Source organism: Caballeronia sp. LZ016, from assembly GCF_031450805.1.
Taxonomy (GTDB): Bacteria; Pseudomonadota; Gammaproteobacteria; order Burkholderiales; family Burkholderiaceae; genus Caballeronia.
Genome location: NZ_JARTVY010000005.1, coordinates 115,343 through 173,013 on the forward strand (window position 1 = coordinate 115,343; position 57,671 = coordinate 173,013).

At 65.7% G+C, this 57,671-nt stretch carries 48 protein-coding genes (2 of these 48 running past the window's edge); 28 read left to right on the forward strand and 20 right to left on the reverse strand.

The window, feature by feature from the left end:
* The 11 genes from acnD to P9220_RS24410 form a co-directional block, all read right to left on the reverse strand.
* On the reverse strand, positions 1–2,302 hold the 5' portion of the coding sequence (acnD, locus tag P9220_RS24360; RefSeq protein WP_309768391.1) for a Fe/S-dependent 2-methylisocitrate dehydratase AcnD. It extends 296 nt beyond the left edge of the window; only the first 2,302 of its 2,598 coding nucleotides appear in the window; its start codon is at positions 2,300–2,302; its stop codon lies beyond the left edge, outside the window.
* Positions 2,303–2,363: 61 nt separating this feature from the next.
* Positions 2,364–3,533 (reverse strand): 2-methylcitrate synthase, encoded by a 1,170-nt coding sequence (prpC, locus tag P9220_RS24365; RefSeq protein ID WP_309768392.1) that lies wholly within the window; start codon positions 3,531–3,533, stop codon positions 2,364–2,366.
* A gap of 23 nt (positions 3,534–3,556) precedes the next feature.
* Positions 3,557–4,450, reverse strand: a complete 894-nt coding sequence (gene prpB / locus P9220_RS24370) for a methylisocitrate lyase (RefSeq protein ID WP_309768394.1) — start codon at positions 4,448–4,450, stop codon at positions 3,557–3,559.
* Positions 4,450–4,755 (reverse strand): Rieske 2Fe-2S domain-containing protein, encoded by a 306-nt coding sequence (locus tag P9220_RS24375; protein ID WP_309768396.1) that lies wholly within the window; start codon positions 4,753–4,755, stop codon positions 4,450–4,452. Before P9220_RS24375 ends, prpB begins: the two co-directional genes overlap by 1 nt.
* Before the next feature lie 11 nt (positions 4,756–4,766).
* On the reverse strand, positions 4,767–4,937 hold the full coding sequence (locus tag P9220_RS24380; protein ID WP_309768397.1) for a hypothetical protein: 171 nt from the start codon (positions 4,935–4,937) through the stop codon (positions 4,767–4,769).
* Between the two features lie 18 nt (positions 4,938–4,955).
* A complete protein-coding gene (locus P9220_RS24385; protein ID WP_309768920.1) occupies positions 4,956–5,549 on the reverse strand; it encodes an alpha/beta hydrolase in 594 nt (197 codons plus the stop codon).
* Between the two features lie 23 nt (positions 5,550–5,572).
* Entirely contained in the window at positions 5,573–6,898 is a 1,326-nt protein-coding gene (locus tag P9220_RS24390; RefSeq protein ID WP_404980226.1) for an MFS transporter, read from the reverse strand.
* Positions 6,899–7,014: 116 nt separating this feature from the next.
* Positions 7,015–8,070: a 3-keto-5-aminohexanoate cleavage protein gene (locus P9220_RS24395; protein WP_309768399.1), complete on the reverse strand. Its 1,056-nt coding sequence runs from the start codon at positions 8,068–8,070 to the stop codon at positions 7,015–7,017.
* A 64-nt stretch (positions 8,071–8,134) separates the two neighbouring features.
* On the reverse strand, positions 8,135–8,983 hold the full coding sequence (locus tag P9220_RS24400; protein ID WP_309768400.1) for a TauD/TfdA family dioxygenase: 849 nt from the start codon (positions 8,981–8,983) through the stop codon (positions 8,135–8,137).
* Positions 8,984–8,993: 10 nt separating this feature from the next.
* Positions 8,994–9,974, reverse strand: coding sequence for a quinone oxidoreductase (locus tag P9220_RS24405; RefSeq protein WP_309768402.1), 981 nt, complete (start codon positions 9,972–9,974; stop codon positions 8,994–8,996).
* A gap of 14 nt (positions 9,975–9,988) precedes the next feature.
* The gene (locus P9220_RS24410; RefSeq protein ID WP_309768404.1) at positions 9,989–10,942 is read right to left on the reverse strand and encodes a universal stress protein; all 954 of its coding nucleotides are present in this window, start codon (positions 10,940–10,942) and stop codon (positions 9,989–9,991) included.
* Positions 10,943–11,088: 146 nt separating this feature from the next.
* Between P9220_RS24410 and P9220_RS24415 the strand changes: the two genes are divergently transcribed.
* The 8 genes from P9220_RS24415 to P9220_RS24450 all read left to right on the forward strand — a co-directional run bounded on the left by P9220_RS24415 (position 11,089) and on the right by P9220_RS24450 (position 22,099).
* Entirely contained in the window at positions 11,089–13,782 is a 2,694-nt protein-coding gene (locus P9220_RS24415) for a LuxR C-terminal-related transcriptional regulator (RefSeq protein WP_404989574.1), read from the forward strand.
* A gap of 222 nt (positions 13,783–14,004) precedes the next feature.
* Positions 14,005–15,129: a porin gene (locus P9220_RS24420; protein WP_309768408.1), complete on the forward strand. Its 1,125-nt coding sequence runs from the start codon at positions 14,005–14,007 to the stop codon at positions 15,127–15,129.
* Between the two features lie 21 nt (positions 15,130–15,150).
* On the forward strand, positions 15,151–15,513 hold the full coding sequence (locus P9220_RS24425; protein ID WP_309768922.1) for a BON domain-containing protein: 363 nt from the start codon (positions 15,151–15,153) through the stop codon (positions 15,511–15,513).
* Positions 15,514–15,524: 11 nt separating this feature from the next.
* Positions 15,525–17,225 (forward strand): fatty acid--CoA ligase, encoded by a 1,701-nt coding sequence (locus tag P9220_RS24430; protein WP_404989575.1) that lies wholly within the window; start codon positions 15,525–15,527, stop codon positions 17,223–17,225.
* Entirely contained in the window at positions 17,222–17,692 is a 471-nt protein-coding gene (locus P9220_RS24435; RefSeq protein ID WP_309768409.1) for a MaoC family dehydratase, read from the forward strand. Before P9220_RS24430 ends, P9220_RS24435 begins: the two co-directional genes overlap by 4 nt.
* Positions 17,693–17,705: 13 nt before the next feature.
* Complete coding sequence (locus tag P9220_RS24440; protein WP_309768411.1) at positions 17,706–19,385, forward strand: alpha/beta fold hydrolase; 1,680 nt, start codon at positions 17,706–17,708, stop codon at positions 19,383–19,385.
* Between the two features lie 20 nt (positions 19,386–19,405).
* Positions 19,406–20,254: a poly(3-hydroxyalkanoate) depolymerase gene (phaZ, locus tag P9220_RS24445; RefSeq protein WP_309768412.1), complete on the forward strand. Its 849-nt coding sequence runs from the start codon at positions 19,406–19,408 to the stop codon at positions 20,252–20,254.
* A 42-nt stretch (positions 20,255–20,296) separates the two neighbouring features.
* A complete protein-coding gene (locus P9220_RS24450; RefSeq protein WP_309768413.1) occupies positions 20,297–22,099 on the forward strand; it encodes an acyl-CoA dehydrogenase in 1,803 nt (600 codons plus the stop codon).
* Between the two features lie 195 nt (positions 22,100–22,294).
* On the opposite strand, the gene P9220_RS24455 is transcribed toward P9220_RS24450, so the two are convergent.
* Positions 22,295–22,447: a hypothetical protein gene (locus P9220_RS24455; RefSeq protein ID WP_309768415.1), complete on the reverse strand. Its 153-nt coding sequence runs from the start codon at positions 22,445–22,447 to the stop codon at positions 22,295–22,297.
* Positions 22,448–22,557: 110 nt separating this feature from the next.
* On the opposite strand from P9220_RS24455, the gene P9220_RS24460 reads away from it, so the two are divergent.
* The 8 genes from P9220_RS24460 to P9220_RS24495 all read left to right on the forward strand — a co-directional run bounded on the left by P9220_RS24460 (position 22,558) and on the right by P9220_RS24495 (position 32,561).
* Positions 22,558–22,920: a HigA family addiction module antitoxin gene (locus P9220_RS24460; protein ID WP_309768416.1), complete on the forward strand. Its 363-nt coding sequence runs from the start codon at positions 22,558–22,560 to the stop codon at positions 22,918–22,920.
* Positions 22,910–24,415, forward strand: a complete 1,506-nt coding sequence (locus tag P9220_RS24465; RefSeq protein WP_309768418.1) for an ATPase domain-containing protein — start codon at positions 22,910–22,912, stop codon at positions 24,413–24,415. The genes P9220_RS24460 and P9220_RS24465 overlap by 11 nt, the downstream gene beginning before the upstream one ends.
* Positions 24,416–24,446: 31 nt before the next feature.
* Positions 24,447–26,507, forward strand: coding sequence for an ATP-binding protein (locus P9220_RS24470; protein WP_309768419.1), 2,061 nt, complete (start codon positions 24,447–24,449; stop codon positions 26,505–26,507).
* Between the two features lie 282 nt (positions 26,508–26,789).
* Positions 26,790–27,509, forward strand: a complete 720-nt coding sequence (locus P9220_RS24475; protein WP_309768421.1) for a FadR/GntR family transcriptional regulator — start codon at positions 26,790–26,792, stop codon at positions 27,507–27,509.
* A gap of 123 nt (positions 27,510–27,632) precedes the next feature.
* Complete coding sequence (locus P9220_RS24480; RefSeq protein ID WP_309768423.1) at positions 27,633–28,400, forward strand: SDR family oxidoreductase; 768 nt, start codon at positions 27,633–27,635, stop codon at positions 28,398–28,400.
* Positions 28,401–28,413: 13 nt separating this feature from the next.
* The gene (locus tag P9220_RS24485; protein ID WP_309768426.1) at positions 28,414–29,733 is read left to right on the forward strand and encodes an MFS transporter; all 1,320 of its coding nucleotides are present in this window, start codon (positions 28,414–28,416) and stop codon (positions 29,731–29,733) included.
* Positions 29,734–29,736: 3 nt separating this feature from the next.
* A complete protein-coding gene (locus tag P9220_RS24490) occupies positions 29,737–30,984 on the forward strand; it encodes an enolase C-terminal domain-like protein (protein ID WP_309768428.1) in 1,248 nt (415 codons plus the stop codon).
* A gap of 395 nt (positions 30,985–31,379) precedes the next feature.
* A complete protein-coding gene (locus P9220_RS24495) occupies positions 31,380–32,561 on the forward strand; it encodes a porin (RefSeq protein WP_309768430.1) in 1,182 nt (393 codons plus the stop codon).
* Positions 32,562–32,876: 315 nt separating this feature from the next.
* On the opposite strand, the gene P9220_RS24500 is transcribed toward P9220_RS24495, so the two are convergent.
* Entirely contained in the window at positions 32,877–33,317 is a 441-nt protein-coding gene (locus P9220_RS24500; protein WP_309768432.1) for a diacylglycerol kinase, read from the reverse strand.
* A gap of 209 nt (positions 33,318–33,526) precedes the next feature.
* Here P9220_RS24500 and bcsB point away from each other — a divergent pair, with 209 nt between their 5' ends.
* Genes bcsB through P9220_RS24545 form a run of 9 tightly spaced genes read left to right on the forward strand, consistent with a single transcriptional unit; the run spans position 33,527 to position 48,169 of the window.
* On the forward strand, positions 33,527–35,794 hold the full coding sequence (bcsB, locus tag P9220_RS24505) for a cellulose biosynthesis cyclic di-GMP-binding regulatory protein BcsB (protein ID WP_309768433.1): 2,268 nt from the start codon (positions 33,527–33,529) through the stop codon (positions 35,792–35,794).
* Positions 35,795–35,797: 3 nt separating this feature from the next.
* Entirely contained in the window at positions 35,798–36,967 is a 1,170-nt protein-coding gene (gene bcsZ / locus P9220_RS24510; protein ID WP_309768434.1) for a cellulose synthase complex periplasmic endoglucanase BcsZ, read from the forward strand.
* Positions 36,949–40,917: a cellulose synthase subunit BcsC-related outer membrane protein gene (locus P9220_RS24515; RefSeq protein ID WP_309768436.1), complete on the forward strand. Its 3,969-nt coding sequence runs from the start codon at positions 36,949–36,951 to the stop codon at positions 40,915–40,917. The genes bcsZ and P9220_RS24515 overlap by 19 nt, the downstream gene beginning before the upstream one ends.
* Positions 40,918–40,934: 17 nt before the next feature.
* Positions 40,935–42,818, forward strand: a complete 1,884-nt coding sequence (gene bcsE / locus P9220_RS24520; RefSeq protein ID WP_309768438.1) for a cellulose biosynthesis protein BcsE — start codon at positions 40,935–40,937, stop codon at positions 42,816–42,818.
* Between the two features lies 1 nt (position 42,819).
* Positions 42,820–43,029, forward strand: a complete 210-nt coding sequence (locus tag P9220_RS24525; RefSeq protein WP_309768440.1) for a hypothetical protein — start codon at positions 42,820–42,822, stop codon at positions 43,027–43,029.
* A complete protein-coding gene (bcsQ, locus tag P9220_RS24530) occupies positions 43,026–43,793 on the forward strand; it encodes a cellulose biosynthesis protein BcsQ (RefSeq protein WP_309768441.1) in 768 nt (255 codons plus the stop codon). Before P9220_RS24525 ends, bcsQ begins: the two co-directional genes overlap by 4 nt.
* Positions 43,790–46,318, forward strand: coding sequence for a UDP-forming cellulose synthase catalytic subunit (bcsA, locus tag P9220_RS24535; RefSeq protein ID WP_309768443.1), 2,529 nt, complete (start codon positions 43,790–43,792; stop codon positions 46,316–46,318). Before bcsQ ends, bcsA begins: the two co-directional genes overlap by 4 nt.
* Positions 46,319–46,373: 55 nt before the next feature.
* Positions 46,374–47,933 carry a cellulose biosynthesis protein BcsG gene (gene bcsG, locus P9220_RS24540; protein ID WP_309768445.1) on the forward strand — a complete coding sequence of 520 codons (1,560 nt, stop codon included), beginning with the start codon at positions 46,374–46,376 and terminating at the stop codon, positions 47,931–47,933.
* Positions 47,930–48,169, forward strand: coding sequence for a hypothetical protein (locus P9220_RS24545; protein WP_309768447.1), 240 nt, complete (start codon positions 47,930–47,932; stop codon positions 48,167–48,169). The genes bcsG and P9220_RS24545 overlap by 4 nt, the downstream gene beginning before the upstream one ends.
* A 2-nt stretch (positions 48,170–48,171) precedes the next feature.
* Here P9220_RS24545 and P9220_RS24550 read toward each other — a convergent pair whose 3' ends face one another.
* From P9220_RS24550 to P9220_RS24580, 7 genes are all read right to left on the reverse strand, one after another.
* Positions 48,172–48,957 (reverse strand): enoyl-CoA hydratase/isomerase family protein, encoded by a 786-nt coding sequence (locus P9220_RS24550; protein ID WP_309768449.1) that lies wholly within the window; start codon positions 48,955–48,957, stop codon positions 48,172–48,174.
* Positions 48,954–50,117, reverse strand: coding sequence for a hypothetical protein (locus P9220_RS24555; protein WP_309768451.1), 1,164 nt, complete (start codon positions 50,115–50,117; stop codon positions 48,954–48,956). Before P9220_RS24555 ends, P9220_RS24550 begins: the two co-directional genes overlap by 4 nt.
* A complete protein-coding gene (locus P9220_RS24560; protein WP_309768452.1) occupies positions 50,117–51,343 on the reverse strand; it encodes a CoA transferase in 1,227 nt (408 codons plus the stop codon). Before P9220_RS24560 ends, P9220_RS24555 begins: the two co-directional genes overlap by 1 nt.
* Positions 51,344–51,392: 49 nt before the next feature.
* A complete protein-coding gene (locus tag P9220_RS24565; RefSeq protein WP_309768453.1) occupies positions 51,393–52,163 on the reverse strand; it encodes an SDR family oxidoreductase in 771 nt (256 codons plus the stop codon).
* Positions 52,160–53,356: an aldose 1-epimerase family protein gene (locus tag P9220_RS24570; protein ID WP_309768454.1), complete on the reverse strand. Its 1,197-nt coding sequence runs from the start codon at positions 53,354–53,356 to the stop codon at positions 52,160–52,162. The genes P9220_RS24565 and P9220_RS24570 overlap by 4 nt, the downstream gene beginning before the upstream one ends.
* A gap of 47 nt (positions 53,357–53,403) precedes the next feature.
* Positions 53,404–54,318, reverse strand: a complete 915-nt coding sequence (locus tag P9220_RS24575; protein WP_309768455.1) for a sugar phosphate isomerase/epimerase — start codon at positions 54,316–54,318, stop codon at positions 53,404–53,406.
* A gap of 124 nt (positions 54,319–54,442) precedes the next feature.
* Entirely contained in the window at positions 54,443–55,534 is a 1,092-nt protein-coding gene (locus P9220_RS24580; RefSeq protein WP_309768456.1) for a Gfo/Idh/MocA family oxidoreductase, read from the reverse strand.
* Between the two features lie 208 nt (positions 55,535–55,742).
* Between P9220_RS24580 and P9220_RS24585 the strand changes: the two genes are divergently transcribed.
* The 3 genes from P9220_RS24585 to P9220_RS24595 all read left to right on the forward strand — a co-directional run.
* A complete protein-coding gene (locus P9220_RS24585) occupies positions 55,743–56,753 on the forward strand; it encodes a LacI family DNA-binding transcriptional regulator (protein WP_309768457.1) in 1,011 nt (336 codons plus the stop codon).
* 132 nt (positions 56,754–56,885) lie between these two features.
* Entirely contained in the window at positions 56,886–57,308 is a 423-nt protein-coding gene (locus P9220_RS24590) for a hypothetical protein (RefSeq protein ID WP_309768458.1), read from the forward strand.
* Between the two features lie 16 nt (positions 57,309–57,324).
* Positions 57,325–57,671, forward strand: the 5' portion of a protein-coding gene (locus tag P9220_RS24595) for a hypothetical protein (protein ID WP_309768459.1). It continues 52 nt past the right edge of the window; only the first 347 of its 399 coding nucleotides appear in the window; the start codon lies at positions 57,325–57,327; the stop codon falls past the right edge of the window.

A 57,671-nucleotide genomic window follows, 5' to 3' on the forward strand; every position in this document is an offset into this window, starting at 1 on the left:
AGCCTTCCGCGACGATCGCCTCCGTTCCCGCGAGGCGCACGCCCTTCGCGGCCCAGTCGCGCGAGGAGCCCGGGCCGTAGTCCGCGCCAGCGATGACGATCAGCGGTTGCTTGCGTTCCATGTACGTTTCGATGGCTTCCCACATGCGCGTGATCCTGCCCTCGGGTTCGATGCGCGCGAGGGAGCCCGGCACGATCTCGCCGTTGTCCGTCACCATTTCGTTTCTGAGCGTCGGGTTCGCGAAGGTCGCGCGCTGCGCGGTCAGGTGATCGCCCCGATGCGTCGCATACGAGTTGAAGTCCTCTTCCGGCAGACCCATGCGGGCAAGATATTCGCCCGCCGCGCTGTCCGCGAGAATCGCGTTCGACGGCGAGAGGTGGTCCGTCGTGATGTTGTCGCCCAGCACGGCGAGGGCGCGCATGCCCCTGAGCGTGCGCTCACCGGCAAGCGCGCCTTCCCAGTACGGCGGACGCCGGATGTACGTGCTCTGCGCGCGCCAGTCGTAGAGCGGGGAAGCCTGCTCGCCGGCGTCGGGGGCGAGCGCGAACATCGGCTCGTACACCTTGCGGAATTGCTCCGGTTTCACGCTCGACGCCACGATTGCATCGATTTCCTCGTCGCTCGGCCAGATATCCGCGAGCCGCACCGGGCGGCCGTCCGCATCGTTGCCGAGCACGTCTTTTTCGATGTCGAAGCGGATGGTTCCGGCAATCGCATACGCCACGACGAGCGGCGGTGACGCGAGAAACGCCTGCTTCGCATACGGATGGATGCGGCCGTCGAAGTTGCGGTTGCCGGACAGCACGGCGGTGGCGTAGAGATCGCGCTCGACGATTTCCTGCTGGATCGCCGGATCGAGCGCGCCGGACATGCCGTTGCACGACGTGCACGCATACGCCACCACGCCGAAGCCGAGCTTCTCGAGTTCCGGCAGCAGCCCGGCTTCCTGCAGATACAGCGTGACCGCCTTCGATCCCGGCGCGAGCGAGGTCTTCGCCCACGGCTTGCGCGTGAGGCCGGCGCGGTTCGCATTGCGCGCGAGCAGGCCAGCCGCGATCATGTTGCGCGGATTGTTCGTGTTGGTGCAGCTCGTGATCGCGGCGATGATGACCGCGCCATCGGGCATCTTGCCGGCGTGGTTCTCGACCGTGCCGCTGATGCCGCGCGCGGCCAGTTCCGACACCGGCAGCCGCCGATGCGGATTCGACGGCCCCGCGAGCGTCCGCACCACCGAGGACAGGTCGAACTTCAACACGCGCTCGTACTCCGCGTGCTTCAGGCTGTCGGCCCAGAGGCCCGTCTGCCTGGCGTAGGTCTCGACGAGCGCGACGAGTGCATCGTCGCGTCCGGTGAGTTTCAGGTACTTGATCGTCTGTTCGTCGATATAGAACATCGCGGCGGTCGCGCCGAACTCGGGCGCCATGTTCGCGATGGTCGCGCGATCGCCGAGCGTGAGGCCCGCCGCGCCCGCGCCGTGGAACTCCAGATACGCGCCGACCACTTTCTCCTTGCGCAGGAACTCCGTCAGCGAAAGCACGACGTCCGTCGCCGTGATGCCCGGCCCCGGCTTGCCCGTCAGTTCCACGCCGACGATATCCGGCAGGCGCATCCACGACGCGCGGCCGAGCATCACGCTTTCGGCTTCGAGGCCGCCCACGCCGATGGCGATCACGCCGAGCGCATCGACCATCGGCGTATGCGAATCCGTGCCGACGAGCGTGTCCGGAAACGCCACGCCATCCTTCACCTGCACGACCGGGCTCATGCGTTCCAGGTTGATCTGATGCAGGATGCCGTTGCCGGGCGGAATGACGTCCACGTTCTGGAACGCCTTCTTCGTCCATTCGATGAAGTCGAAGCGGTCGACGTTGCGCCGGTCTTCGATCGCCCGGTTCTTCGCGAACGCATCGGGATCGAAGCCGCCGCATTCGACGGCGAGCGAATGATCGACGACGAGCTGCGTCGGCACGACCGGATTGACGAGCGACGGATCGCCCCCCTGTGCGGCGATGGCGTCGCGCAGGCCGGCGAGGTCGACGAGCGCGGTCTGCCCGAGGATGTCATGGCACACGACGCGCGCCGGGAACCACGGAAAGTCCAGGTCGCGCTTGCGCTCGATGATCTGCCCGAGCGATGCGGCAAGCGTCTGCGGCGCGCAGCGGCGCACGAGGTTTTCGGCGAGGACGCGCGCGGTGTAGGGCAGCGTGTCGTAGGCGCCGGGCCGGATTGCATCGACGGCGGCGCGCGCGTCGAAGTAGTCGAGGCGCGTGCCGGGCAGGGGTTTGCGGTATTCGGTGTTCATGGCGCGGAGGCCGAAAGGCCCGTATTGGATTCGATGGTTGCGGCAGCGAGCATAACGGATGTCAGACGCGCTCCGCCAGCGGCACGAACCCGAGGTTATCCGGCCCCGTATAGTTCGCGCTCGGCCGGATGATCTTGTTGTCGATGCGCTGCTCGATGATGTGCGCGCTCCATCCCGACGTGCGCGAAATGACGAAGAGCGGCGTGAACATCGCGGTCGGCACGCCCATCATGTGATACGAGACCGCGCTGAACCAGTCGAGGTTCGGGAACATTTTCTTCGCGTCCCACATGACCGATTCGAGCCGTTCGGCAATATCGAAGAGTTTCGTGTCGCCCGCTTCGGCCGACAGCGACTTCGCGACTTCCTTGATGACCTTGTTGCGCGGATCGGAGATCGTATAGACCGGATGGCCGAAGCCGATCACCACTTCCTTGTTCTCGACGCGGCGGCGAATGTCGGCTTCGGCTTCGTCGGGCGTCTGATAGCGTGACTGAATCTCGAACGCGACTTCGTTCGCGCCGCCGTGCTTCGGGCCGCGCAGCGCGCCGATTGCGCCGGTGATTGCCGAATACATGTCCGATCCCGTTCCCGCGATCACGCGGCCCGTGAACGTCGAAGCATTGAACTCGTGCTCGGCGTAGAGGTTGAGCGAGACGTGCATCGCCTTGACCCACGACTCGGACGGCGCCACGCCATGCAGCAGATGCAGGAAGTGCCCGCCGATGGAATCGTCGTCGGTTTCCACTTCGATGCGCCGGCCGTTGTGCGAATAGTGATACCAGTAGAGCAGCATCGAGCCGAGCGACGCCATCAGCTTGTCCGCGATGTCGCGCGCGCCGGGTACGTTGTGATCGTCCTTCTCGGGCAACACCGTGCCGAGCACGGAGACGCCGGTACGCATGACGTCCATCGGATGCGCGGACGCCGGAATCCATTCGAGCGCCGCCTTCAGGTTCGCGGGCAACCCGCGCAGCGCCTTCAGCTTCGCCTTGTAGGCGCTTAGTTCCGCGACGTTCGGCAGCTTCCCGTGCACGAGCAGATAGGCGATTTCCTCGAATTCGCTCGTGGTGGCGAGATCGAGAATGTCGTAGCCGCGATAGTGCAGGTCGTTGCCGGTCTTGCCGACCGTGCACAGCGCGGTATTGCCCGCCGTCACGCCGGAAAGGGCGACGGATTTCTTGGGCTTGAATGTGCCGCTGTTCGGCATGCTGTTGTCTGCTTCGCTCATCGTGTCTTACTCCGGCTTAACGGTCATTGTCTGGCGGCGAACAGCGCGTCGAGTCTGTCCTCGTACGCGTGATAGCCGAGATACTTGTAGAGATCGGCGCGCGACTGCATCGTCGGCACCGCGGTTTTCTGCGTGCCGTCGCGCATCACGGTCTCGTAGAAATTGAGTGCCGCCGCATTCATCGCACGGTACGCCCCGCAGCAATAGAGCGCGACATCGACGCCCGCGTCGCGCAGCTCACCCGTCGTGAAAAGCGGGGTGGAACCGAACTCCGTCAGATTGGCGAGAACCGGCACGCGCACAGCGGACTTGAAGCGGCGGTAATCGTCGAGCGAGATCATCGCTTCGGGGAAGATCATGTCCGCGCCCGCTTCGACGTAAGCCATCGCGCGCTCGATCGCCGCATCGATGCCTTCGGAGGCAGCCGCATCGGTGCGCGCCATGATGACGAAGCTGTCGTCGGTGCGTGCATCGACCGCCGCCTTCAGGCGATCCACCATCTCCGCCGCCGGCACGACTTCCTTGCCGGGGCGATGCCCGCAGCGCTTCTGGCCGACCTGATCTTCAAGATGAACCGCCGCCACGCCCGCCCTGACGAACGACCGGATCGTGCGCGCGATGTTGAACGCGCCGCCCCAGCCGGTATCGATATCGACGAGCAGCGGCAGGTTCGTCGCATCGGTGATGCGGCGGGCGTCGGTCAATACGTCGTCCATCGTGCTGATGCCGAGGTCCGGAATGCCGAGTGAATTCGCGGCCACGCCGCCGCCCGACAGATAGAGCGCCTGAAAGCCGACGGCTTCAGCCATCTTCGCCGCATACGCGGTGATCGCACCGACGACTTGCAGCGGCGCATTCGTTTCCACCGCAGCGCGAAATGCCGCGCCGGGACTCGTGGGTTCGTTGTATCGCTTCATCAATCTTTCTCTCCCTTTTCGCCGTCGATGGCTTCGACGGACAGCTTCGTCAGGCACACATCGGGCGCGCCGACCATGCATCCCGACACGAGATCGAAGCGCAGGCCATGCGCGGGACATTGCAGGACGTGCCCATCGAGGCGGCCATTCGCAAGCGATGCGCCGTTGTGCGGACACGCGTTATCGATTGCGTGCATGACGCCCTCGATGTTGAACAGCACCACGCTGCGTCCTTCGACGAACGCGAGCTTGCGAGAGCCGGGCGCGAGGTCGCGGGCGTGAGCGATGGAGAGGCTTCGCGTCATCGTTGCTTCGTTCAGCCTTGCCATGAATCGAGTGCTCCGAGCGGCGTGTGCGCGTCCATCCAGTCGTACGGTTCGCGGGTAGAGCGCCATGCCCATGGCCGCGCGGGCGCTGCCGGCGATTCGTTGGAAGGCGTATCCGCCTCATGATCGATGACGATAGCGTTAGATTTCAGTTCAGACATTCTTGCTTCTCCTGACAGTCATGCAGCTTGATGCGGGCGCTCGAGACACAGCCCGGCGATGAGTTCGTCGGCGAGCGGCCACTCGCCGTATCCGGAAGCGGGATTCAGATGGCCCGCTGCGCCGATATCCACGAGGCGGCTGCCCCACGCTTTCGCGAGTTCCGCGACATGTTCCATGCGCGCCAGCGGATCGTTCGTGCTCGCCGCGACGATGCTAGGGAACCCTAACGGTATGCGTGGCGTGGGTAGCCAGCCGTTCTTCCGAAGCGTGTCCGGCGTGGGATAACCTGGCGGCAGCGGCGCATCGAAATTGGGCGGCGTCGCGAGAAGCGCGCCGCGTATCCGGTGCGAATGCTGCGGATGGCGCTGCGCCCAGTGTGCGGCGATCATCACGCCCGCGCTGTGCGCGACGAGCACAACGGGGCCGTCGATTCTGGCGAGCGCGGCATCGAGCGCCGCCACGCGCGCTGCACGGTTCAGCTTGTCGTGCGTGAGCGGCGGCACGGAGCGGGCATTCGGCAGCCGGCGTTCCAGCAGTGTCTGCCAGTGATCTTCGACGTGATCGCGCAGGCCCGGAACGATGAGGATCGTGTGAGTCGGATGGATGGTCATGTTCGATTGCTCGTAGATAAGGCTCATTTCGTCGCCGCTTCGCCGCGCAGCGCGTCGATGCGGTTCAGATCGCGCGCATATCTCGACTTGCCGATGGCGAACGCCAGCATCGCTGGAATACTGACGAGCGGAACGATCTGCAGCGCACCGAGCAAGCCGATACGATCGGCAATCGCCCCGGTGACGATCGGGCCGGGCGCGAGGCCGAGCAGATTGTTGGCGAGCGTGAGCGTCGCGAATGCGGAAGCGTGGATCGCCGCCGGCGTGAGATTCGCGACCATCGCGCCGGCCGGACCGGATGTGCCCGCCACGACGAGAATGCCTGCACCGAGCAGCACGAGCTGCATCGCGCCGGCATCGAGACGAAAGCCGATGGACAACAGCACCGCCGATGCGAGGCAATAGGCGATCGCGGTCATCCACTTGCGCGACGGCGCATGCCGGCAGACGCGATCCGTCACGATGCCGCACAGCACCATGCCGACGCCGCCGAGCAGCACGAACACCGCTGCGCCCGCGGCGGCTTTATCGGCCGGCAACGCGTAATAGCGATTCAGGAAGCTCGGCATCCACGCGATCACCGCGCCCATGATGAAAAGCTGCAAGCCGCTGCCGAGATAGGCGCACACCACCGAGACCGTCGAGAAGAGACCGGCCAGCAACGCACGAAGGCTCGTACGCATGCCGCCCGCCTGCCGCTTGGTGGACGGCGCATCGGGAAAGCGCGCGGCGATCCGTTTATCCGATACGGCCAGCATGTAGGCGATCACCAGCACGAAGCCGAAGCACGCCATCGCGCCGAACGACGCCCGCCATCCGAGATGCACCGCGACGAAGCCGCCCAGCGCCATGCCGAGCACCGAGCCGAATGCGCCGCCCGCCATGAACGCGCCGGTGAGCGTCGAGCGCAGATGCGCCGGGAAGATGCCGAGAATCAGCGCGATGCCCACGCTTCCATACGCCGCCTCGCCGAGACCCACGAGCGCGCGCGCCAGCAGCATTTCGCCGTAGTTCGTGGCGATGGCGCAGCCGAGTGTCGCGAGACTCCAGAGCGTCGCCATCAATATGAGGCTGCGCACGCGGCCCCATCGATCGGCAAGCACGGAGAGCGGAAAAGTCAGAAGTCCTACCATCAATGCGACCACGCCGGAGAGCGAGCCGAGTTGCGTGTCGGACAGACCCCATGCGTGCTTGAGCAGCGGAAAAACGGCGTTGAGCACCTGTCGCGACATATAGTCCGATAGCAGCAGGCCGAAGGTCAGTGCGAAGACCACCCACGCGTATTTGCGCGATGCGGCCGCGACGGCGCGAACGCCGCCTGTTTCCTGCTCGATGCAATTGATTTCCAAGATCGTCTCCTCGGATGTCCGGCTCGAGTCTCCGTCACGCGATGAGCGCGGGGACCGTTTGTTGTTGTCGCCGTCGAGTGTCGGTCAACGATGCGGAACGCGTCCGCACCACTTGTTCAAGCCGCGCGCAGCGGAAGGTTCACTTCACCGGCTCGTCGATTCGGCGACATGCCGTTCGCGGCGAGCGTCTGATCGGCCGTTTCGTATTGCACGCCGATGCGATAGATCGCGCGGGCTTCCTTGCCCGTCGCGATCTCGCGCCCCAGTTCGCGGGCGACGCGCACGCACTGCTCGATCTGCTGCACCGATGTCATGCGCTTGCCGTGCTGGTCGATGATCGTGTCTTCGATGCCGCAGCGCGGATGCAGGCCCATCGACATCGCCATCATGTTGAACGGCAGCACGTTCTTCAGCAGCGATTCGGCGGTCAGCGTGCAGCCGTCCGGCGCGCGGTGAACGAAGTTGAAGAAGTTGAACGGATTCGGGCCGTCGAAGCCGCCGCCGATGCCGATCCACGTCAGATTGAGCGGGCCCTTGTAGACGCCCTTGCGCACGAGGCGTTCGAGCGTTTCGAGCGCATGAATGCCGGTGAGCTGGAAGTGCGGCTGAATGTTCGCGGCCTGAAGGCGCTTCAGATGCTCCTCGACCCAGGCCGGACCCGCAGGCACGGTCATTTCGCTATAAGCCGCCTGATACATCGGATGCGCGAGCGAAGTGCCTTCCAGATACGCCGGATACAGCAGCTCCATGATGTTCATCTGCGTCGTGTTGATCGCGACCGTCACCTGATCGGGCTTCGGGTCGAGTTCGGCGAGCATGTGGCGCGTATCGTCGGACAGCCATTTGGCCGCCTGGCCGTCGTCTTCCGGCGCGAATGAGATCGAGCCGCCGACCTGGATGATCATGTCCGGCACTGCTTCACGCACACCGGCAATGAGTTCGTTGAACTTCGACAGGCGCTTGGAGCCTTTGCCGTCCAGTTCGCGCACATGCAGATGCAGCACCGTGGCGCCTGCGTTGTAGCAGTCGACCGCTTTCTGAATCTGCTCGTCCATCGTCACCGGAATGTCTTCGGGGAAATCGGACGGCATCCACTCCGGGCCATACGGCGCGACGGTGATCACGACCTTGTCCTGGTTTTCGGGGTGCAGGGAATCGTCGAGGAATTGCATGTGTTGCTCCAGCGTCAAGAGATGAGATGATTAGATATCCGATGCGATGCGGCGGCGCGCCGGGTCAGTACGGCACATCGCCGATGATCCCCGCGCGCTCCATCTTCCGGTGACAGGGCGGGTAGTCCATCACCGCGTAATGCTGGGTGCTGCGGTTGTCCCATATCGCAATGCTGTTCTTCTTCCAGCGCCAGCGCACCTGATATTCGGGGATATACGCCTGGCTGATCAGATAGCTCAACAACTGCGCCGCGCCCGGATTCGCGTCCTGACCGAAGCGAACGCGCTCGGGCGTGTGATAGTTCGTGAAGTGCGTCGTGAATGCGTTGACGAAAAGCGTCTTCTCGCCGGTCTCGGGGTGCGTGCGAACCACGGGATGCTCGGCATCCGGGAACTGCGCCTTCAGCGCATGGCGCTTTTCGATCGGCATCGCGGCGCCGAAGCTCGCTTCGATGCTGTGACGCGCGCGAAGATCGGCGATCTGCGCCTTGATGTGCGCCGGCAGGTTCTCGTATGCGAGGACCATGTTCGCCCAGATCGTGTCGCCGCCCACGGGCGGGCACTCGACGCAACGCAGCACGCAGCCGAACGGCGGCGCGGCGCGCCAGGTGGCGTCCGTGTGCCACGCGTTTTCGTATCGGTCGTTCGGCTGCTCGGGGTTCTTGTAGATCCGCACGAGCCCCGGATGCTCGGGATCGCTGCCCGCGACCGGATGATCCTCGAGATCACCGAAGCGCCGCGCGAACGCGACATGCTCGGCACGCGTAATGTCCTGATCGCGCAGAAACAGCACGCGATGCGCGAGCAGCGCGGCGCGGATGTCGGCGAAGAGGCCGTCGTCGTGAATCGCGTCCGCGAGATCGACGCCGACGAGTTCGGCTCCGATGGAGCAGGTGAGTGGTTCGACGCGCATGTGTGTCTCCTTACACGACGAAAATGGATGAGCCCGTTGTCTTGCGGGATTCGAGATCGCGATGCGCCTGCGCGGCGTCCTGCAGCGCATAGCGCTGATTGATCTCGATGCGGATTCGACCGCTCGCCACGTGTCCGAAGAGTTCGCTCGCCAGCGCGTTCTTCTCGGCCGGATCGGCGATATAGTCGGCGAGCGCCGGGCGGGTCAGATACAACGAGCCTTTCATTGCCAGCAACTGCGGATTGAACGGCGGGATCGGACCCGACGCGGTGCCCACGCAGACCATCAGGCCACGGCGCTTGAGCGAATCGAGCGATGCATCGAAGGTGTCCTTGCCGACGCTGTCGAACACGACGTTCACGCCCGCGCCGTCGGTCAGCTCGCGCACGCGCCGCGCGACGTCTTCGCGGCTGTAGTCGATAACGTGCTCGCAGCCGTGAGCGCGTGCAATTTCTGCTTTCGCTTCGCTCGATACCGTGCCGATCACCGTGACGCCGAGCAGCCGCGCCCATTGCGACACGATCAGCCCGACGCCGCCCGCCGCCGCATGCAGCAGGATCGAATCGCCCGCTTCGAACGCGTGGATGCGGCGCATCAGGTACGACGCGGTGAGACCGCGCATCGTCATGGCGGCGGCGGTCGCGCATTCCATATCGCCCGGCAGCCGGATCAGCGCGGAAGCAGGCGCGATGCGTTCGGTGCTGTACGCCCCGAGCGTGTTGATGAAGCCGGTATAGGTCACGCGGTCGCCCACGCGCACGCTGTCGACGCCTTCGCCGACCGCCTGCACCACGCCTGCCGCTTCGACGCCCATGCCGGCGGGCAGCGGCACGGGGTAGAGGCCCGAACGAAAGTACGTGTCGGCGAAATTGAGGCCCACGGCCTCGTGACGCAGCCGGACTTGTCCGGGGCCGGGCTTGCCGACCGCGACTTCCTCCCATCGCAGGACTTCGGGGCCGCCGGTTTCGTGGAAGCGGATTGCATGTGCCATCGTTCTCTCTCCGTTCAATCTGTTGATGCGCGCGGGCCGTATGCGCCGCTCGCGGTGTCGTGTTTCGCGGTCTCGCTGACGAGACCCGCCGAGCCGAATCGCCAGTCGATTTCGGCCCAGTCCGCATAGCTCAGGTAACGCCGCGCCGCGGGCAGGATCACGCCCTGTTCGCGGCCCATCCATTCGTGGACGGTGCGCGCATAGGCGAAGAGCGACGCTTCGACAAGCTCGGGCGCGGGCGCGTCGTGCGACTCTCGTCCGACCATTCGCGCGAGCTCGTGGAGCATGTCGTCATCGCGCTGATGCAGCCGCTCGAGTTCGGCCAGTTCCGCGTTCACGCGCGATGTGCGCTTGCGCAGCCGCCTGAACAACGCGGCCTTTCGCTTCGCATGGATACTGCCCGCCGACAGCCGATGCAGCCTCCGAACGATCTCGCGCATCGTTTCCACCGATGGATGCTCGCCCCGCTTCGCCGCCGCGCCGATCGTGTCGAGGCACTCGTGCAGCGTCTCGGGGAGCGTGCGATGCGCGTGCAGCAGCGCGCCGATCGACGCCGTCACCGCGGGCCGCTCGTCGGTTTCGCAGGACAGCACGGCCGGACGCAATGCGTCGCTCATGCGGTCGTTCATTGCGGTCGTGGCCGTTGGCGTCGGGCTCGCGCTCGTGCAAACGAGATCGCATCCGTGTTGCCGGGCATGCGCGATGATCGCGTCGAGCGAGTCGTCGCCGGCGATACACACGGAGGCGCACGGAACGCCTTGCGCACGGGCGCCGGCTTCGGCGCGTGCGAGCCATTCATGTGCGCGCCCGTCGCCGTGCCAGCGCGGCGCGCCGACTTCGCCGCCAACCGGCGATACATGCAGGAAGGTGATTCGCGCGCCGACGGCATGGGCGAATTCGGTCGCGTGACCGATCGCTTCGATGCGTGCGTCGGTATCGCCGACAGGAACGAGCAGGTGCTGATACATGGCTTTGCGCTGAAGGACTCTGTGCGTGAATTCATGCTGTGCATGCTAGATCAGCGAGGTCCGGCGCGACCCTCTCGCGGCGAGAGGGGTTGACTCGTGCTATCGATTGGAACGATCCTGTGCCCGACCGGACCCGTCTTCATGCGATGGCTTCCATGACAAGCGACGCAGCGCCCTCGACGACCGAACTGGTCCTGAAAACCATTGCGCCGCGCGCGCCGCTGAATCTACTTGCGCGGCAGCGGCTGAGCGCCGATGCCGCGCCGTATCGCGATCGTCAGATCACGCTCGTTCAGGCTCCCGCCGGCTATGGCAAGACCTCGTTGCTCGCGCAATGGCGGCGTGAATTTCTCGCGCGCGGGTCCGCCGTGGCCTGGCTGCTCGCCGACGAACGCGACGACGCGGGACGGCTCCTGCGCGCGCTCGTGCAGGCGGTCAGGACGGGATGCGCGCGCTCGGGCTTCGGCGCGCTGCTGCTTGACGGCGCGCTTGCATCCGTGGGCGCGCTCGATGGCGCAACGGCATGGCTCGCGGAGATCGCGGTGCTGTCGATGGACGTGGTGCTCATCATCGACGAGGCCGAACGGCTGCCGCCCGCAGGCGCCGAACTGCTCACGTATCTGCTGCATAACGCGCCGCAGAACCTGCGCGTCGTCGCGGCCGGGCGAAGCGGGCTCGAAGCGCCGATGTCCGATCTGCTGTTATATGGCGAAGCCACGCTCGTCGGTCCCGATGCGTTGCGCTTCCGGCTCGATGAAACAATCGCGCTGATCGGCAACCGGTTCGGCGCGCGCGTGGACGCCGACGCCTGCGCGCGTCTCTATGAAGCGACGGATGGATGGCCGCTCGGCTTGCAGCTCGCCGTCGCCGCGATGATGCGCGCCACGGACGCCCGGCAGGCGGTGCAAGCGATCGCATCGGGGCCGGGCGGGCTGGGCGAGCATCTCGTCGGTGCGTTGATTGCGGATTTGTCGCCGGAAGACGAGGCGTTTCTCGCGCGCATCAGCGTGGTCGACATGCTGCATCCGGACCTGTGCGAGGCGCTGACGGAGTGCGCGCAGACGCCCGCCCGGCTCGCGCGCCTCGTGCGCGAAACGCCTGTCTTCATCGCCGTCGAAGACAGCGCGTGGTGCCGTCTGCACACGCTCGTGCGCGATGCGCTGCGCATGCGTCTCGTGGACCTGCCCGCGAGCGAACGTCAGGCACTGCATGCCCGCGCGATGCGGTGGTTCGTCGGGCGCGGGATGATCGAAGAAGCCGCGCGTCACGCTCACGCAGCGGGCGAGCATGAGACCGCCTACGAACTCGCCGAGCGCAGCCTGCACGAAGCGGTGCGTCAGGGCCACCTGAGTCTCGTGCTCGACTGGCTGGAGCTGATCCCGAAGCCGGAGCTGGAACGGCGTCCGCGCTTGCGGCTCGCGGCGGCGTGGGCGCTCGCGCTCGGGCAGCGCCACGAGGAGGCGCAGCGTCAGGTCGAGCAGATTCTGACCGGCCCGGCCGTCGATGTGAAGCTGCGCTACGAATGTGCGCTGATCCTGAGCGCAGCGGCCTATTTCGCCGATGAACCGGATCGCTTTCTCGCGCTTTTCGAACCCTGGGCCGAATCGCCGCCCGAGGGCGGGGGCTGGCTCGCGCAGGTTCACGCAAACCGTCTCGCGGCCCGCGCGATGATGCTCGGTGAGCCGGCGCAGGCGCGGCGCGCGCAGCAACGCACGCGGCCCGCCGATGGCGATGAAGGCGTCGCGTTCCTCATGCGCTGGGGCGATCACATCGCCGGGTCGAGCTATCTCTGGGAAGGGCAGATGTCGCTTGCCGAAGACGTGCTGAAGCCCGCGCTCGCCAGCGCCGAGGCCCGGCACGGACGGCGGCATCCGATGACCTGCATGTTCGCGGCGGCCTGCGCCGCGATCGCTTACGAAGACGACCGGCTCGACGAAGCGTCCGCGCTTCTGTCGAACCGCATGGACGTGCTCGAACGCGCCGCGACGCCGGAGATGGTCATCGTGGCCTACCACACGGCCGCGCGGCTGGCGGCGGTGCGCGGCGGCGAACATCGCGCGCTCGACATGCTCGAAGCGATGCACGCGCTCGGCGTGAGCCGGCGTCAGCCGCGCCTGTGCGTGGCGGGTCTCGCGGAGCAGGTCCGCATGCACGCGGGCCGCTATCGCATCGAGACGTGCCAGGCGCTGGTGCGGCGGATCGACGATATCGTCGCGCACGAGACCGGTCGCGGGCCGGTGTGGCGAAAGTCGGTCGCACTGCTGCAGCGGCTCGCACATGCGGATGCGGCGATTGCGGCGCGAAGCTGGCCGCAGGCGCTGGACGCGCTGGAGGCGGCTGCGCGGCAGGCCGGCGACATGAACATGGGCCGATGCCGCATCGAGATTCTGGCGCTGCGCGCATTCGCGTTGCAGGAGGAGGGCGCGGACGGGGCCGCGCTGCTGCGCGAAGCGATGAACCTCGCGCAGACCTTCCGCCTGCGCCGCACGATCGTGGATGCCCATCCGTCGCTCGCGGACTGGGCAAGGCGAATGGGCGATGCATCGGCTCACGATGACATCGACCGGACGCCCGCCGCATTTCCGAACGTGCGGCCGCCTCCGCGCGAGAGCAGCGGACCGCGCGCCGTGCCGAGCGTCGTGCTGACCCCCAAGGAGCGCGAGATTCTCGAACTGCTCGCACGCAATCTGACGAACAAGGAGATCGCGCGCGCGGGGATGATCGGCGAAGGCACGGTCAAGTGGCATCTGAAGAATCTCTTCGGCAAGCTCGACGCCAGTTCGCGCAAGCATGCGGTGCGCCGCGCCGTGGTGCTCGGGCTGCTCGAAGGCACGCAATGACCGCGCGGCGGACACCGGCCCTCTGACTCCCGTTGCTCCCCTCCCGCCGCGAGAGGGGCCGCCGGTGCAGTCCTTCCGTATTCTCGCTGCATGACTTCACGTGCTCGTGAAGCGACCCATCCGGCGACGACCTCCCAGTCCGGTTCCCCGATGCGCGATTGACCGGCTCCGCCGCGACCGCCACCCGGCGCTCGTGCAAGCCAGAAACGATATGGATACCTGATGAAACGAAAGATTCCATGCCTTGCCGCATTGCTGGCGTGTTCCGGCGCTGCCTGGGCGCAAGGCTCCGTGACGCTCTACGGCGTGCTCGATGCCGGCTTGCTTTATCAGAGCACCGCCGCGGCTTCCTTCGCGCCGAACGCACCCAATCTCGGCAAGGTGTATCGCTACAAGGACGGCGGCATCTACGCGAGCTTCTGGGGCCTCAAGGGCAGCGAAGACCTGGGTGGCGGCTACAAGCTCAACTTCAGGCTGCAGGGCACGTTCGATACCGGCACCGGCCGGTTCGGGCTTTCCGACACGCCCGGGGTATCGGCGCAATTCAACCAGTTCGCGACGATCGGCCTGACGGGACCGTTCGGCACCTTCAACGCGGGCCGCCAGATCGTGCCGATGATCTACGCGATGTACGACACCGACGTGCGCGGCGCGCAGTACTTCGGCAGCATTCTGACCGCGTGGCTCGGCATGAATCAGGCGGCCGGATGGACCGGCACGAGCACGAACGGCGCGATCGGCGCGCTGTATGACAGCAACGCGCTCGTCTACGAGTCGCCGAAGTTCTACGGCGCGTCCGTTGCGCTCGAATACGCGCCGGGCGGCGTGCCCGGCGAGTTCAAGGGCGGCACGCGCGAATCCGCCGTCCTCAAGTATTCGAACTATGGGCTGAACCTGTCGGCGGTCTATTACAACGGACACGACACGAGCCCCTTGCCCGGCGTCGCGCCGACCGGGCTGAACAACAACCGCTTCGTCTACTTCGGCGCGATGTACACCTTCCGCGATGTCTCGGTCTCCGGCTCGTGGAGCCGGGGCAAGAATCCGGCGAACACCGGCCGTGCGGATTACGACCTCTATTCGGCCGGGCTCGGCTACCGGTTCAGCCCGGTGCTCAAGGTCACTTCGGGCTTCTACTACCTGAAGGACAACAACAACTCGACGAACCATTCGAGCGAGTTCGCGGTAGGCACCGAATACAGTCTGTCGAAGCGCACGCTCACCTATGCGCAAGTCGGCTATGTCGACAACCACGGAACGATGAACCAGACGATCGTCTATGGACAGCCGGTGGCGCCGGGAAGATCGACGACGGCGGGCATGGTCGGCGTGCGCCATAACTTCTGAAGGGAGCGATCCGTGCGAAAAATGAAACCGAATGCTTATCGATGTGCGGCCCTGATCGTCGTTCTCGCAGTGGGGGCGATCATTCAGGTAAGCGAAGCAATGGCGGGGGCGGGCACGCCGGCGGCTGCATCGAACGCGAGCGCGCCCGTCGCCACGAGAGCGCAGAACCGCGCGCTGCGACGGAGCGTCTACGCGGCCTTCGCCAAAGACAAGGCCATCGACGCCGGCGATATCGGCGTGCGCGCGAACGATGGCGTCATCACGCTGACCGGCACCGTCGGTGACGCGGCGCACATCGGCAAGGCCGCGGAGCTGGCGAGGGACGTGCCAGGCGTCAGGTCGGTCACCAACAAACTGACCGTCAAACGGCCTTTCGGGCAATGAGCGGCGGTCCCATGCAACAGATCACGGAAACCTACATGAATCAGCACATGTTCGAACCGGCTGCATCGGCGTATGCGTACCCGTTGCTCATCAAGCATCTCCTTCACACGCCGCTTGCTCACGCGCCCGATCAGGAGATCGTGTATCGCGGCACGACGCGCCTCACCTATCGCGGCATGCAGGAACGCATCGCACGGCTCGCGAACGGCCTCGCGCGCCACGGGGCGACGATGGGCAGCACGGTCGCGGTGATGGACTGGGACAGCCATCGCTATCTGGAATGTTATTTCGCTATCCCGATGATGGGCGCGGTCCTTCAGACGGTCAACGTGCGTCTCTCGCCTGCCGAGATCGCCTATACGATCAACCATGCCGGCGCGCACATCCTCCTCGTGCATGGCGACTTCCTGCCCGTGATCGAATCGATACGCGGCCAGCTCGAATCGGTGCGGGCCGTCATTCTGATCGACGACGAGCGCGAGGAAGCGCAAGCGCACGCCATCGCGTTCGCCGACGAATACGAAACCATGCTCGCCGCAAGCGAGCCTTCATACGAGTTCCCGGATTTCGACGAAAACACGCGCGCCACGACCTTCTATACGACCGGCACGACCGGCTTGCCGAAGGGCGTCTACTTCTCACATCGGCAACTCGTGCTGCACACGATCACCGGCATGGCCGCGCTCGCGAGTCCGATGTCCGGGCAACGCTTTCATCGTGGCGACGTGTACATGCCCATCACGCCGATGTTCCATGTTCACGCATGGGGCATGCCGTACATCGCGACGATGCTCGGCGTGAAGCAGGTCTATCCGGGCCGTTACGTGCCCGAGCGTCTGATCGAACTCGTGCGCGAAGAAGGCGTCACGTTCTCGCATTGCGTGGGCACCATCCTGCACATGCTGCTCAGCTGCCGCGACGCGCAGAGCGTCGATCTCAGCCGATGGAAGGTGATCATCGGCGGCGGCGCGCTGCCGCATGGGCTGGCGCGCGCGGCGCTCGACCGGGGCATCGATATTTTCGCGGGCTATGGCATGTCGGAGACGTGCCCGCTGCTCAGTCTCGCGCAATTGCAGCCGGGAAGCGAGTCGCTCGACATCGATGAGCAGGTGACGTTGCGCTGCAAGACGGGCTTGCCGATGCCGCTCGTCGATCTGCGCATCGTGAACGAAGAAGGAGCCGATGTCGCGCACGACGGTCGCGCGAGCGGCGAGATCGTCGTGCGGGCGCCGTGGCTCACGCAAGGGTATCTGAAGAACGCCGAAGCATCGGCTGCGCTCTGGGAGGGCGGCTATCTGCATACGCAGGATATCGGAAGCATCGACACCAACGGGTACTTGCAGATCACGGACCGCATCAAGGACGTGATCAAGTCGGGCGGCGAGTGGGTGTCGTCGCTGGAAATCGAGAGCCTCATATCGCTGTATCCGGCGGTGTCGGAAGTCGCGGTGATCGGCATCAGGGACGAGAAGTGGGGCGAACGGCCGGTGGCGCTCGTGGTGCTGAAGTCCAACGTCACGCCCGCAGCTTCGGCGGACGACATTCGCAACCATGTGCTCGCGTTCAGCGAAACGGGACGAATCTCGAAGTATGCGGTGCCGCAGATCGTGAAGATCGTGGATCAGCTCCACAAGACGAGCGTCGGCAAGCTGAACAAGAAGCGCCTGCGCGAACAGTTCGCGCAATCGCTGCAACAGGAGGCACGAGCATGAGTACGGCCACGAGTGCCTATAGCTTCGCGACGATCGAAGACTTCGTCGGTCAGGAAGTGGGTGTGTCGGAATGGGTGAGCGTCGATCAGGCGCGCATCGACGCCTTCGCGCAATGCACCGGCGATACGCAGTGGATTCATCTCAACGAAGAACGTGCGAAGCGCGAGAGTCCGTTCGGCGGCACCATTGCGCACGGCTATCTGACGCTTTCGCTGCTCGCGGCGCTCGCCATCGAGATCGGCGTTATCCCGCCGGATGCATCGGCTGCGCTGAATTACGGCGTCGACAAGGTGCGCTTCATGACGCCCGTGAAATCCGGAGCGCGCGTGCGAAGCCGCGTCGTGCTGGCGTCCGTCGAAAGAAAGGGCGATGGCCGCCTCATCATGCATACCGACAACGAATTGCAGATCGAAGGCGAGCACAAGCCCGCACTCGTTGCGCGCACGCTCGTGATGATCGTCGGCTGAGGGAGTATCGAACATGACGACTATGAACGACGACATCATCGCGCGCGCAACCGACGGCATGCCGGGACCGAATCCCTTCGTCGGGCTGCGGCCTGTCGATATGCTCGCGGCGGCCCGGCAGGTCGGCGCGCAGGCGATGGTTCATCCGGCGCTGCTGGCCGGACAGACCGCGGCGCTGATTCGCGATCTCGCATCGGCGGCGATGGGCAACGGCACGTCCGCGCCGCAGCCCGGCGACAAACGCTTCGCCGATGCCGCATGGCGCGAGCAGACGGTCTATCGCACGGCGATGCATGGCTATCTCGCGTGGCGCGATGCGCTGGCAGGCTTCGTCGAACGGTCCGCGCTCGATGAAGCGAGCAAGGCGCGCGCGCAGTTCGTCGTGTCGCTCGTGACGGACGCGCTCGCCCCGACGAACACGCTCGCGGGCAACCCCGCCGCGATGAGAAAGCTCGTGGCATCGAACGGCGCGAGTGCCGTCGCGGGCCTGAAAAACATGCTGGACGATGCGCTCGGCAACAAGGGCATGCCGTCGCAGGTCGACAAGCGCGCATTCACGGTCGGCAAGAATCTCGCCACGTCGCGTGGCGCCGTCGTGTTTCGCAACGAGGTGCTCGAACTCATTCAATACGAGCCGACCACGGCGAAAGTCCACGCGCGGGCGCAACTGATCGTGCCGCCGCAGATCAACAAGTTCTATATCTTCGATCTCGCCGAGAAGAAGAGCATCGTCGAATATCTGGTCGGCAACGAGTTCCAGGTGTTCGCGGTGAGCTGGCGCAATCCGGGTGCAGCACATCGCGATTGGGACATGGATACGTATGTCGCCGCGCTCCTCGAAGCCATCGGCGCGGTGCGCGAGATCACCGGGCAAGCGGACGTGAACCTGCACGGCGCGTGCTCCGGCGCGATGACCATCTCGGCGCTGCTCGGCCATCTCGCAAGCCGGAAAGACACGTCGGTTCACGCGGCGACGCTGATGGTCGCGGTGCTCGACAACGCATCGCCGTCGCAGCTCGGGCTCTTCACGACGCCCGAGGCTGTCGAACTGGCCAAGCGGAGCAGCCATGCGAAGGGCGTGCTGTCGGGCGACGACATGGGCCGCGTCTTTGCGTGGATGCGCCCGAACGATCTCGTGTGGAACTTCTGGATCAACAACTATCTGCTGGGCGAAGCGCCACCTGCGTTCGACATTCTCTACTGGAACAACGACACGACGCGTCTGCCGGCGAAGCTGCACGGCCAGTTGCTCGATATCTTCACGCAGGGCCTGTTGACGAAGCCGGGTGCGTTGACCGTGCTCGGCACACCGGTCGATCTGTCCGCGGTTACGTGCGATACCTACGTGATGGCCGGCATGACGGATCACATCACGCCGTGGAAGGGCGTGTACGACACGGCTCGCGCATTCGGCGGCAACACGCGCTATGTGCTCAGTTCGAGCGGTCATATTCAAAGCCTGATCAATCCGCCCGGCAACGCGAAGGCCAAGTACTTCCATCACGACGCGCTGCCCGACGACGCCGACACATGGCTCGCGGGCGCGACCGCAGAAGCGGACTCGTGGTGGACCGACTGGCGCGCGTGGCTCGCGGAACGTTCGGGCGAACGCCGCGCGACGCCGAAGACGCTCGGCAGCAGAAGGCATCGGCGACTGGACGATGCGCCGGGCCGCTACGTTCTCGAAGCGTGATCCACGATACGGACGACCTCATGCGCAAGATGGACATACGGACCGTCGATATCGATGGCCAACGGCTTCGCGTCGGCATCTGGCGCGGCAGCGATGCGTCGCCGCCGCTCGTGGTGTTCAACGGCATCGGCGCGAATCTCGAACTGATCCGCCCATTCGCCGATGCGCTCGGCGATGTCGAAGTCGTGATCTTCGATATCCCCGGCGTGGGCGGATCGCCGGCGCCGCTCATGCCGTATCGCTTTTCGACGCTCGCCATGCTGACCGACAAGCTGCTCTCGACACTCGGCTACGACGGCCCCGTCGATGCGCTCGGCGTGTCGTGGGGCGGGGCGCTCGCGCAGCAGTTCGCGTATCTGTATCCGTATCGATGCCGCCGGCTGGTGCTGGCCGCGACGTCGCCGGGCGTCATCATGGTGCCGGGTCGCCTGTCGGTGCTGTCGAAGCTGGTCGGGGCGCGGCGCTATCGCGACGCGGACTATCTGCGCGAGGTCGGCGCGGAGATTTACGGCGGCGCGTACCGGCGCGATCCGTCCCTGCTCGACGAGCATGGGCGGCACATACAGGCGCCGGGGGGGCGCGGCTATGTCTATCAACTCCTGGCGACGTGCGGATGGAGCAGCCTGTTCTGGCTCGGCGCTTTACGTCAGCCGACGCTCGTCATGCACGGCGACGACGATCCTATCGTTCCGCTCGTCAATGCGAGGCTCATTGCAAGCCGCATACGGCGCGCGACGCTTCATGTCATCGAGGACGGGCATCTGTTCCTCATCACGAGGACGGCCGAGATCGGGCCGCTCGTGCGCGAGTTCTTGCACGGCGAGCCGATAGAAAGACGTCAGTCCTGCAACGAATCAACGTTTGAATAATGCAAGTGCGGCGCGATGCGCGCTGCGAACACGGAGACAACGATGAGCTACACCCCTCCCGTCAAAGACATGATGTTCGTGATCGAGGACCTGGCGGACATGGCGAGCGTGAGCCGGCTTCCCGGTCTCGACGATTCCAATCTCGATACCGCCAGCGCGATCCTCGAAGAAGGCGCGAAGCTCGCCGCCGAAGTGATCGGCCCGCTGAACGTGCAGGGCGACCGGCAGCCGTCCACATGGCATGACGGCCACGTGAAGGCCACGCCCGGTTTCGGCGATGCTTACCGCCAGTACGCGGAAGGCGGGTGGCAGGGCATCAGTCATCCGACCGGGTTCGGCGGACAGGGGCTCGCGAAGCTGATCGCGTCGCCGTGCATCGAGATGCTGAACGCGGCGAATCTTTCGTTCGCGCTGTGTCCGCTGCTGACCGATGGCGCGATCGAGGCGCTGCTGATCGCGGGCTCGGACGACCTGAAGGCGCGCTATCTGCCGAAGCTGATCGAAGGCGCGTGGACCGGCACGATGAATCTGACGGAGCCGCAGGCGGGATCGGATTTGTCGCTCGTGCGCGCGCGCGCGGAACGTCAGGATGACGGAACGTTTCGTGTGTTCGGCACCAAGATTTTCATCACGTGGGGCGAGCACGATATGGCGGAGAACATCGTCCATCTCGTGCTGGCCCGCACGCCGGATGCGCCCGAGGGCGTGAAGGGCATCTCGCTCTTCGTCGTGCCGAAGTTTCTCGTGAACGACGACGGCAGCCTCGGCGCGCGCAACGACGTGCATTGCGTATCGATCGAACACAAGCTGGGCATCAAGGCGAGCCCGACGGCCGTGCTTCAGTATGGCGACAGGGGCGGCGCCATCGGATATCTCGTGGGCGAGGAGAATCGCGGCCTCGAGTATATGTTCGTCATGATGAACGCGGCGCGCTTCGGCGTGGGGCTGCAGGGCGTCGCGTTGTCGGATGCGGCGTATCAGAAGGCCGTCGCGTACGCGAAGGAACGCGTGCAGGGGCGTCCTGTCGACGGCTCCGGCGCGCGGGCTGTCGCGATCATCGATCATCCCGATGTGCGCCGGATGCTCGGCACGATGCGCGCCATCACCGAAGGCGCGCGTGCGCTCGCCTATGTCGCGGCGGCGCACGCGGATATCGCCCATCATCACGACGATGCGGCGGCGCGCGCCCGCCATCTGGCGATTCATGAGTTCCTCGTGCCGGTCGTCAAGGGCTGGAGCACGGAAATGGCGATCGATGTCACGAGCCTCGGCGTGCAGGTCCACGGCGGGATGGGGTTCATCGAGGAAACGGGAGCGGCGCAGTTTTATCGCGATGCGCGGATTCTGTCGATCTATGAAGGCACCACGGCGATTCAGGCGAACGACTTGATCGGACGCAAGACGATGCGCGACGCTGGTTCGGCCGCGCAGGCGCTGCTTGCCGGGATCGACGAGACGCTTGCTACGTTGCGGTCGGTCGATGCCGGCGACGCCGCGCGGGTTTTCGAAGCGATGCACCGGCGTCTCGCGGACGGTCGCGACGCGCTTGCGAATGTCGTCGCTTATGTGCTCGAAGCGGGCAAGCGCGATCCGCGAGCGGTGTATGGCGGCGGTGCGTCGTATCTGAAGCTGGCGGGAATCGTGCTGTCGGGGTGGCAGATGGCGCGGGCCTTGATCGTCGCGCAGCAGAAGCGGGGCGAAGACCCGCAGTTCTACGGGGCGAAGATCGCGACTGCGCATTGCTTCGCGGAGTTCGTGCTGACGCAGGCTCGTGGACTGGAGACGGCCATCGTTTCCGCGCGTGGGGACGATGCCGTGTTTCGGTTGAGCGAGGAAGCGTTCTGAGGCATGTGAACGGCGCTTCCGCGATTGATTCGGGTGAGGTCGAACCGGCTTCCCTGACGGCGGCGGGCGCACGCTCGTTGCCGAACGCGGACCCGCCGCACATCGCTATCCGCCGATGCCCGGATTCGGCGATGCGCCGCGCGAGCCGACAAGCCGCCTCGATGTTCGACACGCCCACGCAATGCAGATACTGCGTTAATTCACCGACCATTTGAGCACGTGAGGCTGGTCGTATTGACGCGTCACTTCGATGACTTCGAGTCGATGATCGGCGCCGACGAGCACGAGGCCATCGGCGCCTGTCGGGCAACGCGCTTGCTGCGGGCAGTGGAAGCATATGGTCTCCACGCTCGCCCATAACATAAAAAAATCGTGCCGCTCCCGCAAGCGGAGCGCCACGCCGCTTGCCCGGCTTCATGATATGCTCGGCACTTGTCACGCGGTGCGTTACACCTGATATGACTTCTGCGGCTAGTCCCCACATCACTCGGCACGAAGCCGAGGCACGCCATCCTGGGGAGCTTCTAAGGAACTTCGTGCTGCCGCATCTGGGCGTGTCCGTCAGCCAGGCGGCTCGGGATCTCGGAGTGGCTCGTCAAACTCTGCACCGAATCTTCGACGGCAGCGCAATCATCACACCGGAGATGGCGTTGCGGCTCGAAGCCTTCTGCGGCGTATCGGCCATGTACTGGCTGCGGCTGCAATCCGCACATGAAATCCACGACGCTCGTGCTTCACTGCAGCAGGCGTTGACCCGGATCCCAAACCACAAGCTTTCCCGCGTTGCGATGAAGCAGCTTGGAGCAACAGATGGACGATAGCACCGTAATGCCCCAATACGCCCGAACGGGCGTCCCGGGACTCGATGACATTCTCGTCGGCGGCCTGAGCACGGGCAACTTGTTCCTGCTGGAAGGAAGCCCCGGCACGGGCAAGACGACCATTGCGCTCAGTTTTCTGCAGGCTGGCGCGGAGCTGGGTGAACAATGTCTGTACATCACGCTGTCTGAGACGACAACGGAGTTGCGCGACGGCGCGTTGTCACACGGGTGGCGGCTCGGGCCGCAGATCAACATCTTCGAAGTCAGCCCGTCGGAGAGCCTCCTCGACGCGGATCACCAGCAAACGCTGCTCTATTCCTCCGACCTCGAGTTGGGCGAGACGACGCGGCTGATTCTCGGCGAGTTCGAGCGCGTCAGGCCGAAGCGAGTGGTCATCGACAGCCTCTCGGAGATTCGCTTGCTCGCGCAAAGCTCCCTGCGCTACCGCCGGCAGATCCTCGCATTCAAGCATTACTTCGCGGGGCGCGACGCTACCGTGCTGATGCTGGACGATCTCACGTCGGAGGCGGCGGACAAGACGGTCCATAGCGTGGCTCATGGCGTCATCAAGCTCGAGGAACTATCGCCGCAATACGGCGCGGAGCGGCGGCGTCTGAGGGTGCTCAAATACCGCGGCCAGCAGTTTCGCGGCGGCTATCACGACTTCACGATCAGGCGCGGCGGCGTTTCGGTGTTCCCGCGGCTCGTGGCCGGCGAGCACCGTACGAGCTTCGCGCGGACGCAGATCACGAGCGACGTCACCGAACTGGACGCGCTGCTCGGCGGCGGCGTCGAACAAGGATCGAGCACGCTCATTCTCGGTCCTGCAGGGACAGGCAAGAGTCTCTTCGCCATCCAGTTCGTCGCGGCGGCCGTGCGGCGGGGCGAGAAGGCGGCGCTCTTCGTGTTCGATGAAGAACTCGGACTGTTGTTCGACCGCGTGCGCCTGATGGGCATCGACCTTGAAGCGATGAGAGACGCCGGCAGCCTGCACGTCGAACAAGTGGACGCGGCAGAGTTGTCTCCGGGAGAGTTCGCTCATCGCGTGCGGACGAGCGTCGACCATGCGCGCGCCAAGACGGTTGTTGTCGATAGCCTCAACGGCTATCAGGCGGCGATGCCGGAAGAAAACGCGCTCGTGCTGCACGTGCACGAGTTGTTGCAGTATCTGAACCGCCAGGGCGCGAATACGTTTCTGACTGTCGCGCAGCACGGCCTCGTCGGCGACATGAAAGCGCCCGTCGACGTCACCTATCTTGCGGACACGGTCATCCTTCGCTATTTCGAAGCGCTCGGTCGCGTTCGACGCGCGGTGTCGGTCATCAAGAAGCGCACCGGGGCTCACGAGGAGTCGATCCGCGAGTTTCGCATCAGTTCGGAAGGGCTCACGCTCGGGGAACCGCTGGACGATTTCCAGGGCGTGCTGCGCGGCGTACCGACCTTCGTTGGAAAGTCGGCGCCTCTGCTCACACCGAAGACCACGAACAAGGGCTGACGACCGCATGGCCGAAACAGATCGATGTCCCGTGCTGCTCCTGACCCCGTCGGGGCGCGACGGCGTCGTGGCAACGGCGCTTCTGAAGGCGGCCGGGATCGATGCGGAGGGTTGCAAGGACCTGGCGCAACTGGGCGACAGGTTGAGCGATGACGTCTGCTGCGTGGTCGTTGCCGACGAAGCGCTGAACGGGGCGAACCTCGCCGCGCTAACCGGATGGGTGTCGTCGCAGCCGCCGTGGTCGGACCTTCCATTCGTCGTGCTGACCCGGCGCAGCGGCCCCGATCGAAGGCCGATGGCCGAACGGCTGACCGGCGCGCTCGGCAACGTCACGTTCATCGAGCGTCCGTTTCACCCGACGACGTTCGTGAGCGTGGTCGAAACAGCGGTGCGAGGCCGCAATCGCCAGTTCGAGGCACGGGCTCGAATGCGGGAACTGCATGAAGGCGAAGCGCATCTGCGCATCGCGCTCACCGCCGGACAACTCGGCTCATGGAGCCTGGACCTCGCTACCCGCGCGCTGACGGCATCGGCGACTTGCAAGGCGACGTTCGGCCGCCTCGAGAGCGACAGCTTCACCTATGAAGACCTGCTTGCGAGCGTCCATCCCGAGGACAGGGGCCGGGTGCAGGCAGCGGTCTCCCTCAGCACGGAAACCGGCTGCGACTACGCGATCGAGTATCGCAACATCTGGCCGAACGGAACAGTGCACTGGGTCGATGTCAGGGCGCGCGTCGTGCGCGACACCCAGATGGCCCGGCTCGTGGGCGTGTGCTCGGACGTCACGTTGCGCAAGACGTCGGAAGATCAGTTGCGCCGCGTGAACGAATCCCTCGAAGTCAAGGTGCTCGAGCGCACGGCGCAACTGGAAGATGCGCATCGAACGGTCCTCGAGGAAATCCGGCAGCGCGAGCACACGGAGAAGTTGTTACGACAAGTCCAGAAGCTGGAAATGATCGGCCAGTTGACAGGCGGCATCGCTCACGACTTCAACAATCTTCTGATGGCGATCATGGCGAACCTCGAACTCGTGCGGAAGGAACTGCCGCCGGAGGAGCGGTCGGGCCGACTGGTCGATGGCGCGCTGAAAGGCGCGCAACGGGGTGCAGCGCTCACTCAGCGGCTGCTGGCGTTCGCGCGACAGCAGGTCCTCAAGGTGGAGCCTGTCCAGATGCCCGCGCTGGTTCACGGCATGGCGGACTTGCTGGAAAGGTCGATTGGTTCGACCATCGAACTGTCGATCGATACGCCCGAAGACGTACCGTTCACCCGCGTCGACATGAATCAGGTCGAACTGGCGATACTGAACCTGGTGGTCAATGCGCGCGATGCGATGCCCGAGGGGGGCGCAATCACGATCAGCGTCGATACCGCGCATTCTTCGGGCGATAGCGACCTGAGTGCCGGCGACTACGTGCGGGTAACGGTGCGCGACACGGGCACCGGCATGGATGCCGCCACGCTCGCCAAAGCGACAGAACCTTTCTTCACCACCAAGGAGGTGGGGAAGGGAACGGGGCTCGGCCTTTCGATGATTCACGGTTTGGCGCGTCAGCTGCAAGGGGCGCTTCGTCTGGACAGCACGTTCGGAAAGGGGACCCGCGCATCGCTGTGGCTGCCGGTCACGAGCCGTCCGCCGGTCGAGGAGCGGGCCGCCGACGAATCGAAGGACGAGCATTCCGCCGATGCACGCGAGCTGCGGGCGACCATCCTCGTCGTCGATGATGACCCGCTCATTCTGTCCAGCACCTCGTATCTTCTGCAGGATCTCGGACAAGACGTGATCGAGGCCGCCTCGGGAGACGCGGCGCTCGAAGTCCTGCGCAGCGGCCGCAAGGTCGACGTCCTGCTCACCGATTTCTCGATGCCCAGGATGACAGGCGTCGAACTGGCCACTGCGGCGCGGGCGCTCAGGCCCGTAATGCCCGTTATCCTCGCGACCGGCTACGCGGAGTTGCCCGAGGGCGCCGGAGTCGATCTGCCGAGGCTGCGCAAGCCCTATCAGCAAAGCCGGCTTCTGCAAGAGATAAAAAACGCGGTCGATAACTCATGGGCAGCTCGCGCGGGAAGAGGCGGCACGGGAGAAGCCTGACGCGCAAGAGCGCCGGGGATCGAACCGCCAGCCAGCGCGCGCGTTCGCTGCAACGCTGCCCGCTGCGTTCTGACGCCGGATATCCCGTTTCGAGACGCTTTGCATCCGTTGTCCTCTTGCAGCGGCTGACTTCAGACCGGCCAATCCCACGCCGTCGCTCCTTGTACCTGCCACTCGGCAGTGAACTCGCGAATACCGTTGCACCGGGTCAACCCTGATTGTCCGGCCACGACGCTACTGCTACCTTCCAGATCATACGTATGTTCTAGAAGGGGTGAGGAAATGCCGACGTTGCACCGGCAAGTGCTCAATCAGATGGGCGAACAAATCTGCGCGGGCAAGTTCGCGCCGGGCGATATCCTGCCGGCCGAAGACCAGCTCGCCGAACTCATGCAGGTGAGCCGCATCACCATTCGCGAGACGATGAAGTCCCTGTCCGCGAAAGGCATGCTCCAGGTGCGGCGCCGTCACGGCACGATCGTCCTGCCGCGCTCGCACTGGCAACTATTCGACCCCGACGTAATCACGTGGCGCGCGCGCTCCGGCGTGGTCGACGACGATCTCATCCGCGACCTCATGGAACTGCGCACGATCATCGAGCCGAATGCCGCGAAGCTGGCGGCAAAGCGCGCGACGCCCGAGGACCGCATCGCCGTGCGCCGCGCATTCAGGGCGATGGAACGCGCCGTCGCGGGTCAGGGCGAGTACGTGCCGGCCGACCTCGCGTTCCACGGCGCGATCCTCACGGCGTGCCACAACCAGTTCGTGCAACAGATGCAGAACGCGCTTTCCGCCATCCTGCGCACCAGCTTCGAACTGAGTTCTGAGATCGAAGGCGGCCCGGCCCGCTCGCTGCCGATGCACGAAGCGCTGTGCATCGCCATCGAACAGGGCGATGCGCAGGCCGCCGAAGAGGCCGTGCTCACGCTCATCGCACGCGCGGAGAAGGACTTCGACGACCGCGCGGCGCTTGCCCGCACCGTGAACGACACGCCTTCATAAGCACGCAGCACGCTTGAGTCAACCTTAATCATCGTTACGCAACGACCAAAAGCAGCCTCTCGCACGAGGCTGCGGGGGCGCGCTCGCGCCCTCGATCCGAACGCATCACACAGGGAAACCGGCATGAACAACTTGTTCGATCTGAGCGGCCGCACGGCGCTCGTCACGGGCTCGGCGCGCGGCATCGGCTACGCGCTCGTGGAAGGATTCGCGACGGCAGGCGCGCGCGTCATCGTGAACGGCACGAAAGCCGAAACCGTCGATGCCGCCGTCAGCCGGCTGCAGGCGCAAGGCTTCGACGCCCGCGGCTCGGCCTTCGATGTGACCGACGAAGCGTCCGTCGCCGCTGCGTTCGCCGCCTGGGATGCGGACGGCGTCGAAGTGGATATCGTCGTGAACAACGCGGGCATCCAGTTCCGCAAGCCGATGATAGAACTGTCGCTCGCCGACTGGCAACGCGTGATCGACACCAATCTGACGAGCGCGTTCATCGTCGCGAAGGAAGCGGCGCGGCGCATGATCGAGCGCAAGCGCGGCGGCAAGATCATCAACATCGGTTCGCTGACGAGCGAAGGCGCGCGTGCAACCGTCGCGCCTTACACGGCCGCGAAGGGCGGCATCAAGATGCTCACCCGCGCCATGAGCGCCGAGTGGGCGCCGTTCGATATCCAGGCGAACGCGATCGGCCCCGGCTACATCCTGACGGACATGAATCAGGCCCTCGTCGACAACGCGGACTTCGACAAGTGGGTCAAGAGCAGCAATCCGTCGCAGCGCTGGGGCAAGCCGGAAGAACTCGTCGGCACGGCGGTGTATCTCGCGTCGCCGGCATCGAGCTATGTGAACGGACAAATCATTTACGTCGATGGCGGCTGGCTCGCCGTACTTTGACATCGGAGACATCATGGACAACATCAGGACCGTCGCGCCGCAGAGATGGTGGCATCTCATGCCAATCATCTTCATCACATACAGCCTCGCTTATCTGGATCGCGCGAACTACGGCTTCGCTGCGGCGGCGGGCATCGACAAGGATCTGGGCATCACCTCCGCGACGTCATCGCTGATCGGCTCGCTGTTCTTCCTCGGATACTGCCTGTTTCAGGTGCCCGGCGCGATCTACGCGCAGAAGCACAGCGTGAAGAAACTGATCTTCGCGAGCCTTATCCTGTGGGGCGTGTGTGCTGCCGCGACCGGCATGGTCAGCAACATTCCGATGCTGATGGCGCTGCGTTTCATACTCGGCATCGTCGAGGCAGCGGTGATGCCGTCGATGCTCATGTACATCAGCCGATGGTTCACGCGCACGGAACGCTCGCGCGCGAACACGTTTCTCATTCTGGGCAATCCGGTCACGGTGTTATGGATGTCCATCGTGTCCGGCTATCTCGTGCGCAACTTCGGCTGGCGCGAGATGTTCGTGATCGAGGGCGTGCCCGCGATTCTGTGGGCGATCGTCTGGTGGTTCACGGTGAAGGATCGTCCAGCCGACGCGCCGTGGATGAGCGACAGAGAGAAAGCCGACTTCGATGCGGTCCTCAAGTCCGAGCAGGCGCATATCGCGCCGGTGCGCGACTACAAGGCGGCGTTCCGTTCGTCGATCGTGCTCAAGTGCTGCGCGATTCACGCACTGTGGAGCATCGGCGTGTACGGCTTCATCATGTGGCTGCCGTCGATCCTGAAGTCGGCGTCGAAGAGCATCGATATCGTTTCCGTCGGCTGGCTTTCCGCCGTGCCGTATCTCGCGGCCATCGTGTTGATGCTGGTGGCGTCGTATCTGTCCGACAAGACGCGTAACCGCAAGCTCTTCGTGTGGCCGTTGTTGTTGATCGGCATGATCGCGTTCGTCGGTTCTTATCTCGTCGGCACGTCCAATTTCTGGCTCTCGTTCACGCTGCTCGTGATCGCGGGTGCGACGATGTACGCCCCGTATGGACCGTTCTTCGCGCTGATCCCCGAACTGATTCCGAGCAACGTGCTTGGCGGCGCAATCGGGCTCATCAACGCCTGCGGCGCGCTCGGCGCGTTCCTCGGCGCGTGGCTGGTCGGCTATCTGAACGGCGCGACGGGCAGCCCCTCCGCATCGTATGTGTTCATGGCCGCGGCGCTGCTGGCATCGGTCGTCCTGATGATGCGGGTGCCCGCGCAGAGTACGCAGCCGGCGTTCCCCAAGGGCGGCGCGCGCGTCGAGTCCGATTCCGTCGCTTCCGCTACCGTGAAATAAGACATGGCAACGCTCATCACCGATATCAAGGTCATTCTGACCGCACCGGAAGGCATCAATCTGACCGTCGTCAGAGTGGAAACGAATCAGCCCGGCCTGTATGGGCTCGGATGCGCGACCTTCGCCTATCGCCATCTGGCGGTCAAATGCCTGATCGAGGAATATCTGAGGCCGTTGCTCATCGGGCGCGACGCCGAGGCCATCGAGGAGCTTTGGCAGCTCATGCACCAGAACGCATACTGGCGCAATGGACCGATCGAAAACAACGCGATCTCCGGTGTCGATATGGCGCTGTGGGACATCAAGGGCAAGCAGGCGAACATGTCGCTGTATCAGTTGTTCGGCGGCAAGGTGCGCGAAGGCGTGCCGATCTATCGTCATGCGGATGGCCGCGATCTCACCGAACTTTGCGACAACATCCAGCGATACCGCGAGCAGGGCATCACGCATATCCGTTGCCAAAGCGGCGGATACGGAGGCGGGGCATTCGGCCGCGCGCCGTCGAATGCGCCGGAAGGCGCGGCGGACGGCATCTATCTGGACAGCCGCAAGTACATCCGCGAGACGCTGAAGTTGTTCGATGGCATCCGGAGCCGCATCGGGTTCGATGTCGCGCTGTGTCACGACGTGCACGAGCGTCTGAAACCCGTCGAAGCGATTCGCTTCGCACGGGAGCTCGAGCCGTTCGAGCTGTTCTTCCTCGAAGATGCCATCGCGCTCGAAGAAGGGGAGTGGATGCGGCAGTTGCGTGCGAAGACCACGACGCCGCTCGCGCAAGGCGAACTCTTCAACAACGCCTGCGAGTGGCGGTTCCTCATCACCGAGCGATTGATCGATTTCATACGCGTGCACCTGAGCCAGATCGGCGGCATCACGGCGGGGCGAAAGCTGCAGATATTCGCGGAACAGTTCGGCGTGCGAACGGCCTGGCACGGTCCGGGCGACATGTCGCCGCTCGCGCATGCGGCGAACATTCATATCGACCTCGCATCGCGCAATTTCGGCGTGCAGGAGTGGTCGGGCACGGAGCCGCCGAACTTCGTGATCCAGGAGTTGAAAGGGCCGCGCGAAGCGCTCCTCGATGTGTTCCCCGGCCTGCCCGAGTTTCGGCACGGATTCGTCTATGCGAACGACAAGCCCGGTCTGGGCGTCGATCTCGACGAGACCGAAGCGGCGAAGTATCCGTGCGACAAGAGCGTCACGCTATGGACGCAGACGCGTTTGATGGACGGGGGCCTGCAGACACCGTGACGCTCCGGCCAGGCCACACTGCTGTCCCGATCGCGCATTACCGATCGACGAAGCGCTCTTCACAAGCAACGCATCGATGGTTTTGGCCGGACCACGGCTCGCGCGTACGTCTGACGAGTGAACGCGCGGCCCTGCGGACTATCGCGGGCTCGCGTGGAGACGCTCCTGCCGGCCTGCGTGCCATTTCTCGATGCGCGGGACCGGTTCGTTCCGCCGATAAACTTCGGGTTGCCGGTTCCTTTTGCTATCGCATAGAGTATGTGAAGGCGACAGCAAGTCCTCGCAACGATGCGATGTTATTGGCGCGTGGCGCGCGGGCTTTGCGGCCATCGACGCCGCGCGATGCGGGCGTCGCGCGAGAATCCTGTTTCGTCGAGTGTTGGCTGGAGCACGCAATGAAGAAGATGCTCGTAACCGGTGTGACGACGATGCTGACGCTCTCGGGCGCAGTCCACGCGCAAGGCAGCATTACGCTTTACGGGCTGATCGACGCGGGCCTGACCTACACGAGCAACGAGATCGACCGCGCGGGCGGCGGCGGCCACAGCAACTGGCAGATGACGAGCGGTGCGATCCAGGATAGCCGATGGGGGCTGCGCGGGGCCGAAGACCTCGGCGCGGGCCTGAAGGCCGTCTTCACGCTGGAGAACGGATTCGATATCAATAGCGGCTCCAATACGGTAAGCAATCGAACGTTCAATCGGCAGGCTTACGTGGGCGTGTCGAGCCGTGAATTCGGCGCCCTCACGCTGGGCCGGCAGACAGACGGACTGGTCGACTTCGTCGGGCCGCTTTCGCTCACCGGCACGGAGTTCGGCGGCACCCATTTCGCGCATCCGTTCGATATCGACAATCTGAACGATTCGTTTCAGATCAATAACTCGATCAAGTACCTGAGTCCGGATTTCGCTGGCTTCAGGCTCGGTGCGTTATACGGCTTCTCCAATCAGGCCGGCGGATTCACGAACAATCGCGCGTACAGCTTCGGCATGTCGTATGTCAGCGGGCCGTGGAAGTTCGGCGTCGGCTATCTTCAACTTAACAGTTCCGCGCGGACGCCGGGCCAGTTGAACGCAAACGGCGCAGTCACCGATACGACCGCCGCCTCCTTGCAGAGTGCGCTTCTGGCGAGCCCCGTGCCGATCGGCGTGCTGGCCGACAAGCAAAGGACGCTGGGCGCGGGGGTGAACTATGCCTTCGGCCCCGCCGTGGCCGGATTCGTCTATTCGCAAAGCAAGATCACCCGGTTCTTCCAAACGAACCTGAGCGTGAACTTTCAGAACTTCGAGGGAAATATTCGCTATGCGCTGTCGCCGGCGATCGAACTCTCCGGCGCGTACACCTATTCCCGCGCGGGCGGAAACGGTGGCGGCGGGATTCCGCACTGGAACCAGGTGAGCGCCATGACGAGTTACCGCTTCTCACGCCGCACGGATGTCTATGTTCAGGGTGCATGGCAGCGCGTCAGCCCGAGCGGGACTTCGCCGCTCGGCGTTGCGTGGATAAACGGAGTGAGCGATCCCTCGTCCACGACCACGCAATTCCAGGCGACAGCGGGCGTGAGACATCGATTCTGACGCCTCGCCGCATCGGCTCTCGGGAAGACGGCTGTCCCGTCCATCGATGGCGGAGCAACGCTCGTCATGCTCGGACGCAACGCGCCCGAATAGGCGCGGTCGACAATAGCGGCGATCTTATCGTCGCTCGCGAAAACGCGTGAAGGACGGGGCGCTAGTCCAGCCCGCTCCGTTTCGCCGCTTCCTCACTACCGGGCCGCGTCGCTGGCCGCGAGACGAATGTCCCGCGCACCGGCGACCCCCGCCGCGAGCCTCGCCCCTCAAGTTTTGCCCCCTCCCGCCGACATACAGATGAGCCACCCCGTCACGCGCGCGTCACAGAAGCGTGCTGAGCCATCGCCACGCATGAGGGCCGCAGATCAGACCCCAGGTCATCGCGCTGATCACGATCGATACGGTGACTGCCGCGCTGCCGCAGTCCTTCGCCCGCCGCGACAGTTCGTGCCGTTCCAGTGAGATGCGGTCGATCGCCGCCTCGATGCTCGAATTGATCAGCTCGACGAGCAGCACCAGCAGCACGGACGCCGCAAGCAGCACGCGCTCGGCCGTGCCGACGGGGACGAAGAACGCGGCCGGCAGCAGCACGATGGCCGCGCACGCTTCCTGACGGAACGCGCTTTCCTCGCGCCAGGTGGCGGCGATGCCGTCCCACGAGTGGCGCAGCGCGAAGAGGCCGCGCAGCAGGCCGCGCCGTTTGACGATGGCGCCCTCGCTGGCGGATGACGATGAATCGGAAGAAGAAGTTGGCCGGACCATGACGCGACGTGGCGGTTATTTGTTTGAAGGATGCCCGAGTTGAACCGAACTGTCCGACATTATGCGTTTGTTCCGCCCGCTCTTCGTCAGCAAGGGTGCGGAAATTCATGCGTGAGCGTGAGCGCGACGACGAGTACGCCCGCAACCGTCGCCACGATGCCACATAACCGCCGCGCCGCGCGCGCCCACGACGCCTTCCCGACTTGCCGATGAAATCCGCCGTCCGCTTCTGCCTGTCGCTGGCGATGGCCGCCAGCGCGCTCGATGCCGCTGCCATTCCTCCAGCGCCCGATGCGCCCGCCAGCGCGAACGTCAGCGCAAACGTCAGCGCAAACGCCAGCGCAAACGCCAGCGCCACGACCGTTCACGTGCCGTTCTCCGCGCTTGGCGCGTGGCAGCCGCTGCAGTTGCGCGGCCTCGAAGACGCGCGCTCCGTATCGCTCGGCGTGCGGCTGGATCGCGTCGTGACCGGCGCGCGCCTGCGGCTGCGCTACACGTATTCGCCCGCGCTGCTGTTTCCGCTGTCGCACGTGAAGGTGTCGATCAACAACGAAGTCATCGCCACCGTGCCGTTCGACAAGGAACACGCCGGCTCGATGGTCACGCAGGACTTTCCGCTCGATCCGCGCCTCTTCACCGATTACAACCAGTTCGGGCTGCGCTTCATTGGCCATTACACGATCGACCACTGCGAAGATCCCGCGAACACCGCGTTGTGGGCCGACGTCAGCCCGGCGAGCGAATTCATCCTCGATACCGCGCCCATCAAACTGCCGAACGACCTCGCGCTGTTGCCCGCGCCGTTCTTCGATGCCCGCGACGTGAACCGCCTCACGCTGCCGTTCGTGCTGCCGGCATCGCCCGACAGCGCGACCCTGAAAAGCGCGGGCGTGCTCGCGTCGTGGTTCGGCGCGCTCGCCGACTACCGGCAGGCGCGCTTTCCGGCGCTCGGCGCATTGCCCGCGAACGAGCACGCAGTCGTCATCGGCACGCGCGACCGCTTGCCGGCGGGGCTCGATCTGCCGCGCATCGACGGTCCGGCGATTCTCGTCGCCGATAACCCCGCTTCCGCCGATCGCAAGCTGCTCATCGTGACCGGCCGCAATGCAGCGGAAGTCGATCAGGCCGTCTATGCGCTGGTGCTCGGCCGCACGGCCATGTCGGGCGCGTTCGCGAAAGTGGCGCGCGTGGACATCGGCAAGCCGCGCGAGCCGTACGACGCGCCCCGCTGGATGCCGACGAACCGCCCCGTGAGCTTCAGGGAACTCGTCGGCGATCCGTCGCAACTGCAGGTGTCGGGAAGCACGCCCGATGCGATCCGCCTGAATCTGCGCGTGCCCGCCGATCTGTTCTCATGGAACTCCGCGGGCGTGCCGCTGAACCTGAAGTACCGCTATACCGCGCCGACGGTGCAGAACAACTCCGCGCTGGCCGTCGATATCAACGATCAGCTCGTGAAGTCGTTCCGCCTGCCCGTCGCCAAAGCCGACGACAGCGAGGGCCGCATCCAGTTGCCGCTCTTGTCCGGCGCGAACAGCGGCGCGGCGAACACGCTCGACATTCCCGCGTTCCGCGTTGGCAGCGCGAACCAGTTGCAGTTGCGCTTCAATCTCGATTCGCAGAAGACCGGCCTCTGCGCGGGCGTGGCCACTAATCCGGCGCGCGCGGCAGTCGATCCCGATTCGACCATCGACTTCTCCGGCTTCGTGCATTACGCGCAGATGCCGAATCTCGCGTACTTCGCCAACAGCGGCTTCCCGTTCACGCGATACGCCGATCTCTCGCAGACGGCCATCGTGATTCCCGACCGTCCCGCGCCGGCCGAACTCGAAGCGATGCTCACGATGCTCGGGCACATGGGCCAGTGGACCGGCTTGCCGAGCCTGCGCGTGACGATCGCGCGTCCCGGCGACCTGCCCGGCCTCGCGCAGAAGGATCTGCTCGTGATCGGCGGCGCGCCCTCGTCGCCGGTGTTCGCGCGCTGGCGCGATGCGCTGCCGCTTTCCATCGCCCAGCTTGCCGCGCCGAAGGATGGCGTCACGCAGGCGTCGTTCTCGATCCGGGAGCAGTGGCGCGACGGCAAGCGCGTCACGCACGGCGGCGCATCGCTCGATCAGAGCGGACCGCTCGCCGCGCTGATGGGCTTCCAGTCGCCCGGTGCGCAAGGGCGCAGCGTGATCGCGCTCGCCGCAACCGATCATGGCCGTCTCGACGATCTGCTCGACGTGCTCGAACGCCCCGACCGCATCACGCAGGTGCAGGGCGACGTATCGCTCGTGCGGCGCGGCGGCGTCGACAGCATGCGCGTGGGCGAAAGCTATGTGGTGGGCTATGTGCCGTGGTACGCGAAGCTGTGGAGTCACGCGGTCGCGCATCCGGTGCTGCTCGGCCTTTTCGGCGCGCTCTCGGGCCTGCTGCTCGCCGTCGCCGCGTTCGCCGCGCTGCAGGAACTGGCGTCGCGCCGCAAGGGACTTTGAGCGATGACTTCCGTTCTTCGCCGTCGGGCCTGCGCGATCGCAATGGCGGCGCTTTGCGCGACTGCAAGCGCGAGCGAAAGCGCCGTGCAAGCGGCAGAAGCGCCGCTTGCCTGCCAGCCGTCGTGGCCGCGCTGGGAAGCGTTCAAGCGCGGCTTCGTTTCGAACGATGGCCGCGTGATCGACGTCGGCTCCGCCGATGAGCGCACGGTGTCGGAAGGGCAGTCGTATGCGCTCTTTTTCGCGCTCGTCGCCAACGACCGCGCGAGCTTCGACACGATCCTCCACTGGACCGAAAACAATCTCGCCGCCGGCGACCTCACCGCGCGCCTGCCCGGGTGGCTGTGGGGCCGCGACGCGTCCGGCGCGTTCCGCATGCTCGATGCGAACGCCGCATCGGACGCCGATCTGTGGATCGCCTATGCGCTGCTGGAGGCGGGCCGCGCGTGGGGCGAGCGCAGTTATACGGCACGGGGCGCATCGCTCGCGCGGCGCGTGCTGGACGAGGAAAGCGCGATGGTCCCCGGTCTCGGCCTCACGCTCTTGCCGGGGCCGGTAGGTTTTCATGCGTCGGCGGACTCGTGGCGCGTGAATCCGAGCTATGCGCCGCTGCAGGTCATGCGCGGCATCGGCGCACGTCTTTCCGGCGATGCGCGCTGGCCGCGTCTTGCCGCATCGTCGGCGCGGATGCTGGCCGATACCGCGCCGCGCGGATTCTCCCCGGACTGGGCGCTGTATCGGACGAATCACGGTTTCCAGCCCGACGACGATACACAAGCCGAGAGCGCGTATAACGCGATCCGCGTCTATCTGTGGGCGGGAATGCTCGCATCGTCGGACGATGCGCGCGCCGCTCTGCTGCAACGCTTCACGCCGTTCGCCGCGTATATCGGCGAGCACGGTGCGCCGCCCGAACGCGTCGATACGCGCACCGGCCGCGCCGGTCCGAACGACGGCAACGCGGGCTTTTCCGCCGCCGCCGTTCCGTTTCTCATGGCGCGCGGCGAGACCCGTCTCGCGGACGCGCAAGCCGCCCGCGCGGAAAGCGAAACCGCGCCCGGCTATTACACGAGCGTGCTGACGCTGTTCGGCCTCGGCTGGCGCGAGGGGCGTTATCGCTTTGCAGCGGATGGCGCGTTGCAAACGGCGGCTTCGCAATGCGGAGGCACCCGCTGATGGGCGCGCTTCGAACCCGACCGGGCCTGCTGCGGGCCGCGCTGATGTCGGCGAGCGTCGTGTGCGCGGCGCAATGGCCCGCGACGACCGCGCACGCGGCGATCCCCGATGCCGGTCGCAATGCCAGGGCACGAGCCGACGCGCCTTCGCTGCCGCCGATGGCCGAGCGCCTTTACGGCACCGCGCGCGCGTGGGCGAACCGGCATCGCGACGATCTCGCGTTGCAGGCCATCGACAAGGCGTTGCTGATCGCGCCGGACGACCCGCGCCTTCTCGCGGAACTGCTGCGTATCCAGTTGCGGCTCGGCCAGGCGCAAAAGGCGCAATCGACGCTCGCGCGCATGAAAACCGCCGCGCCCGACGCGCTCCTCACGCGGCAGGTCGACGACGAATATCGTGTCGCGGTCAGCGGACGTCAGGAAATGGCGACCATCCGGCTGCTGTCGCGAAGCGGCCAGTCCGAGGAAGCCGCGCGCCGCCTCGTCGCGTTGTTTCCGAGCGGCGCGCCGTCCGGGGCGCTGGGCGCGGAGTATTACCAGATGATCGCCGCGACGCCCGCGCGCCGGAACGAGGCGCTCGATGCGCTGCATCGCCGTGTCGCCGCCGATCCCGACGACGTGGACGCCGCGCTGACGCTCGCGCGCCTGCTCAACGCCGGCGACGCGACGCGCGCCGAGGCGAACCGCATTGCGTGGAAACTGGCGACGCGCACGGACACCGACCGCAACGCCGCGCTCGACGTGTGGCGTCACGTGCTGCAGTCGGCGGGCGCGGACGCCGCTTATCTGCCCGCGTTGCGCGCGTATCTCGTTCTCGTCCCCGACGACACGGAGTTCAAAGACCGCGCCGATCTGCTCGACGCGCGCATCGAGGCGCAGAAGAAGCTGGAGCGCGATCCCGATTACATCGCCCAGCAACGCGGGCTGGCTGCGCTGGCACGCGGCGATCTCGCGGCGGCTGAGCCGCTGCTCGCGCGTGCGGCGGCTGCGCGTCCGGGCGATGCCGAAGCCGTCGGCGGTCTGGGTCTCGTACGGATGCGCGCGGGCCAACGCGACGAGGCGCGCGCGCTCTTCGAACGCGCGGCCACGCTTGGCGCCGACAATCGCGGGAAATGGCAGAGCCTCGCCCGCACGGCGCAGTTCTGGGGCACGCTCGCGCACGCGCGCGACGCCGCCGGCGCAGGCCGGCCGGCCGATGCCGAACGCTACGCGCGCGAGGCGCTCGCGATGCAGCCGGGCAACGCCGACGCCCAGCTGATGCTCGCCGATGCGCTCCTCGCGAAAGGCGACTGGCGCGCCGCCGAGCCGATGCTGCGCGCGCAGCTCGAGGGTCCCGCGCCCAGCCTGTCGGCGCTGCGCAGCACGCGCACGCTGCTCGAAAGCACCGGACGCGGCGATCAGGTCGGGCCGCTCTTCAAGGCGCTGCAGAGCCGCTTCGCCGCTGCCGACGATCGTCAGAGCCTCGTCGCGATGCGCGCCGACCTCATCGCCGCCGACGCGCAACGGCTCGCGGAGCGCGGCATGAACGGCCCGGCGGCGCAGCAGTACGAAGCATCGTTGCGCGTCGAGCCGGATCAGCCGTGGACACGCTTCGCGCTCGCCCGCATCTATCGCGATCTCGGCTTGCCGCAACTGGGGCGCGCCGTCATGGACGACGGCTTCGCGCGCAACGCCTCCACGCCGATGCGTTACGCGAGCGCGCTGTATCGCAATTCGACGGACGATCTGGCCGGCGCACGAGTCGCGCTCGCGCCCGTGCCTGACGCCGAGCGCACCGACGGGATGCGCGCGCTCGCCCGCAATCTCGACGCGCAGCAGGCGCTGACCGACGCCCGCGCCGCCTACGCACGCAACGATGCGGCCGCGGCTGAAGGCTCGCTCGGCCGCGCGCAGTCCGATGCGTTCGACGATCCGGACATGCTCGCGTCGATCGGCTCGCTGTATATCGATCATGGCGAGACGGCGCGTGGCCTTGCGCTGCTGCGCGACTGGATGACCGCGCATCCGCAGGAAACCGACGCCGATGTGCGCCTGCGCTACGGCGATCTGCTGGGCGCGGCGCGGCGTGAAACCGAACTCGCGGATGTGCTCGCTCAGGTGCGCGGCGCCGGCACGCTGACGCCGCGTCAGTCGGAACGGCTCGAAGACCAGTCGCTGCGGATGGTGCTGCGCCAGGCCGACGACGCCATCGCCGCAGCCGACTATGCGCGCGCCCGCGCGCTGCTCGCCACCGTCAGCGATGCCGGCCGCCGCGACCGGCGCTATGCGTTCGAAGTCGCCGATCTGGCACGCGCGCAGGGCAACTACGCGGCGGCGCGCGCGGCGCTCGCGCCGGTGCTGGCGGCATCGCCCGACGATGCCGAGACGCAACTCGCGCTCGCGCGCGTGCTCGGCGACAGCGGCGGCAGCGGGGACCGCAAGGACGCGCTCGCCATCGTGCGCCGCGTGATCGACGCCGCGCCGCCCGACGATATCGACACGCGCCTGTCCGCCGCACGCCGGCTGTCGGCGCTGCGCCGCCCGCAGGACGCGCAGGGCGTCGTGCAGCCGCTGCGCGTCGCGTATCCGGCGCGGCCGGACGTCACGTTGCAGGCGGGACGCGTCGCGGAAGACCTCGGCGATTACGCGGATGCGGCGTCGCTGTATCGGCTGTCGATGGATCAGGAGCGCGCATCCGGCATCGTGTCCGCGTTCGGCACGCCCGCCGGCACGATCCGCCCGACGCCCGCGCAGTCGGCCTTCGACGATCTCGGCCAGCGCCGCAATCCCGAAGTGGAGACGGGCTGGATTCCCGCCTACAAGTCAGGCGATGCCGGCGTGTCCGAGTACCACGCGCAGCAGGCGCCGCTCTATGTGCAGATCCCGTATCGCTACGACGGGCATTTCTTCCTGCATGCCGATGCGGTTCATCTCGATGCGGGGACGCTCGATGTCAGCGGCCTCGGCGGATCGACGATACCGTTCGTCGTCAACACGTTCGGCACGACGGCCGGTTTCTTCACCGACGCGGCGGCGCTGCGCAGCTATGCGGCGGGCGCCGTCACTTCCGGCGACCTCCACCAGCACGCAAACGGCCTCGGCGGCGGCGTCGGCTATGTCTCGGACAGGTGGCGCTTCGATCTCGGCTCGACGCCGCTCGGCTTTCCGGTGCATTACCTCGTCGGCGGCGCGCGTTACCGGATCGATGCCGGTCCCGCGAGCTTCTCCGTGTCGGCGTCGCGCCGTCCGGTAACGAGCAGCGAACTCGCCTACGCGGGACTCACCGATCCGCTCACGCATACCGTCTGGGGCGGCGTGCGGCGCGATGGCGTCGATGTTCATGTGGGCGCGGATATCGGCAGGATCGAAACCTTCGCGGATATCGGCGTGGGCGCGCTGACCGGGCGCAATGTCGCGAGCAATCAGGAATTCACGCTGCGCACCGGCTTCAGCGTGCCGGTGTATCAGCGCGCGACGATGCGCGTGCTGACCGGTCTCGTCGGCAATGCGTGGCATTACACGGACAACCTGCGCTACTACACGTTCGGGCAGGGCGGCTATTACAGCCCGCAGCGGTATTTGTCGCTCGGCGTGCCGCTGGAATTCATGGGCAAGCGCAACGGCTTCATGTGGGACGTCACGGTGACGGCCGGCGTCTCCAATTCCTACGAGAAAGATTCGCCGTACTTCCCGAACGGGCTTCCGTCGGTGGCGGGACTTTCTCCGGTCGATGCCGGCCAGTTCAAGTTCAGCGGCGGCTCGACGCAGGGCGTGAGCTTCTCGTATGGCGTCGCGGCGACTGTCGAGTATCGCGTGAATCCGCAACTGGCCGTCGGGGCGCGCTTGAGCATCGATCACTCGCATGACTACGCGCCGAGTTCCGGCATGGTCTACGCGCGCTTTGCCTTCTCGGCGCGCAAGGACGATTACCGCATCAGCCCGTCGCCGGTGCGGCTGTATTCGAGCTATTGACCGGCGGCGGAGAAACAATGAGCACCGATTCGAATCGATCCACACGCGCCACGGTCGCGGCCGAAACCGCATCGCCGCGCGCGCCCGGCGTGCTGTCGGCGCTTGCGCAGTTCGCGCGCTCGCGGCTGTCCCGCGACGACGACACGGCCGCGCGCCTCGGCATCGATGCGCTGCCCGGCGATCTCGCGACGCTGGAGCACGGCGCGCTGTACGCGGTGCAGGCCGCGCCGCGTTCGCCCGAATGCGATGCCCTCATCTGGGAAACGGTACGCGCGGCGGGCAAGCGGCCCGTGACGGTCGTGCTCGCGCGCGAACGTGGCGACGCCGCCGCGCGCCTTCGCGAACTGGGCCTGTCGGGATCGGCGACGCCGGGCTGGCCCCGCCGGCTCAACGTGCTCGCCATGCCTGGCGTGCCGGACGCTGCTGCCGACAATGAAGCGCCGCCCGCGCTCGCGCGTCTTTTCGGCGGCTTGCTTGCGCTGAGACGCTTCGGCCTGCGCCGCGATGCGCTTTACATCGTCGAAGGCGCGCAACGCTGGTTCACCTGGAGCGATACGGCGGCGCTCGTGCGCGAGGGACGCCTGCTCGCGGACTGGTGCGCGACGCGCGGCGTCACGATGCTCCTCCTGCTCGGCGACAATGCCGCCGCGCCCGAATCGGACGTATCGCCCGATTTCGACGAAGCCGCCGACAAGCCGGGCGGCCGCGAGCTGAACGGCGCGTGCGCCGGCGTGGCGCGCGTGCGGCGAGCGAATGGCGAACTGCTTTGGCAAGTCGACTTCTGGCGCGCGGGCAAGGCGCTCGTGACCGGCGACGTCCGCGCGCTGCGCTTCACCGGCGATGGCCGGCTGAGCGTCGCATCGCCAGACACGCAAAGCGGAGCGATGCGGATCGCGCATGACGAAGACCGCGTCGTCGTGTGCCGCGCCGTGACCGGCGACGAGCCGTGGGTGCCGCGCAACTGGGAAGTGCTCGACGACCGCGACGCCGTCGTGGCCGCGTGCCGCGACGCGCGCGCGGCGACGGTCCTGCTCGCGCATCGCAACGGCGCGCAACTCGAACAACTGTGCGAAGCGGTGCATGCGCTCAGACGCCGCAGCGGACGCGCGCTCAAGATCGTGGTGGTGGAGCGCGGCGAAGTGCTGCGTCACCAGTACGAACTGCTGATGCTGAGCCTCGGCGCGAACGCGGTCGTCGGCCGCGACACGCCGTTTTCGCGGCTCGAGTCGATCGTGCAGTCGGTGCAGGGCCAGCTTTATACGCGTCCGCTGATGCCGGACTACCGCGCGGCGCTCGCCGCATCGCTCGCCGATGCCGCGCTCGGTTATCTCAACGTCGCCGCGTTCTGTGCGCAGGCGCAGGCGGCCCTGACGCGCGGCGCGATGCTGCGTCTGCCGCATGTGCTGGCGAAGCTCGCGCTGCCGCCGTCGCTTGCCCACGTCGATGCGCTCGGCCATTGCCGTCCGCGCCGCGCCGGCGACGTCTTCACCGCCGACGCCACGCATTGCTACGTCTTCCTCTTCGGCTGCCGGCTCTCGGATGCCGACGCCGCGCTCGCGCGCATCTTCACTGCGCCGGTGGAAAGCATCGCCGAGAAGGTGACGTATCTGTCGAACGAAGGCATCGCCGCCGAGCTCGATGCGCTCGACGCGGCGAACCGGCGCGCGCCTTCTGCCGACTACAGCGATCTGTTCGCGACCGCGACGCCCGCTCATAAACCCGCCGCAGCCGCAGAACCGGATTCCGTGCGGCGCGCGCGCGCGGAACTCGACGCGCTGCACGACGTGCTCGAACACGAAGCGCGCAGGCAGCACGCGGATCTGACCGTCGATACGGAAACCGCGACGCACGTGCGTCGGGCCGTGCGGGCCCGCATGCCGCTCGTCGAACCGGGAAACTGACATGGAAACCTTGCTGTTCTTCGCCGTGATCGGTGCGCTCGCGGGCGCGCCCGTGTGGATCGTCTGGCAGCGGCGCAGCGCGCGCCGCGGCCTCATCGCCGCACGTCATTTCGATCCGCGCGACGCGGCGCCGTGCCGCATCGAAGCGGTCGCGCTCAATGGGCGGCTGCTGCCGGAGGCCGATGCCGTCCGCCCGGAGGACAAAGCATGAAGACCATCGCCGTAGTCTCGACGACGGGCGGGGCGGGCCGCACCACGCTCGCCGCCACGCTCTCGGTGCTGCTCGCGCGGCGCGGCCGCGATGTCGTCGCGATCGACTTCGATCCGCAGAACATGCTCGGCGCATGGCTCGGACTCGATGCGCTCGCGCCGCGCGGCATCGCACACGCGCTGACCGACGCATCGCGCGCCTGGCACGAATACACGTGGCGCAACGACGACGGCGTGCTCTTCGTGCCGCACGGCCAGCTCACGCTCGATGAAGCCGCCGCCTGCGATGCGCGTCTCGCCGCGCATCCGCAATGGCTCGAGTGCGCGATCGCCGAGGTCGCGCTGCCCGAAAGCGGCGTCGTGGTGATCGACACGCCGCGCTATCCGTCCCGTCAGGCGCAACAGGCCGCGCGCGCCGCCGATCTCGTGCTGTGCGTGTGTCCGCCCGATCCCGCCGCGTGCGCGACGTTCGTCGCCCATCTGCCCGCGTTGCTCGATGCGTGCGGCGATGTGCGGATCGTCGTGAATCGCCTGAATCCGGCGCGCGAGATGCAGCGCGATGTCCTCGCGATGCTGCGCGCGGCGGCGGGCGGCCTGCCGGTGGCGCAGCGCATCCACATGGAAGCGGCGCTGCCGGAGGCGTTCGCGCGCGGCGCGTGGGTCATGGACGAAGCGCCGCATACGCAGGCTTCGCACGACCTGCACGGCCTCGCGCGTCACGTCGATGCGTGGCTCCCCGCGCTCGAAGCGAGCATCGCAGCATGAATGCGACGAACGTGAAGACACGCCGCGAGCGCGCCGTCGAGTGGATCGCGCTAGGACTCGGCTTGCCCGCGCAACGCTCGCCGTTCGACTGGTGCGTGCGAATCTTCTTCAAGCCGCCGCGCGAAGGCCGGCGCGACATCGCCCGCGACCTGCTGCGCGCGTTCGTGCTCGCGTGGGCGCGCGAGTGGGGCGTGATCGACGTGCGCGATCCGTGGGCGTGGCTCATGCGTGCGTTCGTTCGCGCGCCGCGTGAAGGCGGCCGGCCGATGACCGCGCGCGCGGCGCACATCCTCGATGCCGTCGAACGGATGCTGACGCCGTTGGTGCTCGCGATGGTCACGGTCAAGCGCGCAATCGACGCGCGAATCGACCGCCTGCCGTGGGCGCGTGTCGGCGCGCGTCTAGAAGGCGGCGCGACGCGCATCGGCCGCGTGCGCTGGGCGCTCCCGGCGATGACCGCGTTGGGCGGGCTGATCTGGCTTACGGTCGGCACGTCGCCGCTCGGCACGGGCGGCCAGTTCGCGTTTTTCGTGGTGCTCGCGGGTTTCGCGCTGATCGTTCGCCGGCTGCCGGGACGCATGCCCGTGCTGATTCTCGCGACCATCGCGATGCTCGTGACCGCGCGTTATATCTGGTGGCGCACCACGCAGACGCTCGACTTCCGCACGCCGATGGAGGGGATCGTCGGTTACGCGCTCTACGGGGCCGAAGCCTATACGTGGATCGTGCTGCTGTTCGGTTTCGTGCAGACCGCGTGGCCGCTGGAGCGCGCGGTGTCGAAGCTGCCCGACGATCCGGCGGACTGGCCGAGCGTGGATGTCTATATCCCGACGTACAACGAGCCGCTTGCCGTCGTGAAGCCGACGCTCTTCGCCGCGCAAGGTATCGACTGGCCCGCGGACAAGCTGCGCGTGTATCTGCTCGACGACGGGCATCGCCCGGAATTCGAGGCGCTGGCGCGCGCGGCGGGCATCGGCTACATCACGCGCGACGACAACAAGCACGCGAAGGCGGGCAACATCAACCGGGCGCTGGCGAAGACCACGGGCGAGTACATCGCCATCTTCGATTGCGATCACGTCCCGACGCGCTCGTTCCTGCAGGCGACGATGGGCACCTTTTTCGCCGATCCCAAATGCGCGATGGTGCAGACGCCGCATCACTTCTTCTCGCCCGATCCGTTCGAGCGCAACCTCGGCACGTTCCGCCGCGTGCCGAACGAAGGCAACCTGTTCTATGGCCTCGTGCAGGCGGGCAACGATCTGTGGAACGCCACGTTCTTCTGCGGTTCGTGCGCGGTCATCAAGCGCGCGCCGCTGGAGGAAGTGGGCGGCATCGCGGTGGAAACCGTCACCGAGGACGCGCATACGGCGCTCAAGCTGCATCGGCGCGGCTACACGACGGCGTATCTGCCGACCGTGCAGGCGGCCGGTCTCGCCACCGAAAGCCTCGCGAGCCACATCAAGCAGCGCACGCGCTGGGCGCGCGGCATGGCGCAGATTTTCCGCATCGACAATCCGTTTCTCGGGCGCGGGCTCAACTTCTTTCAGCGCCTGTGCTACGGCAACGCGATGCTGCATTTCTTCTACGGCATTCCGCGTCTCGTCTTTCTGACGATGCCGATGTGGTACCTGTTCTTCCAGATGTACTTCATCAACGCGGCGGCGACGACGATCGCGAGTTTCGTGCTGCCTTACATCGTGATCGCGAACATCGCGAATTCGCGGATGCAGGGCAAGTTCCGGCATTCGTTCTGGGCGGAAGTGTATGAGTCGGTGCTCGCGTGGTATATCGCGCTGCCGACGACCGTCGCGTTCATCAGCCCGAAGCACGGCAAGTTCAACGTGACGGACAAGGGCGGGCGCATCGACGAGACGTACATCGACTGGGCGATGAGCAAGCCGTATCTGTTCCTGCTCGGCCTCAATGCCGTGGCGATGTCGGTCGGCGTCGTGCGGCTCGTGTTCGGCGCGGGCGACGAAGCCGCGACCATCCTGATGAACGTCTTCTGGACGCTCTACAACCTGGTGATGCTCGGCGCGGCGGTGAGCGTGGCGCGGGAGGCGAAGCAGGTGCGCGTGACGCATCGCATCGCAATGACGATGCCCGCGACGCTCGTGCTCAACGACGGCAGCATGATCGCGTGCACGACGAGCGACTATTCGACGGGCGGCCTCGGGCTGGTCGTGGAGCCGGGCAGTCTCGCGCTCGATGCGGGCGATGTGCTGGGCGTCGTCGTGAGCCGGGGCGAGCGGCAGTTCCATTTTCCCGTGCGCGTGACGCGGCTGGCCGGCGCGCATCTGGGCCTGAGCTTCGAAACGCTGACGCTCGACGAGGAGCGTCGTCTCATGCAGTGCACGTTCGGCCGCGCGGATGCGTGGGTCGAATGGGGCGAGCGCACGGAGAAGGACTCGCCGCTCAAGGGGCTGAAGGAAGTGCTGCTGATGGGCGTGGAAGGCTATGCCCGTCTTTTCGACGGTGCGCGCCGGGCGTTGATTGCGGGACTGGCGCCCGAGCGGCATTAAAGCTTTGCCGCTCAAGTGCCGTAGATGATGCAGCGATCGCAAATTCACAATCACGATGACGTTCTGGAACCTCTATTTCATCAGCAAGCTGGCGTTGTTCTCGACCGGCCATCTGAGACCGCTGTGGCTCGCGAACATCGCGTTTGCGCTGGCGCTCGCGACGAGCGCGCCGCTGCGTTCGCGGCTCGCGCGCGCGGTGCGGATGATCGCGGGGCTGGCGGTCGGCTTGCCGCTGATGTACCGGGAGGCGAACGTGCCGCCGTTCGGGCGCATCGTCGAAGAGTTCGGCAATCTGAGCACGTTCAGCTTCGGCTACTGGCTCGAATTGCTGCCGCGCTTTCTGCCGCCGATGCTGGCGGGCATGGCGCTGTGCGGGCTGGTCGTCTATCTGATCGTCAATCGATGGCTGCGCGTCGCGACCTTCGTGATGCTCGCGCTCTTCCTGTTGCCGGTGTGGCAGGGCGCGAACGCGGTTCTCGCGCGCATCCACGCCGCGCCACCGGCGCAAGCAAACCCGATTGCAACTAATGGTCCGTCCGCCGGACCCTTGGACTACAACGCGACCCTCGCGGCATTCCGGGCAAAGGAGTCGCAGCGACAGGTCAGCTTCGGGCATTTGTCGTCGAATGCGAGCGAGCAGTTCGATGTGATCGTGCTGCATATCTGCTCGCTGTCGTGGGACGACCTCGATGTGTCGAAGGCGCGCAATCATCCGTTCCTGTCGCACTTCGATTATCTGTTCACGAACTTCAGCACGGCGGCGAGCTATAGCGGCCCGGCCGCCATTCGCGTGCTGCGTGCTTCATGCGGCCAGGAAGCGCATGCGGACCTGTACAAGGATGCGCCCGCGCAATGTCATCTGATGGCCGATCTCGCGCAGGCGGGCTACACGCCGCAAGTGACGTTCAACCACGATGGCCACTTCGACAACTTCACGCAGCTCGTGAAAGACAACGTGGGCGTGCCGAACGTGCCGTTCGTTTCGAACGCGGCCGCGCCCGTTGCGATGCATGCTTTCGACGGATCGCCGATCATGGACGACTACGGCACCCTCGCGAACTGGTATGCGCAGCGCGCGCAGACGCCGGGGCCGGTCGCGCTGTACTACAACACCATCAGCCTGCACGACGGCAACCGCCTGCCCAACAGCAAGCTGTCGAGCCTCGAGTCGTATCCGGTGCGCGTGAGCAAACTGATGAGCGACTTCGACAAGTTCGCGGATCTCATCGCGCAGTCGGGGCGGCGCGCGGTCATCGTGTTCGTGCCCGAGCACGGCGCGGCGCTTCGCGGCGACAACAACCAGGTCGCGGGCCTGCGCGAGATTCCGACGCCGAGCGTGATCCACGGGCCGGTCGGCGTGCGGCTCGTCGGCTTCGCGGGCAATCATGGGCCGACGACGGTCATCGATCAGCCGACCGGGCATCTTGCGGTCGCGCAACTGCTGTCGAACCTCGTATCGGACAGTCCGTTCAAGGCGGGCGTGACGCTGTCGCAGTACGCGTCGAAGTTGCCGGAGACGCCGATGATCGGCGAGAACGAAGGCACCGTGACGATGAAGACGGCCACCGGTTATGTCGTGAAGACGCCGGATGGCGTATGGGTGGAGCAGAAATGAGCGATGCGATGCGGCCGGTTCCCGCGAAGGCGGCGCGCGCGCTGCACGACGTCGACGCGCTCGCGCAGAAGCTGCCGGGGCTGGACGCCGCGCGCTACTTCGACTCGCAAGCCGACGAGGAGTATCGCGCCGCGCTCACGCGATGGCCGGTGATGGCGCGGCTGATGAAGCTCGTGCCTTCCGGGGCGCCCGTTCATGACGAGATCGCAGCACCGGTGAGCGGCGACGCGCGCTGACGCTAGCGCCGTCGAAAGCGTGGCTGCCGCTTTTCCCTGAACGCCTCGCGCCCCTCGCGGGCATCGTCGGTGGCGAAGCAGATCGTCTGGAGATCGCGCTCGTATCGGATCGCGTCTTCCTGCGGCATGTTGAACGCCGCGCGAAGATTCGACTTCGCCGTTTCGGCCGCGATGGGCGCGCGTTGCGCGATGGTCCGCGCAATCTCCTGAGCGCGCGCCGTCACCTGCTCGGCCGATTCGACGATTTCACTGACGAGGCCCCACGCGAGCGCCTTGTCTGCGTCGATGGGGTCGCCCGTCATCAGCATCAGCGCCGCGTTCGACGGGCCGATGGAGTGCGCGAGGAACGCCGCCATGCCGCCGCCGCCGATCCATCCGAGCTTGATCTCGGGCGCGGCAAACCGCGCATTCGCCGACGCGATGCGAATGTCGCAACTGAGCGATGTCTCCAGCCCGCCGCCGAAAGCATAGCCATTGATGGCCGCAATCGAAGGCTTCAGAAGGGCCCGGACGGCATCGCAGTAGTCCGGCCGGTTTCGAAACTCCCAGGGCGTCCGATAGTCGTCCAGCGTGCCGATGTCGGACCCCGCGCAGAAGGACTTCGTGCCGGCGCCGGTGAGCACGACGGCGCGAATCGCGTCGTCTTCGTTGCAGCGCTTCATGTGCTCGACGATCTCCGCCGCCATCGAAGGCGTCATCGCGTTCAGCTTGCTCGGCCGGTCGAGCGTGATGGTCGCGACGAAGTCGTCGACCGTCATCGAGACGAAACCTTCCACGCGTTCATTCATTCGGCATCCTGTGTATGTGATGTGAAGCTGTTGCGATAGAGCGCGTCGAGGTCGTTCAGCAGGGACGCGTCGCTGCGCGCCGATTCGAGCGTGTCGCGCAGCATCGCCGAAGCACGGCTCTGGAACGCGATATACCCGTCATGACGCGGACGGACCCAGCTTTGCTCCAGTGTGCGGGCGGTATGCGCGAAAAAACCGCCTGTCATCTCGTTGACGTGTTCGTCGCGCCACGCCGAGCGGCGGCTCGGCTGGCCGGCGTGCCGCGGAATGAATGTGGTCTGTGCGTCCTCGGAGAGCAGCCAGCGAAGATGGCTCAGGAGTTCGGGCGTCACCTGACAACGCGCGCTGATGGCGATGCCCGTTCCGCCGATGACCGAGTGCGCATCGGCGGGCGAGCCGGAAAACGTCGGCACGTCGCAGAAGCTGACTACGTGCGTGCCCGCCGACGCGTGCGTCGAATAATTGACGTAGCCGAAAACGAGCGGGATCAGCGCGAGTTCGTCCGAAGAACGCATGAGGTCGAGGAGACCGATGGGATTCAGCGACATCGTTCGCGGGTCCGTGCGGCGATAGAGCGGCCGCATGACTTCGAGCACGCGCTTGCCCGTCGATTCGGCCACGAAACCGCCGTCCGCAGCGGAACCGATGGGCTCGCCGAGCGTCGCCGCAAGCGACATGAACGTGAGGATCGCATGCGGCCCGGCGAGCGAGAGCGCCACGCGCACCGATGGCGGCAGCGCCACGAGCGCGTCCCATGTTGCGGGCGGCGTGCCGAGCAAGTCGCGACGATACGCGGTCACTTGCGCGGCTGCATCGAGCGGCAACGCCCACGTCTTGCCCGCGATCCGATACGAACGCAGCGAAGGGCCGATGCTGTTCGCCTGCCATTGCGCGAGGTCGCTGTCTTCGAAGTGCGAGTCGATGCTTTGCAGGCAGCGTCGCGCAACGGCCTCGCCGACATGCGGATGATCGAGCACGACGAGATCGAATCGTTCGCACAGGTCTTCGATCGGATGCGATTCGAAGCCTTCCAGCGGCTGCTTCTCCCATTGAATGTCGATACCGTCGATGTCGCGACGCGCTTTCGCAGCGGCGGCCAGTGCATCGTAACCGCGCGGATGATCCCACGTCAGCGCACGGTAGCGTGGCGTCGGCGGCATCAGACCGGCTCCTTCTCGTGCGCGTGTTCCTTGATGATGCCGCGTTGCGCGAGATCGTCGATGACGTGATCGGGGAGGCCGGCCGAGCGCAGCACGTCGCGCGTATGTTCGCCGACGAGCGGCGCGCCCATGCGTATCGAGCATGGCGTCTTTTCGAACTGATAGGGAAAGCCCGGCGCTTTCACGGTGCCCTCGGTAGGATGCTCGTACTCGATGAAGGTGCCGTTATGCCTGATCTGCGGATCGTCGATGACGTCGCCGTATCCGTACACCGGGCCCGCCCAGATATCGTGCGCTTCGAACAGTTCGAGCCACTCCGCGCTCGTGCGTGTGGTCAGCCGTTCCCGCGTCCGCGCGAAGATTTCGTCGCGGCGCGCGAAGCCATCGATTTCGTCCACCATGTCGAGGAAACTCGGCTCGCCGATCAGTTCCCCGAACTTCTTCAGCGAAGGAAAGGCCACGATGATGTAGCCGTCGCGCGTCGCGAATGCACCGTAGGGCGCGCGAATGAAGACGTGCGCGTGCGGTTCGTGCGAGCGCTTCTGCGGGACCTTGCCCTTCGTGAAGACGCTCAGTTCCTGCATTTGCAGCGTCACGATGGCGTCGAGCATGTTCACCTTCACCAGTTGGCCTTCGCCCGTTCTCTCGCGATGCAAGAGCGCGGTCAAGACCGCTTCGAATGCGGTGGAGGCGGCAATGGCGTCGACGAGAAACTGGCCCGCAGCCTGCGGCGGCTCGCCCGCGCGGCCCGCGGAGAGCAGCGCGCCCGACATGCCCTGGAGAATCAGGTCCTGCCCCGGCCGCAACGCATACGGACCATCCTCGCCGTAGCCCGACATCGATACATACACGAGCCGCGGATTCAACGCCTTGAGGGTGTCGTAATCGACGCCCAAACGTTGCGCGACGCCCGGCCGGTAGTTCTGCACGAATACGTCGGCGGTCTTGACGAGCTCGTACAACGCGGCCTTGCCGTCCTGCGCCTTGAGGTCGATGGCAACGGAGCGCTTGTTGCGGTTGAGCGACAGGAACGATACGTTGATCTGATTGCCGCGCGCGCCGCCCGCCGACGTGTGCCGCTGCCATTCGCCGGTCGTCGGTTCGACCTTGACGACATCCGCGCCGAGGTCGCCGAGCCGCTGTGCGGCGAACGGACCGGCCATCGCGATGGAACAGTCGAGCACGCGATAACCCGCGAGCGCGCCTTTGTTGTCCTTGTTCTGCATGTTGCCACTCCGGAAAAATGCGGTTTTTCGATGTCGCGGTGGGCGTGGCTCAGTGCATGACCCATCCGCCATCGACGGCAAGCGTCTGTCCCGTCACGAACGCGGCCTCGTCCGATGCGAAGAACACGATCGCGGCGGCGATGTCCTCGGCACGGCCGCGCCGCTTGATGGACTGGCGTTCGAGCACCATGCGTTCGTAGGCGGGAAGATCATGATGAATAGCTTCGGCGGCTGTGGGGAACGCACCCGGCGAAATCGCATTGCAGGTGATGCCGTCGCTGCCGAACTCACGCGCCAGCGCGCGCGTGTTGCCCATCATCGCGCCCTTGGACTCGACGTAGGGCTGCAGATGCTCCCAGCCGCCCGAAAGCGTGATCGACGTGATGTTGATGATTCGCCCCCATCGCTGATCGCGCATTCCGGGCAGCGACGCGCGAATGATCTGCAGCGCGGCGGATACGTTCACGCGATAGATCAGCGCGCGCTCGTCGTCGGAATACGCTTCGAAAGGCTTCGACGGATACACCGCCGCATTGTTGATGACGACATCGAGCGCGGCGTCGGCGGTGAGCCGGTCGAGTGTCTGTTGCAGCGCGGCGGCGTCGGCGAGATCGACTTGAAGCGTCTGCAATGCATCGGCGCAATCCGGCGACACGGCTTCGCGCAGACGCGCCAATGCGTCGGAATCACGGTCTAGCGCAAGCACGCGCGCGCCCTGACGCAGCAGCGCAAGGCTGACGCCATGCCCGAGGCCGCCGCCCGCGCCGGTGAGCAGCACACGCCGCCCGCGCAACGAGAAATGCATGGCGCCGGCGTTCATGCGGCGCCGCCTTGCGACGCCCGGCCGCGTAAAGGCCGATATTCCCCCGACGGCGCAGGGTAGTCGTCGGACGGCTGCTGCGCAATCGCGCGGATGCGCCTTTCGGTAGCGGCGATTTCCTCCGTTGCGCCGAGAACGCGGATGCTCGTCTCATAGTCGCGTTCATCGCCATGTTCGAGCCATATCAGTTCGCCGCGCTCGCGCGCAGCGCCTTCGCCGAGCACGTGATTCGTCGACGGCTCCAGCCCCAACGCATACTGTCCCGCCTGGAGGTTCTGCCACTGATACTGACAGGGAAACTGGTCCTTGCGCGTCGTCACTTCCACACCGATGCCGAGCCGGTCGTTGACGAGCGCGACCGGCACGAGACCGGCGTCGTCGGCCTTCATTTCGTGCTGCCAGACCTGTTCGTGAAAGTTCATCTGCGGGGCCGGCATGCGCTGATAACCGACCTCCTGCGCACGGTATTCGTCCGCGTGTGCAGCCCACACGACATCCTGAACGGGCGCGAGATAACGCGCGCCCTCGTCGAGCACCGGATAGCCGACGTTCAGGTGATAGCAGAACATATGCGGCGTCCGGTAAAAACCGCGATTCACCACGCGATCGTGAAGCCGGATATCGTTGCTGCCAACCTCGATCTCGATGCGCCGATGCAGCTCCAGATGCTCGCCGAACACGGTGCCCTGCGACACGATGCCCTCCGCCCAGAGCATGCAGCGGTTGCCGTCCCAACGCTCGCCATAGCCCGTGAGACGCGCGGGAATGGTGCCGATGCGGCCGTGAATCGAATGCTGTACTTTCTGGCGCGGCTTGTAGACGTAGTTGTCCGCGGGCGCGTCGTGCATGAACAGAATGTGGTCGAGACCGCAGGTGACCATGAGACCCGAGAAGGAGCGCAGCCAGCCCAGTCCGCCTTCGCCCTCGTACTCGTGCAGTCCCGGATGCCTGAAGCCAGCGGGCGAATGCCAGCCGATGGCATGGCCGCGGTACTCGCATTCCGCGATATCCATTGCACGATCGACCAGCACCGTGAAGCGCAGGCCCGTCCCGCTGCGAAACTCCAGCAGCCGGATGCCGCGCTCGAGTCCGTCTTCCAGCGTGACGAGCCTCACGCCCGCGAACTGGGACAATTGTCCGCAGCGCGCTTCGATCTGCTGCCGGCTCATCGTCGTTGCGTATAGCTGTGCCATCTGCGCGTCTGCTCCGATGGGTTGAGGAAGTGCCGCTGCGCCGGCGCTCAGACGCCGTTGTCCCGCAGCTTGCCGTCGAGAAATGCCTTGGCGCGAGGCACGTCGTCTTCGGTGAGGTGCTCGATGATGATGGGGATATTCGGATGGCGCTTCGCGAGGCGTCGCAGGTACAGGTCATAGTTCAGCGCACCGAGTCCCGGCGAGGGCAGTTCGATCTCGCCGACGCCGCGAAACGTGTGGCTTTCGGCTGCATCGGCGTCGCCGATATCGGTGTGCTTCTCCGACTTGTCGCCGCCCGCGCGCTTGACATCCTTCGCATGAGCGATGCAAATCTTGTCGGACAGGGCATCGAAGACCTGATTCAGCGTTCTGTCCATGTGATCGATGTTATGGTCTTCGAAGTAATTCGTCGGGTCCATCAGCAGGCCGAGCCCCGGATGGTCGACATCGGCGAACATGCGAAGCGTTTCTTCCACCGACCCCACTACGTTGTTCACATACGTTTCGAGCAGAAAGACCGCGCCGTGGTCGTACGCATGCTGGGCCAGTTCCTGAATGACGGCGCGGCACTGCTCCCATGCTTCCTCGGTCTTGTTCGTCGGATGATGCACCCAGTCGCTTTCGGTCGCGAACGTTCCCGTCTCCGAGATCACATACGGGGAACCAAGGTACTGTGCATGCGCGATGATCTCTTTCAGATAGTCGTTCCGTCGCTGTCTTTCAGCCGGATCGGGATGCACGATGTTCGTATAACCGGAGATGCACGAGATCGGCAGGTTGTTGTCGCGGAACGTATCACGGATGCGCTTGCACTTGTCTTGCGTGATCTGACCGCGGCCAAAGTCCATGTCCTTGAAGTGCAGGTCGAGTTGCACCGTGTTGAAGCCATGCGCGCGAATCTTCTGCGCGGCGGTCGAGAGTTCATACGGGAAATAGCCCGAGAAAATGCCGGTCTGGATCATCCTTGTCTCCTTGAAAGGGCGGGGCGACCTGTACCGGGCGCTCGCTCGCCTGCTGGAAATGGACTGCGCGTTGAGAACGACGAACACCGAGGCCATCCATGCGGCGGCCTTTTTCTTGCGAGCTTCAATCGGGAACGGGAACTTCGGACATTCGCACCGTGCGGCGCTCGGCGGCGGACTTGTACGCGGCCTCGACGAGCGCCATCGTTCTCACGTTGTCGGCGACCGTCAGCGCAGGCCCGGTTTCGCTTGCCAGCGCGTATTGCAACTGCTCCATGACGCCGATGAACGCATGCGGGAACCACATCGTCCGCCATTCGGGCGTGACCCACTTGCCATCCGTCTCGCGCTGCGAGGCGTAACTGAGCGTCGACGGTGCGCCGTGCGGCCATCCGATGGTGCCCTTGGCCACGCCTTCGGTGCCCTCCACGCGCCAGCGGATGACCTGATCGTCCTCGAAGCCGCCGCCGCGCGGACCTGCCCAGACGTCTTCGAGTGAGAACGCCAGCAGCCCGGATGCGAACCGCAACGTCGTGCCGACGATGCCGTCCTGATGCGCGAACGTCGTGCGCGGATCGGTCCGCGTCACGCTCGTCACTTCGTCGGGCTCGCCGAACAGATGACGCAGCACATCGAGATGATGGACGCTCATGTTCGAGAGCGTGAGCCGGTCGTAGCCTTCGAGAAACGTCTGCCAGTGCGGAATCGCGTGCATGTCGATCTGGGCGAGCACGGGTTCGCCGAGCGCGCGCCGGTCGAGCAACTGCTTGAGCACGCGCATCGACTGGTCATAACGCATGTTCTGATTGACCGACAGGATCTTGCCGGCCCGCCGCGCCTCGTCGCGCAGCGCGAGCGCTTCCGGAAGCGACAACGCGAGCGGCTTTTGCGCGAGCACCGCCTTGACGTGCGGCGTGGCGAGCGCGGCGCGGATCAGCGCGGGCTGCCGATCGGGGGGATAAGCAATGTCGATTATTTCGACATCCGAATCGTCGATGAGTGCTTGCGGCGACTCGTGCACGCGAGCGATGGACCAGCGTTGCGCCACCGACTCCGCACGGCTGACCGTGCGCGAGGCGATGGCCACGACGTTGAATCCGGCTTCGCGGTAGGCCGCGAGATGGCACTCCGCCATGATCATTCCAGCGCCGATACAGCCGATGCGATACCCGCGTTCTCTCACGGGCGCATCGGGTTGAAGCTCGGATACGGACATGCTCGTCTCCCGGTTCGGTCGAACGTTGACGAATGCGCGCGGCGATTTCGATGGGACTATCGCATCTTTTTGATTTGGAGGGGCATCATTTTTCGCTGTCGTTTACCCGATGGCTCGGCGCTGTCGAGCTTTTTCGCCGCATGGACGACATCCGCAGTACATCAATTTGATGTGATACGATGGTTCGGCCACGTAACGGATTGAGCACATGACCCGAACCACCATCACGGCCATCGCAGAGGCGGCAGGCGTTTCGACGGCAACCGTCGATCGCGTGCTGAACGAGCGTGACGGCGTGCGAAGCCATACCCGCAATCACGTGCTCGCCGTCGCGCGACGGCTGGGCCACGGACGCGAAACCGCACGGACCGCGCAGGCCCGGATGCGCCTGAGCTTCGTGCTGCCGGCGGGCGACAACAGCTTCATGTCGCTGCTGCATCAACACTTGATCGCGGAGGCGCAATGTCAGCCCGACATCGACGCGCGTCTCCATCTGGTGGAGGGCTTCAACGCGGAGAAGCTCGCCGCGCAGTTGCATCGGCTGAAAGGGCAGGCCGACGCGGTCGGGCTCGTGGGACTCGATCATCCGCAGGTGCGCGATGCCATCGCCGCGTTGCAGGCGAGCGGCATCCACATTTGCACGCTGGTCTCGGACATCCCGACGTCGGCGCGCATCGCGTATGTGGGTATCGACAATCGCGCGGCCGGACGGCTGGCGGCTTGGCTGCTCGGGCGCTTCCTGCCGCAGGGGACGCAGCACGACGTCACCGTGTTCCTGGGCTCGCTCGCGTATCGCGGCCACGAAGAGCGCGAGATGGGGTTTCGCGCGCTGCTGAGCGAAGAGTTCCCGCACATTCGCATCGGCCGGATGCTCGAAATCGGCGACGACCGTGCGCGCGCCTATGAGTTGACGCGAAGGATGCTGCAAGAAGGCGCGCCGGCGGGCCTCTATAACATCGGCGCGGGCAATTCGGGTATCGGCCGCGCGCTGCAGGAGGCGCATGTTCACCGGCAGACCGTGTTCGTCGGCCACGATCTCACCGCGACGTCACGGCGCTTCCTGCTCGATAGAACGATGGATGCCGTCATCGATCAGAATCCGCGCGTCGCGGCGCGCGAGGCAGTGAGACTGCTTGCCTCAGCGATCCGGGGCGAGCCCGAACCGACCTACATGCCGCGTCTGCAAGTGATTTTCCGCGAGAACATCCCCGCCGAGTGAGGCAGCGCCCCTGCATCAGGCAAAGTTACCTTCTTGTGTTGCGCGCTTCGGTAAAACAGGGTTTATCTGGATGCGATCGAGCGTTCTATCCGCCGATACTCATTCAACAGACCTAATTCACCGGAGCAAACGATGGCACGAGCATTTCTTACTCATCAGCAAATTTTCGATCAAAGCGTCGAGCACCTTCTCAGTCAGGGTGGCGCGTCGCTTTTGCCGCGCGGAGGCGGCGCTTATCGCGGACGATGCGGCGGCTGCCCGGTCGGCGCACTCGTGCGGCCGAACGACTACCGCACGTCGATGGAAGGGGTGCCGGTGCGCTTCGTCATCGCGGAAGCGGTGCGCATTCCCGGCTATATGGATGCCGGCGTCGCGGCACTCAAGCGAGCGCTCCTGCGGGCGCGCATCAACATTTACTCGCGAGAGACCATTGAGCTGTTGAGCTGCCTTCAGAACGTGCACGACGTCTTCGGCATCTGGGAATGGAACGACCGCTTGCGCTCCATCGCGAGACAGTTCGGCCTGTCGACGCACAGTCTCATGCGGGCTGCCTGATGGCGTGGAGCGAACGATGAGAAGCATCGACGAAATCTTCGGCGCCGTGCGGTCGCATCTGCTCTCGCAAGCGGCCATATCGGAAGACGATGGCGGAAGCTGCCGCCTGCGAGGCCGCGACGGACGCCGCTGTGCGATCGGCGTCCTGATCGACGATCGCTACTACAGCGAGCGGCTCGAAGGGCTGGGAATCGGTTATTACAAGGCGGGGCAAGACGGCCCGTTATTGCAGGCGCTTGCCTTGTCGGGTGTGGATGCGTACGAGCCGCGCGTGGCTGCGATGCTGCAGGATCTCGAAGACCTGCACGATGCCGCCGACGTACCCGCCTGGCCCGCACAGCTCGACGTGCTTGCACGGCGACA

What these genes read in the sequence shown, in the direction of transcription:
- bcsZ (WP_309768434.1), top strand. Translation starts at nt 35,798, where the DNA reads ATGACTTCCGTTCTTCGCCGTCGGGCCTGCGCGATCGCAATGGCGGCG.
- P9220_RS24550 (WP_309768449.1), bottom strand. Translation starts at nt 48,957, where the DNA reads ATGAATGAACGCGTGGAAGGTTTCGTCTCGATGACGGTCGACGACTTC.
- P9220_RS24440 (WP_309768411.1), top strand. Translation starts at nt 17,706, where the DNA reads ATGACGACTATGAACGACGACATCATCGCGCGCGCAACCGACGGCATG.
- P9220_RS24435 (WP_309768409.1), top strand. Translation starts at nt 17,222, where the DNA reads ATGAGTACGGCCACGAGTGCCTATAGCTTCGCGACGATCGAAGACTTC.
- P9220_RS24590 (WP_309768458.1), top strand. Translation starts at nt 56,886, where the DNA reads ATGGCACGAGCATTTCTTACTCATCAGCAAATTTTCGATCAAAGCGTC.
- P9220_RS24525 (WP_309768440.1), top strand. Translation starts at nt 42,820, where the DNA reads ATGGAAACCTTGCTGTTCTTCGCCGTGATCGGTGCGCTCGCGGGCGCG.
- P9220_RS24450 (WP_309768413.1), top strand. Translation starts at nt 20,297, where the DNA reads ATGAGCTACACCCCTCCCGTCAAAGACATGATGTTCGTGATCGAGGAC.
- P9220_RS24410 (WP_309768404.1), bottom strand. Translation starts at nt 10,942, where the DNA reads ATGTATCAGCACCTGCTCGTTCCTGTCGGCGATACCGACGCACGCATC.
- P9220_RS24430 (WP_404989575.1), top strand. Translation starts at nt 15,525, where the DNA reads ATGCAACAGATCACGGAAACCTACATGAATCAGCACATGTTCGAACCG.
- P9220_RS24415 (WP_404989574.1), top strand. Translation starts at nt 11,089, where the DNA reads ATGGCTTCCATGACAAGCGACGCAGCGCCCTCGACGACCGAACTGGTC.
- P9220_RS24420 (WP_309768408.1), top strand. Translation starts at nt 14,005, where the DNA reads ATGAAACGAAAGATTCCATGCCTTGCCGCATTGCTGGCGTGTTCCGGC.
- P9220_RS24500 (WP_309768432.1), bottom strand. Translation starts at nt 33,317, where the DNA reads ATGGTCCGGCCAACTTCTTCTTCCGATTCATCGTCATCCGCCAGCGAG.
- P9220_RS24380 (WP_309768397.1), bottom strand. Translation starts at nt 4,937, where the DNA reads ATGTCTGAACTGAAATCTAACGCTATCGTCATCGATCATGAGGCGGAT.
- P9220_RS24465 (WP_309768418.1), top strand. Translation starts at nt 22,910, where the DNA reads ATGGACGATAGCACCGTAATGCCCCAATACGCCCGAACGGGCGTCCCG.
- P9220_RS24575 (WP_309768455.1), bottom strand. Translation starts at nt 54,318, where the DNA reads ATGATCCAGACCGGCATTTTCTCGGGCTATTTCCCGTATGAACTCTCG.
- P9220_RS24495 (WP_309768430.1), top strand. Translation starts at nt 31,380, where the DNA reads ATGAAGAAGATGCTCGTAACCGGTGTGACGACGATGCTGACGCTCTCG.
- prpC (WP_309768392.1), bottom strand. Translation starts at nt 3,533, where the DNA reads ATGAGCGAAGCAGACAACAGCATGCCGAACAGCGGCACATTCAAGCCC.
- P9220_RS24490 (WP_309768428.1), top strand. Translation starts at nt 29,737, where the DNA reads ATGGCAACGCTCATCACCGATATCAAGGTCATTCTGACCGCACCGGAA.
- P9220_RS24385 (WP_309768920.1), bottom strand. Translation starts at nt 5,549, where the DNA reads ATGACCATCCATCCGACTCACACGATCCTCATCGTTCCGGGCCTGCGC.
- phaZ (WP_309768412.1), top strand. Translation starts at nt 19,406, where the DNA reads ATGCGCAAGATGGACATACGGACCGTCGATATCGATGGCCAACGGCTT.
- bcsB (WP_309768433.1), top strand. Translation starts at nt 33,527, where the DNA reads ATGAAATCCGCCGTCCGCTTCTGCCTGTCGCTGGCGATGGCCGCCAGC.
- P9220_RS24585 (WP_309768457.1), top strand. Translation starts at nt 55,743, where the DNA reads ATGACCCGAACCACCATCACGGCCATCGCAGAGGCGGCAGGCGTTTCG.
- P9220_RS24375 (WP_309768396.1), bottom strand. Translation starts at nt 4,755, where the DNA reads ATGACGCGAAGCCTCTCCATCGCTCACGCCCGCGACCTCGCGCCCGGC.
- P9220_RS24545 (WP_309768447.1), top strand. Translation starts at nt 47,930, where the DNA reads ATGAGCGATGCGATGCGGCCGGTTCCCGCGAAGGCGGCGCGCGCGCTG.
- P9220_RS24395 (WP_309768399.1), bottom strand. Translation starts at nt 8,070, where the DNA reads ATGCAATTCCTCGACGATTCCCTGCACCCCGAAAACCAGGACAAGGTC.
- P9220_RS24480 (WP_309768423.1), top strand. Translation starts at nt 27,633, where the DNA reads ATGAACAACTTGTTCGATCTGAGCGGCCGCACGGCGCTCGTCACGGGC.
- P9220_RS24515 (WP_309768436.1), top strand. Translation starts at nt 36,949, where the DNA reads ATGCGGAGGCACCCGCTGATGGGCGCGCTTCGAACCCGACCGGGCCTG.
- prpB (WP_309768394.1), bottom strand. Translation starts at nt 4,450, where the DNA reads ATGAAGCGATACAACGAACCCACGAGTCCCGGCGCGGCATTTCGCGCT.
- P9220_RS24560 (WP_309768452.1), bottom strand. Translation starts at nt 51,343, where the DNA reads ATGCAGAACAAGGACAACAAAGGCGCGCTCGCGGGTTATCGCGTGCTC.
- P9220_RS24400 (WP_309768400.1), bottom strand. Translation starts at nt 8,983, where the DNA reads ATGCGCGTCGAACCACTCACCTGCTCCATCGGAGCCGAACTCGTCGGC.
- P9220_RS24555 (WP_309768451.1), bottom strand. Translation starts at nt 50,117, where the DNA reads ATGCCGCCGACGCCACGCTACCGTGCGCTGACGTGGGATCATCCGCGC.
- P9220_RS24405 (WP_309768402.1), bottom strand. Translation starts at nt 9,974, where the DNA reads ATGGCACATGCAATCCGCTTCCACGAAACCGGCGGCCCCGAAGTCCTG.
- bcsE (WP_309768438.1), top strand. Translation starts at nt 40,935, where the DNA reads ATGAGCACCGATTCGAATCGATCCACACGCGCCACGGTCGCGGCCGAA.
- bcsG (WP_309768445.1), top strand. Translation starts at nt 46,374, where the DNA reads ATGACGTTCTGGAACCTCTATTTCATCAGCAAGCTGGCGTTGTTCTCG.
- P9220_RS24475 (WP_309768421.1), top strand. Translation starts at nt 26,790, where the DNA reads ATGCCGACGTTGCACCGGCAAGTGCTCAATCAGATGGGCGAACAAATC.
- P9220_RS24565 (WP_309768453.1), bottom strand. Translation starts at nt 52,163, where the DNA reads ATGAACGCCGGCGCCATGCATTTCTCGTTGCGCGGGCGGCGTGTGCTG.
- P9220_RS24425 (WP_309768922.1), top strand. Translation starts at nt 15,151, where the DNA reads ATGAAACCGAATGCTTATCGATGTGCGGCCCTGATCGTCGTTCTCGCA.
- bcsA (WP_309768443.1), top strand. Translation starts at nt 43,790, where the DNA reads ATGAATGCGACGAACGTGAAGACACGCCGCGAGCGCGCCGTCGAGTGG.
- P9220_RS24485 (WP_309768426.1), top strand. Translation starts at nt 28,414, where the DNA reads ATGGACAACATCAGGACCGTCGCGCCGCAGAGATGGTGGCATCTCATG.
- P9220_RS24460 (WP_309768416.1), top strand. Translation starts at nt 22,558, where the DNA reads ATGACTTCTGCGGCTAGTCCCCACATCACTCGGCACGAAGCCGAGGCA.
- bcsQ (WP_309768441.1), top strand. Translation starts at nt 43,026, where the DNA reads ATGAAGACCATCGCCGTAGTCTCGACGACGGGCGGGGCGGGCCGCACC.
- P9220_RS24580 (WP_309768456.1), bottom strand. Translation starts at nt 55,534, where the DNA reads ATGTCCGTATCCGAGCTTCAACCCGATGCGCCCGTGAGAGAACGCGGG.
- P9220_RS24570 (WP_309768454.1), bottom strand. Translation starts at nt 53,356, where the DNA reads ATGGCACAGCTATACGCAACGACGATGAGCCGGCAGCAGATCGAAGCG.